The following is a 52,084-nucleotide window of genomic DNA, read 5'->3' as shown; positions in this document are numbered from 1 at the left end:
GCCGTGCGTGACACCGAGGACTTCGCCGAGCAGGCAGACCTCGTCGTGCTGGACTCGGCGACCGGGTTCTACCGGCTGGAGCGCGGCGGCGACGAGGACGCCGGTGACGCGCTCCGGCAGGTCGCCGACCAGGTCACACACCTGCTGTCGCTGGCGCGGAAACACGACCTCGCGGCCGTCGTCACGAACCAGGTGTTCACCGACGTGGAGAGCGGCAGCGACCGCGTGCGGCCGCTCGGCGGCCACACGCTCAACCACTGGACCGGCGTCGTGATGCGCCTCGACCGGTTCCGCGGCGGGCAGCGGCGGGCGACCATCGAGAAGCACCGCTCGCAGCCCGAGGGCGAGCAGACCCGCTTCCAGATTACCGACGCGGGCGTCGAGGGCGTCGAGGAGACCGAGTACTGACTACGGGGCCGTGCGGTACTCGCCGTGTTTCATCCCGAGGAGGAACGACACCGCTGCGAACAGAATCATCGACGGCAGCACCATCATGAACACCGTGTCGGTTTCCATGAAGTCGGCCGACGCGAGGCCGACCGTTCCGGCGGCGACGAGCAACACGAGCAGTCCGACGGCGCGTGCGAAGTCGAATCGCATACCCGGCCGTTGACACGCCGACAGGAAATACGTTCCCGAACACGCTGGACTCGCAGCTACCCGTCGCCGCGAGCCGCAGCGGGGCTGCCGGTGCCGGTAGCCTGCTGTCAGAAGATGTTCGCCTGCCGGTAGACGCTGATGCCTTGGTGGGTGATCTCGTAGGGCTTGGTCTCCCGGGAGTGGTTCGCGTCCCGAATCTTCTGTATCTCGACGGCGAGGCGGGTCTCCCGGAAGTCCTCGGGGCGGATGTACCGCAGGACGACGACGGCGTCGGTGAGGTACTCGATGACGCCGTAGCGGGACGCGAAGGAGTTGTCCTCGCTGGCTTCGCTGGTGAGCATCGTGGTGACACCGGCCTCCTTCAGCGCCTTCGTGAAGTCGTAAATCTCTGTGCGGCGCGTGGACTGGTCGTCGTACATCATCTCCAGCAGCGAGACGGAGTCGAGGACGAGCCGGCTGGCACCGAACTCCTCGACGAGTCGCGGGAGTTCGTTCCGGATGCTCGTCAGGGAGTTCGCCATCTCGATGGGGTCGATGTCCACGACAGCGAGGTCGCCGTTCGCGGTGTGTTCGGAGAAGTTCCAGCCCTTCTCGTCGGCGCTCTGGACCACCCGCTCGCGGGACTCTTCGAGCGTGATGAAGACGGCGCGCTCGCCGTTCTCGATGGCCTCGTGGAGGAACTGGAGGCCGAACGTCGTCTTCCCGGTGCCGGCTTCGCCGACCGCGACCATCAGCGAGCGCTCGGGGACCCCGCCCTGAATCATGTCGTCGAGGCCTTCGATGCCGACGTCGATGCGCGGGATGTCCGACTCGAAGTCCTCCTCCTCGAAGTCGCCGCCCGGGTCGCCGGCACCGGTGTCGCCGTCGAGGTCGAACCCGAAGTTCTGGTCGCCGCCACCGCCGCCACCGCCCGGCATCTGTGCGCCGCCCCCGCCGCTCGCGCCGGCGAACGCGTCCGCGAAGTCGTCGTCGAAGAGGTCGCCGTCGTCTCCGTCGTCGCTCGCGCCGCCGCTGTCCCCCTGGAACGCGGCCGCGAAGTCGTCCGGGCTGTCGTCGCCCTGGTCGTCGCTCCCGTCCGGATTCCCCTGGGTTGGGGCGTCGACCTCGGTCTGGTCGTCACGCTCTCTCCGGTCGTCGCCCTCGGCGGCACCGCTGCCCGCGCCGAACGCGGCCGCGAAGTCGTCGGCGTCGGTGTCCGCCGCGTCGGGCGCGTCGTCGTCGGGCGTCGGGCCGTCCGCGGGTACCGTGCCGGCGGACACGTCTTCTTCGGGTGTGTCGTCGTCGCTGGTGGTGTCGGCCGGCGCGTCGTCGTCGGGCGTCGCCTCGACGGCCTCCGGCTCGTCGTCGCGCTCGACCGCGGCACCGTCGGCGTCGTCACTGTCGGCCTCGCTGGCTTCGTCCTCGAACGCTGCCTCGAACCAGTCCTCGTCGTCGTCAGCCACGGTGACGCCCCCGGGCCGCGGCGACACGCGCCGTCGGCTCCATACCCCGGCCGAGGGAAGGCAGCGAAAAGTAGTTTCCGCCCCGCGGGTTTTTCAAGTGACGGCCTCCGAGTGGGAGGTATGCGAGTCGGCATCGTCGCGCAGCGCGGGAACTCCCGCGCGGCGTACCTCGCGGGGGACGTCCGCGAGGAACTGGTGGGGGTAGACGTCGAGGTGTGGCTGGACGCGGCGACCGCCGGGGAACTGGACCGGGCCGGCCGGGACGTCGCCGAGTTCGCGGCCTGCGACCTCGTGGTGTCCATCGGCGGGGACGGCACGTTCCTGTTCGCGGCGCGGGGCGCGGGGTCGACGCCCGTGCTCGGCGTGAACCTCGGCGAAGTCGGGTTCCTGAACGCCGTCGCGCCGGAGGACGCCGTGGACGCGGTGCGGCGCGAGGTCGAGCGCTTCCGGGAGACCGGCGACGTGCGCTACCGGGAAGTCCCTCGCGTGGTCGCGTCCGGGGACGGCTGGGCGTCGACGCCCGCGCTCAACGAGGTCGCGGTGCAGGGCGAGCAGCGCGGCCACGGCCGCGGCGTCGACGTGGAGGTGCGCGTCGACGGGTCGCTGTACGAGGCGACCCACGCCGACGGCGTGCTGGTGGCGACACCGACCGGGAGCACGGCATACAATCTCAGCGAGGGCGGCCCGCTCGTCCAGCCGGGCGTCGAGGCGCTGCTCGTGACGGGGATGTGTCCGGCGGAGCCGATGCCGCCGCTGGCGGTCGGGCTGGACAGCGAGGTGACGGTGCGCGTCGACGGTGCCGAGGAGGCGGTCGTGGCGAGCGACGGCGGCCGCCTCCAGCGCGTCGACACGCCCGGCGTGGTGCGAATCGAGTGCGCCGACGAGCCGGCCCGCGTAGCGGGTCCGGACGCCGACTTCTTCCAGGCGCTCGGGAAACTGGAGTGAGTGCCGGAACGGAAAGTCGTATTGAGCCTCCGTCCCTATAGTGGGGCAATGAGCCAGCAGCTACCGGACGTGCAGGCCTCCGAACCCGAGGTCTCGGTCGGCCTGAGTCAGGTCGGCGTGACGGGCGTCGAGAAGCTCGTAAAGATTGCGCGCGAGGACGACCGTCCCATCGCGTTGATGGCCGACTTCGAGGTGTACGTCGACCTGCCCCGCGGCCGGAAGGGCATCGACATGAGCCGGAACATGCAGGTCATCGACGAGACGCTGGAGGACGCCGTCAGCGACCCCGTCTACCGCGTCGAGGAGATGTGTGGCACGGTCGCCGAACGCCTCTTGGAGAAGCACGACTACACGACGACGGCGACCGTCGAGATGGAGGCCGAGTTGATGGTCCGCGAGGAGACGCCGGCGTCGGACCTGCCGACGCAGGCGACAGTGGACATCATCGCGTCCGCGACGGCCCGCGAGGACGAGCCGACCCGCGAGGAGATTGGCGCGCGCGTCGTCGGCATGACGGTCTGTCCGTGCAGCCAGCAGATGATGAGCGAGACCGCCCGCCAGAAGCTCGCGGAACTCGGCGTCGGCGAGGAGGCCGTCCGGGAGTTCCTCAAGGACGTCCCGCAGGCCGGGCACAGTCAGCGCGGGCACGCCACGCTCACCGTCGAGGCCGCCGGCGACCCCGAGGTGGACCTGATGGACCTCGTGGACGTCGCGCGTGACTCGATGAGCGCCCGCATCTACAACACCGCGAAGCGCCCCGACGAGGACCACATGACCTACCAGTCCCACGCGAACGCGAAGTTCGTCGAGGACTGCGTGCGGTCGATGGCCCGGGGCGTCGTCGAGGAGTTCGACCACCTCCCCGAGGACGCGGTGGTGACGATGAAGCAGTCCAACGACGAGTCCATCCACCAGCACAACGCCCACGCCGAGCGCGTCGCCGAGTTCGGGCAGCTCCGCGAGGAAGTCGGCAGCGCCGAGTAATCGACGAGTCGGCGGCAGTCGCCCGCTTACTTCGTCTCGTCCTCAGGTGAGACGTTCGACGACGGACGCGGCCAGCGGGTACGACCACGGAGCCCCCATCGCGGCTCGCCACGTGGCGAAGGCCGCGAAGGGGATGGTCGCGACGACCGCCAGCAGTGCCACCACGACGAGCGCGAACGACCCGGACCTGGCGACCGCGTCGAGCATCGGCGGGAACAGGGGTCCGGAGATTGTGTATCCGTAGAACTGGCCGTCCATCGCGTAGAGGAAGCTCGGGACGGCCGAGACCGTCGCGAGCACGAGCACCGACACCGACCAGTTCAGGGCGTTGCGGGCGTTCGCTCTCGTGAACGAGTGCTCGCTGGCCGCGAACACGACGGCCGCGACGCCGCTGAACGCGAGGGCGGCCCCGGCGATATCCGAAGCCAGTGCATACGCGACGGCGGCAGCGGCGAGTGCGAGGAGGTGGACCGAGACGCCGGCGACGGAGCGGCCGTCGTCGCCTACTCGAACCGGCTCCGGCTCGGCGTCGGGGCCCGCGCGGGTGGCGGCGTGGAAGCGCCGGCCGAGGTACACGACGCCCACCAGAACGACGACGGCGGTGGTGTTGCTGGCAATTGCGTAGGCGGCCAGCGCTCCGAGTGCGCCGCCGCCGACCCAGAGCCAGCGGGACGGCGACCACGGGTCGGCGCTGGCGCGCGCGACACCGGTGTCGACGTACAGCGCCGCGAAGAACACCGGCACGAGGAGCGTCTGCAGGACGACGAACAGGACGAACCCGATGACCGCGAACGGGCCCGAAGTGAAGATGTCCATACCCCAGTTGCTACCAATCACGTCCAGCAGCAGCGAGAGCAGCGTGATAGCGGTTATCGCGAACAGGGAGCGACTCGAACGCACGCCGAGAGCGTTTCCGCGAACTCTGGTGAATCTTTCTGTACTAAAGAGACCGAGATAATCGCCTCGAATCGGCCGTCGGTCCGCGATTCACTGCCGCTACGGTCGACTCACCCGAGCGTCGTCGAATCACCCCAACTCGCCTCGAACGCCTCGTGGACGTCGGCGGCGAACTGGGTGTCCTGGAGGTCGATGGTGGCGAACGCTTCGCCGGGCTGGACGGGGTTCGACACCTCCAGACAGACCTCCGCGCCGTCGACGATGGTGACGTTGCCGTCGATGCTCTCCCCGACCCGGACCTCGTAGCCGGGTTCGTCGGCGAGCACCTCGGCGTAGCGCTCGTTGACCTCGTCGGGAATCGAGCGCGCGAGGTCCTCGGAGAGCAGCACCGAGACCTCGACGCCGCGGTCGACGGCGGCCTCCAGCCGACCGAACACGCGGCCGCTGACGTCGTCGAGCTCCCAGCCGGAGGCGGGCGTGCCGGAGACGAGGACGATGCTGTCGCTGGCGGCGTCGATGCGCTCCAACAATAGGTCGAGGGCGGCCTGCGGGCCGACGGCGGCGGTCCAGAAGCCGTCCTCGGGTGCCTTCGGCTCGTCGAGTTCGCGCGTCAGTTCGTCGACGACGCCCTCGTACTGGCTGGCTTTCTCGCGGAGTTCGCGCTTCCGGTCCTCCAGCAGGCGGTCGAGGGCCGTCTCGGGTTCGACGGCGACGTACTTCTTCGGCCGGCTGGCGGCCTGGCTGCGGACGAGGTGCTGGGACTCGATGCTGCCGAGCACGTCGTAGATTCGTCCCATCGGCACCCCGCTCTCCTCTGACAACTCTTTGGCGGTTGCCGGACCCGTTCGGAGCAGCGCGCGGTACGCGTTCGCCTCGTACTCCGAGAGCCCGATGTCCCTCAAGTCGGCCATCTCGTCGGCGTTCGGTGTCGACGGTGAAAAACGCACCGACAGTTTACTCGGTCGCCTCGGGGACGACCGCGAGCCGGCGGGTGTACCGCCGCACGAAGGTCCCGTCCTCGTCCTCCAGACGCACCGTGAACTGCTTCTCGCCCACGATTTCGCCGACCTCGCTCGCCGACAGCGAGAACTCGTACGGCGGGTCCTCGACAGTCCGGACGGTCTCACCCCCGCTCTCGACGACGACGCGGCCGACGCCCTCGCTGGACGCCAGTTCGCAGTCGACGCGGGCGTCCCCGCCGGTGGTCTTCACGCAGGACAGCTCGGGGTCGACGTCCGCCGAGCCGTCGCCGAGCTGGCTCTGGAAGTCGACGGTCATCGCGCCCGCGGGGAACGTCCCGAGGACGAGAATCGCCGCGACGAACGCGACGAGCATGCCGTTGGGCAGCCGCTTGCCGAGCGTGGCCCGGAGGCCGTCGCTGCGCCGCCACTTGAGCGCGAGCGGGATGACGACCAGGTGGTGGACCGGCCCGTAGCCGATGAGCAGGAACCCGTACGCCATCGGGTAGTGCAGGGCGTCGAGGCTGCCGTTGTACGAGTAGAGGATGTTCGACCCCGCCCAGACGAAGAAGCCGAGGAAGACGAGCGCGCCCGACTTGAGGACCCGCCAGCTCGGAGAGTTCGCCCAGTAGACGGTCTTCACGGTCGACCACGCGCTGGAGACGGCCGCAGTCAGCGAGACGCCGGTGTCGGCGGCCGCGTTCGTGGACGCGCTCGTCGACGCGTCGCCGCGCTCGTCTGTCATCAGTCGGAGTTACTCGGGCTTGGCGGGTGGGCGTTGTCCCGAACGTATTCCGCCGCTCGCCCGAGGCGCGCGGCGACCCAGTCGGCTTCGACGGCGGGCGCGCTCGTGACGCCGTCGAGGGCGGGCCGGCGCGTCCACAGCCAGCCGAACGTTCCGGCGGTCAGCACGGCGGCCGCGACCCGGCCGGCGGGGCCGACACCGCCGGTGGCACCGCCGACCCCCCACGCGACGAACAGCAGCGCGAGGAACGTGTTCGACGTGAAGAACGCCCGGACGGCGGCGGTGTCAGTGCCCTCGCGGTGGAACTGCCGGAACCCCGCGAGGAAGAGCGCGCCGCCGACCGCGAGCACCGTGGCGTACGGCGCGGGCGCGAACGGCACCGCGGTGGCGGCGACGACGAGCGTCCCGACCGCCGAGTACCAGACGGCGCGGCGGACGCGCTTCGCGGACGCGACGACGGGCAGCGTCGGAACGTCGGCCGCCGTGAAGTCCTCGCGGTAGACGACAGCGAGCGCCCAGGCGTGGGCGGGCGTCCAGACGAACACGACCGCCGCGAGTACGAGCGCCTCGGGCGCGAGCGGCCGCACGGCCGTCCAGCCCGCGAGCACGGGGAACGAGCCGGCGGATCCGCCGAGCACGACGCCCAGCCAGTGCCGGCGTTTGAGGCCGACCGTGTAGACGAGAACGTAGGACGCCGCGCCGGCGAGCATGTACGCGACCGTCTCGACCGGGAGCGTCGCCAGACCGACGGCCGTACCGGCGGCGAGCAGGACGGTGGCGAACGCGAACGCGACCCGGTGGTCGAGGTCGCCGCTGGGCAGCGGGCGGTCGGCGGTGCGGTCCATGTGTCGGTCGAGTTCGCGGTCGTACCAGCAGTTGTAGGCCGCCGACGCCGCGGCGACGAGCGCGCCCGCCGCGAGGAACGACGCGACGGTGCCGAGCGACGCGCCGCCGGCCGCGTAGACGGCGAACACGCCCGTCACGCACAGCAGCGCGACGATTCGGGGTTTGACGAGCGACCAGAGGTGCCGGGGCAGTTGGGAGTGCATAGCGTGAGTGGTGGTGTGTCTCGGTGCCCTCGTCAGGCACCGATCTGCCAGGTGTTCGAGAGCAGGTACCAGTTGAGCGCGGTCAGCACGACGAACGTCGCGAGGAAGACGAGCGTCAGCACGAACGTCCCGCGCATGCTCTGGTCGTGTACGGCGTCGTCTTCGTCACCGCCGTCGGCCGCGACGCGGTCGACGTCACCGACGCGGGCGCTGTCGACGGAGAATCGGTCGCCGAACAGCAGGGTGCCGACGGCGACGAGTGCGAACAGCGCCCCGCCGACGATGGCGAGAACGGCCGACACGCCGAAGACGGCGAAGAACGGCTGTGCGGCCTCGAAGCTGAACTCGGTGCCCGGGATGTCCATCACCGAGGGGTGACGGCGGGGCACGCCGAACAGCACGCCGAGGTACATCATCATCAGGCAGACCAGCGCCATCGCGCCCGCGTAGAGGTAGGGCTGGATTCTCGCGAGGGGCTTGAGAACCCAGTCCCGGCCGAAGACGAGCCGCAGCACGTAGTAGCCCAGTCCCATGAACGCGAGCGTCGTACCGAGCACGACGGTGGCGTGGAAGTGGCCGGGCACGGCGAGCGTGTTGTGCCAGGTCATGTTGAGTTGCATCTGGCCCATCATGACGCCGGTGATGCCGCCGAGGAACCCGAACAGGACGATGGAGAGGATGGTCGCCGAGTAGCCGGGGTCGTCCCAGGGGCTCGACCAGAGCCAGCCGAAGAGGCCGCCGCCCTTGCCCTTCGCGCGCCGGCCGGCTTCCAGACCGGCGGGGATGGCGAACGCGTGAATCATGGAGGCGACGACGGCACCGTACGCGGAGTAGGAGGTGTTCCAGAGCCGCCAGCCCGCCGAGACGCCGGGGTCGGACATGAGGTGGTGGGCCGCGCCGAGGTTGATGAAGAAGAGGTACATCACGAACGCGATGCGGGAGACCTTCTGGGAGGCGACCTCCGCACCCCCGAGGACGTGCGTGAGGAAGTACCAGATGACGATCATCGCCACGAGGTTGATCTGCTGGGTGCCGTGGCCGACGATCCAGTACATCTGGCGGTACCAGACGGGGTCGAGGCTCTCGAGGACGCCGACCCGCCAGGCGAGCGTCGGGACGTACGTGATGAGGCCGCCGAGCAGCGCTTCGAGCGCGATGATGGACGTGACGAACGCGCCGAACGCGACCAGCGGCAGCGTCTTCTCGGGGTTGTCCTGACGCTCCCACCAGATGGTCGCGAAAAAGGGCAGCGCCGCGACGACCGCGCCCAGCAGGAACACGATGGCGAACAGGTAGAACTGCCAGGACGACGGCAGCGGCACGTACGACGTGAGCAGCGGGGCGTTGTTCGGCGGGGACGTGACGAAGATGGCGACGTTCACGCCGATTGCACCGAGCAGCATCAGGCCGTAGCCGACTTTCGCGAGCGACGGCAGCGAGAGCCGGCGACCGAGGACGAACGGCCCGCCGACGTAGAGGATGGCAATCTCCATGAACACCATCCAGAAGATGAGGAGGTTCCAGGCGTGCATGCTCAGGTACTTGTAGAACCGTCCGGGGTCGAGCATGCCGACGGCCTCCCAGCGCGTCATTGCGACGGCGACGGCGAACAGGCCGCCGACGACGAGCGCGACGATGGCCGTGAGCCCGTACAGTTTCACCATGTCCTCCGCGGACTTGTGGATGCGGAGGCCGGTGACGCCACACTCCCGGAAGCCGTCGCTGTCGTACTCGTAGGTGCTGAATCCGAACATCTACACCACCTCCACGACGCCCTTCATCCCGTTTCGCAGGTGGGGGTCGCAGTAGTACTTGTAGACGCCAGCCGTCTCGAACGTGTGTTCGTGCGTGTACCCCTCGCCGTCGAGGGAGTCGACCCCGCTCCAGTCGCTGCCGTCGGGGGCGTCTTCGACCACGACGTTGTGGCCGGCGGAGACCCAGTCGAAGGTGACGGTCGTCCCCCGGTCGACTCGCACGGCGGCGGGCGCGTACGCGAACGGGCCGCCGTTGCCGTCTGCGCCGACCTCGACGGTGACCGACGACGAGCCAGTCTCGTCGACGACTGACTCGAAAGTGTCGGCAGCGCCGCCGGTCTCGTCGGACGTGAGCCAGCCGCCGTACGGGCCCGATGGCTCCGACTCTTGGCCGTCACCGGCGTCGGTTCCCGTCTCGACCGCCTCGTGGTCGGCCACGAGGAACGTCCCGTGCATGGAGCGGTGGCCGTTCCCGCAGAACTCGTTGCAGACCACCTGATAGGTGCCGGGGTCGTCCCAGGACATCTCCAGGACCCACTCGTAGCCGGGAATCATCTGGAGCGATATCTGCTGGCTGAGATTCGACTCGTTGCGCGCGCTGAAGCCGTGCTGGACGTCGTACGTCCCGAGGTGGATCTTGTACGTCTCGCCGGGCCGCACCACGACCGGGAGGCCGTCGAAGCCCCACTGGAACGCGCCGACGTAGATGTCCTCACCGTCCGGGACGAGGTAGTCCTCGTCGTCGACGGACAGCGTGCCGGCCGCGTCCTTGAACGCCGAGACTTTCTGCTGGTAGCGCTCCGGAGAGACCTCGTAGTTCTGGCCGATGTTGTTCTGGTCGCCGAACTCCGTCCAGCCGAGCATCCAGCCGAAGAGGCTGACCGCCCAGCCGGCCGAGAGCCCGAGCCAGATGGTCTCGCGGCGGTTGACTTTCCGGTCCCACCAGTTGCCGTCGGGGTCGTCGAGTGGCGAGCTCATCCGTGGTCACCCCGTGGGAATCGTCGCCAGGTCGACCATCCCCCACACGATATACGACACCACGAAGTAGATGATGGCCGCCAGCGCCAGCACCCAGATGTTGTCCAGCAGGCGCTGGGGCCACGGTTCGTCGTCTGTGTCTGTCGCTGCCTCTGCCGACATACGCGAAGGTCTCGACACCAGCTCCCTCTACCTACTCCCGAACGCTTTCGACCGTGTTCCCAGCGCCTGGGAAGGACAGCTGTGGCGGCTCAGTCGACGAGGCCGCCGCGGGCGTGGTCGGCGTCCTGGCGGGTGTCGGGGCCGCCGTGACAGTCCACGAACGGCAGCGCGTCGAGGTGGCCGGCGGCGACGCGGTCCGCGATGGCGCGGGCCCGCTCGGAGCCCCCGGTGGCGTGCAGGTACGCCTCTTCGAGCCCCTCTCGGTCCGCGAGCGGCACCAGCGAGACGGTCGTTCCGGTGGGCGTGACGTCGATCACGAGCATCGCCGGCGGCAGCGAGCAGGCGGCGGGCGCGGCCAGCTCCCAGGTGTCCCCGAGGTCCGACAGCGACGGCCAGTGGTTGTGGCCGGTGACGGCGAGTGGTACGTCGTGGCGGTCGAGGACGGCGGCGAGCGCGCCGGCCGACTGCATCGGCGGGTGGAGCGGCGCGGGCGGCATCGGGCTCTCGTGGGCCGCCGGTCCGGTCAGCGGGTGGTGGCCGACAACGACGGCGTTGCCGGCCTCCGCGAGCGCGTCGTCCACGCGAGCGACCTGGTCGGCCGTGAGGTCGCCCTCGTGGGTGTCGGTCAGGCGGCCGCCGGTGCCGGCGGTGTTCACGCCGACGACGGTCAGCCCGCCGACCTCGCGGACGGCCGGGAAGCCGCCGCCGGCGTACCGGTCGCCGAACGCCGCGACCGGCGGCGTCTCGTGGCTGTCGGTCGCCTTCGGCACGTCGTGGTTCCCGGGGACAGCGAGAACCGGGACGTCGCTGTCCGCCAGAAGCGCGTCCACGCGCTCGAACTCGTCCGGGTGGCCGTCCCGCGTGAGGTCGCCGGGGACTACGACGGCGTCGGCACCGACGGCGGCCGCGTCGCGGAGCGCGCCGGCGAACCGGTCGGCCGTCCGGTGGAGAACCTTCCACGTTCCCTCGTGGCCGTCGGCGACGTGGGGGTCGGCCACGACCGCCAGACGCGTGTTCGCCGCCCGAGGTCGATTCAGGCGCGCGAGGACCGGACCGCGTGGCGTCATCGGTCCTCGTCGCGCGTCGGCGGCCGCTGCACGACCACGTACGGCAGGTCGCCGAGGAGCTGGTCGACCTCGTCCGGGTCGTCGACGGGGTGCTGGGGCATCACCAGCCGCTACGCGTCCATCGACCTTGAAACCCGATTGAGAGCAGTATAGAGGCGTCAGTACCGGTCGGTTGCTACCGGGAGTCGGCGACCAGTTCGGCGAGCGCGGCCGGGGAGTCGACGACATCAGTCGCGCCCTCGTCGGTCTCCAGCCACGCGGTTCCCGGGTCGCCGTCGGCGTCGGCCGCGACGACTTTCTCGTGGTCGGCCATGCGGAGCGCAGCGCGGTGGAGGTCGCTGCCCGGATCGTCGGCCACCCGGACGACGAGCGGACTGTCGGCGACGCGGGCGGCGGCCGTCGCGTAGCCCGCGACCTGAACGCCCATGCGTTCGGCGGCCCCCGCGAACGCCGAGACGGCGTCGCGGGCCGAGTCGAGGTAGCGGTCGTCGCCCGTGAGGTGGTGGAGGTCGACGAGCGCGTCCGCCATCGCCGCCGTGTCGTCGACGGGTCGGAGCGGCTGGTCGAGCAGCCCGGCACCGGTCTGGGGGCCGTCAGTGAACGCGCCGGTGGCGTCCTGCAGGTCGTCGATGGCGGCGTCGGCGACGGTGCGCGCGGTGTCCAGGTAGTCGGGGTCGAGCACCTGGGCGGCCGCCGCGAACGCGCCGACGACGCGGGCGCGGTCCGCGAGCAGGCCCGTCGGCGCGTCCTCGCCGGCGGAGTGCCGGACCGTCGCGCCGTCCACCAGTTCCTCGCCGAGGTAGTCGAGCGTGCGCTCGGCGTACCGCCGCGCGCGGTCGTCGTCCGTGTAGGAGGCGAGCGTCAGGAGCGCCTCGGCGGCGAGCGCGTTCCCGTCGGCGTACGCCGTCTCGTCGATTCTGCCGTCGGGCGTCTCGCTGGCGGCGAACGCCTCGCCCGTCCACAGCGTCCCCGTGAGGTAGTCGACGACGCCGTCGGCGGCGTCCAGATACTCGTCCTCGCCCGTGTGCAGGTAGGCGTGCGCGAACGCCGCGAGCAGGCTGGCGTTCACCGAGAGCGTCTTCTCCGCCTGCGGGTCCGACCAGTCCCGGGCGTGCGCGAACCGGAAGAAGCCGCCGTCGTCGTCCGCGAGGTGACGGCGGACCGCGTCGAGGGTTCGAAGCGCGCGCTCCCGGTCGCGTTTCAGCGCGAACGACAGCGTCTCCGGCAGCGGGAACTTCTCACTCGTCCCCCAGCCCGCGTGCTCCTCGTCGTACTGGTCGCCGAGCTGGCCCGCGACGAGGCGCTCGACGTCGCCCGTGACGGGCGCTGCCGGCGGCTCGCCGCCCGCCAGCGCGCGCGGCACGCTGCCCGCGTCCTCGCCCTTCTCGTCCCACGTCTCCCGAACGCGCTGTAGCACCTGCCGGAACCCCTCGGGTTCGAGGAACGTCGCGCCCGCGATGTGTTCGCCCTCGGGCGTGACGAACACCGTCGACGGGAAGCCGCCCATGTTGTATCGTTCCCGCACCCGGGGACGGCGGTCGGCGTCCACGCGCACCGGCACGAAATCGTCGTTGACGTTCGCCGCGATGCGCGGCTCGGCGTACGTGCGCTCGTCCATCGCCCGGCAGGACTCGCTCCACTCGGCCGCCACGGCGACCAGCACCGGCACGTCGCGCTCGCTCGCCTCGGCGAACGCCTCCGGCCCCCACTCGCGCCACTCCACGCGCGTCCCGTCCTCGGACTCGCTCATACCCACGTTCGGCGACGACTCCGGGAAACCGTTTCGAACCGAGCGAAACGAGCCCCTGCAGGACTGCGATGGCGACCAGCCGACTGAACGAGCCCCGAACTATCACCGTCCAGAAAGGCTATCAGGCACGCCCGGCAAACCACGGCCATGCCTCGTTTCCGGTGGATGTTCCTCGCGCTCCTGCTGGTGCCGCTGGCGGACGCCATCTTCCTGGTGTTCGTTGCGGGCGAGCTGGGCTGGCAGGTCACCGTGGCGCTGGTGGTGTTGACTGCGCTCCTGGGGACGCTGTTCGTGCGGGCGGAAGGGCGGGCGACGCTCGCCCGCATCCAGCAGTCGCTGGCGAAGGGGAAGCCGCCGACCGACGAACTCGTCGACGGCGGGCTGCTCATCGCCGCGGGCGCGTTCCTGCTGACGCCCGGGCTCGTGACCGACGCGCTCGGCTTCCTCATCGTGTTCCCCGTGACGCGCGTGGGATTCCGCTGGGCCGTGAAGCGGTACGTCACGCCGAAAATCGACGCGAAGACCGGCGGGTTCGCCACGGGGAACGTCTACACGTTCGGATTCCCCGGTGGCGACGACGGCGCGAGCGGCGGACCGTTCGGCCCGGGCGGCTCGGGCAGCGGTGGTTCAGGCGGCGCTGGCAGCGGTGGGATGTTCGGTGGCAGCGCGAACACCGGAGACGACACCGTTGACCTCGACGAGGACGCCTACGAAGTCGAATTCGAGGACGAAGACCGCGACGACCCCCGCCGGTAACGCCCGCCGGCGTCGCGGTGTCGAAAGGAAACCCTTAATTGTACCACCGGACTACGCCGAAGTGCGCGGGTCAGTAGCTCAACTAGGTAGAGCGCCACTCTGATAAGGTGGAGGCTTCCGGTTCAAATCCGGACTGACCCACTTCTCCCGTCTTCTCGGCCGCGAGCGACTGCCGTGTCGACAGGCGGTTCGCGTACCCACGGGGAGTTCGGTCGGCACCAGTTACAGCGGTCGGCGTCGCGAGCGCCCCGTCGACGCTCGTTGTGGGTCGCTACTGTCGCTCGTAGACGGTAATCCAGCCGTCGTGTTCGACGGTGACCAGGCAGTCCGCGTACTCGAAGGAGGCGTGGCTTCGGGAGTCGTCGGTGTTCGGGACGTCAGTGGAGTCGACGACTGACGCTTCGAGGAACTCCGCGTCGATGGTGTCGTGGAGGACCGGGAGTTCGTCGTGGTCGAGCGGGTCGGCGTCTTTCGTCTCGGCGACGGCATACACGATTTCCGTGCCGAGTTCGCCGTCGCGGTCCGGGTCGTACCGTGTCTGCGTGACCTGCCGCCACTCCCCCGGTTCGGGGGCGACTGGCTCGTCTACCATACGTTCAGGGCCCCTGTCGCCGGGGGTCGTGGTGGGCGAACACCGCGTGCGAGTCCGCGGTCGGCGTCGACTCGGCGTCCGGTCCCGGGGCTTCGTGGCGTGTGGACGCCGCGTGACTCGTCGACGGTTCGTGTGTCACCATGGGTAGGGTGACGGGCGGAACACGGAAAGCGCCGCTGGCTAATCGTTTAGGCTCAGGCACGCGGCCAGTGCCGGATGCTGAGTCGTTCGAGACGCACGCCGGGTCGAGTCCTCGACCGCGGGGTGAGTCGGGCAGCGGGATGCTGCGCGTCACGAGTGACACGGACCCGCCCAGTCAGCCCGCCGTCAGACGGGCAGCAACGGTTTTCACGTCGGAGTGCGAGGGTGGGGCTATGACTTCGGGCGAGGAGGAGTTCGGTGACGTGAGTGCGGTCGTGGACGAACTCCACGACCGGGCGTCGGCGCTCAGCGACGACGGCGACGCGCTCGCGGCGGTGTTCCCGCCGTCGTTCATGACGCGTCACACCGACGCGGAAACCTTCGAGGCGTTCGTCGAGGACAGCCGGTGGGACGTGTCGTCCCGGGCGGAGTTCGCGGCGATTCCGCAGGCCGAGTTCGACGACTACGTCGCGGACCGGACGTCGTTCGGTGACTTCGAGGAGATGCTCGGGCAGGCCGGCGAGGAGTGGATGGCGCGCCAACTCGGGCTGTAGCCGGCCGAGCAGGCCGACAGGCCGGGATTCGCAGCCGCTGCAACTACGCGGGGGTTTGACTACCTACCGGGGACAACGAGCGGATGGGTTCCGTTCGGAGCCCGTGCCCCTGACCGCGCCGGAGCTTTCGGCCCACCCCCTGTCACGCCCCCGCTCCGGCGTGCCCCCCGAAATCGCGAGCAGCAGTGCTCGCTCGGTCCCCGCGGCCTGTGTAACCCGCACTGACCTGCTTTACGCCCTCCGAGACCGAGACATTCACGCGTCCTCGGCCCGAACCCCCGCCATGGACGAGCGCGTGAAACTCGGCGCGGTACTCGCCGCGGGCGTCGTTCTCCCGGGCATCGCGAACTACTTGCTCTATCAGGCCGGCCTGGAGACCGCGTCGAAGGTGGCGTGGTACGGCGGGTACGCGACGATGGTGGTCGTCGTCTGGTACAACTGGATTCGCCCGCTGGATCTCTCGGGGGCGAGCGGCGGAACGGAACCTTAAAGGGGATTTCGCGGCGAATTCCGACAAACGATGCTGTTCACTCCCCTGCCAATCATCGACGACTTCCTGGCGAACTACCACCTCGGACAGGTGCTGGTCCTGCTGCTCGTGCTCTCCGTCGTGGGGACGCTGCCGCTGGGTAGCCGCAAGGTCGTCTCCGCCAACGGGGTCCTGTTCGGGCTGTTGCTCCTCGTCGTTCCGGAGACGCTGATGGGCGACAGCGTGTTTACGTACCGCTTCCTGGGCATCGCACTGCTCGTCGTCGCGCCGATTCTCTACGTCACTGCCAAGGAGTGAACAGTCCGCGGCGGGCGGTCACTCGCCGACGAGGTCGTCGTAGCGTGCGCCGGTCTGTTTGAGGGTTCGTTCGCTGTACAGTCGCTCGTGGTCGAACGGCAGGTGGTCGGCCGCGAGTTCGTCGATTTTCTCGTCGACCGCGTCGCTCTCGCGGCCGTGAATCATCGTGAAGAGGTTGTACTGCCAGTCCTGGCCGGGTCGCCGCGGCCGATGGTAGCAGAGGGTAACGTACGGGAGTTGGCCGACGGCGACGCCGCGCTCGTCGAGTTCGTCGTCGGGAACGTCCCAGACCACCATGCAGTTGGCGTCGAAGCCGGTGACGACGTGGTTGACGATGCAGCCAACGCGCTTGATGCAGCCGTCCGCGAGCAGGCGTTCGACCGCGTCCAGCACGTCGTCCACGTCGGCATCGATGTCGTCCGCGATATCCTGATAGGGCGTGGCGGACAGCGGGAAGCCGTCCTGAATCGCGAGCAGGAGGTCGGCGTCGAGCGCGGAGAGGTCGCCGGTCGCGTTCTCGCTGATGTTCGTCGCGTCCACGTCGGTACTGTCGAGTGACTCGCGAGCGAATCGGTCGGAGTTCACCACCGGGAACTCCAGGTCGATGTAGTAGTCCGTGAGCATCGGGAGGTTCAGCACCTCACAGCCCGTGCGCTCCTCGATGTCGGCGAGAATCTCGTCGCGTTTCTCGCGGCTGCCCGCCGTCACGACGAACCACTGGTCGTAGTCGTGGGCGCGCTCGTAGTTGTGGTTCACCTGCCGGTAGCCGTTGATGACCTCGGCCACCTCCTCGAAGCGGTCCCCGGGAGCCGAGACGGCGGCGAGCGTCGACGACCCGATGACGGGTGGATTCAGCACCGCGCCGAACCGCCGGAAGACGCCCTCCTCGCGGAGCCGCGTCACCCGGTCGAGGACGTCCTCGGGAGTCGTGTCGAGTGCCGCCGCGACCGCCTCGAAGGGGCGTTCGCGGACGGGGAACCCGCTCTGGTACTCGTCGATGAGGCGTGCGTCGGTGTCGTCGATTCGTTCGCGCCAGTCACCCGCGACCATTGCCGGGCGGTACGAACTGGCCGGCTTACTGTCTACCGGTTCCGCGGGCACCACAGTCCGGGAACGATTGGGGGGATTTACCCCGGTGTAATCCCAACGACTGCGCATGGCAGACGACTACGGCGAGTGGCCGCTGAAGCGCCTGAACACCGAGGTCGTTGCGTCCGGTCCGAAGTCCGCCAGCGACATGGACCGGAGGCAGGCCCGAGAGGCGTTCCAGCGCATCCTCGACCTGAACCCGGACCCCACCACGCTCGGCGCGTTCTGGCTCGCGAACCGCTGGAAGAAGAACAACCCCGAGGAGCTCGCGGCGTTCGTCGACGTGATGTACGAGGAGAGCCGCATCGCCGCCGAGCCCGACGCCGACCCCGTGGACTGCGGCGCGAACTACGACGGGAAGGCCCGAAGCGCGCTCCTCGGCGTCGCCGCCGGCATCGTCGCCGCGGCCGCCGGCACGCCGGTCGTGGTCCACTCGGGCGACCGCGTTCCGTCCCAGAAAGAGGTCGCGTACAAGGACGTGCTCGCCGAGCTCGGCGTGAAGACTGACCTCGAACCCGAGGAGAGCGCGACGATGGTCGACGAGCACGGCTTCGGCTTCTACTACCAGCCGTCGTTCAACCCCGTCGTCGACGCGCTCTGGGACCGCCGGGACAACATGGGCGTCCGGACGTTCGTGAACACCGTCGAGACGCTCGCGAACCCCGCGAACGCCGACGTCCACCTCGGGTCGTTCTACCACCTCGCGTTCGCCGAGAAGATGGTCGAGACGGTCCGCGAGAGCGAGCACGCCGGCTTCGAGCGCGTGCTGATGTTCCAGGGGATGGAGGGCTACGACGACGTCCGCCCCGGCTCCACGACGGTCGCCGAGTGGGACGCGGGCACCGACATGGAGGACTTCACCATCGAGACCCCCGAGTACGGCATGGACTTCGAGAGCGAGGACCTCCACGTCGACGACGTGGCGGCCGACTCCGCGGAGATTACGCTCGACGTGCTGTCCGGCGAACGCCACGACCAGTTCCGGGACGCCGTCCTCGTGAACGCCGCGCTCCGCATGTACGCCCGCGGCGACGTCGCGTCTCTGGACGAGGGCATCGACGAAGCCGAACACGTCATCTCGGACGGCAGCGCCGAACACCTGCTCGCCGACCTCTGCGCGTTCTGAGCACGGCCGGCACCCGCTCGAACGCAACGGCTTAGTGGACCCGCGTCGACGCGAGCGTATGCCAGACGGCGACGGCTTCGACTTGCTCGCGGACGAGACGCGAGCCAGCATCCTGCGGGAGCTCGCAGCAGCCCGCCGCGAGACGCCCCGTGACCCGGCGGTGTCGTTCTCCACGCTGAGGGAGCGCGTCGGTATCACAGACTCCGGCCGGTTCAACTATCACGTCGGCGAGCTCACCGGTCACTTCGTCGAGTCGACAGACGACGGCTACCGGCTCTCACCCGTCGGCCAGCAAGCCGCCAGTTCGATTCTGGCCGACGCCTACAGCGACCCGCCGGACCGCGGACCGGTGGACCTCGACGAGCACTGTGGGCGGTGTGGCGACCGCCTCGAAGGGACCTACGAGGACGGCATCCTCAGGGTGAACTGCGCGAACAGCCACGGATACGCGGAGGCGCTCCCGCCGGCCGTCCTCGAGGGCGCGACGCTCCAGGAAGCGACCGACGCGCTCGACGCGAAGATTCGCGGGGACCTCGCAGCGGTCCGACGGGACGCCTGTCCGGCCTGCCTCGGGAGCGTCGACTGGCAGTTCGAGACCGACCTCTCCCCGGAGGCACCTGTCGAGGCCGTCTACGTCGCGGTCTGCCAGTGCTGTGGCCACCAACACTCCCTCAACCCGGGGATGTTCGTCTTCGACCACCCGGCAGTCGTCGCGGCCTACCACGACGTCGGCGTCGACCTCCGCGACCGACCGCTGTGGACCATCGACTGCTGTGTCCCGGGAGCCGCGACGCTCTCGTCGACGGACCCGCCGCGGATGCGGGTCACCGCCGGTCCGGAACGCGACTGCGAGTTCCGCCTCGACGCCACCGCCACAGTCGTCGACGCCCCCGAACAGGACCACTGAAGGGTGACTGACGGCTGCGGGACGGCCACGGCAGGTCGAACGACTAGGGAGGCTTTTTCCGGTGGCGCGACCACTCACCAGACACGCATGACAGTCGAAGCCACCATCCACACCAGCGAGGGCGCGTTCGACGTCGAACTGTACGACGACCGAGCGCCCCGCACCGTCGAGAACTTCCTGAACCTCGCGCGCCACGAGCCCGCCGCGGACGCCGACCCCGCGCCGGACACCGTGACGTGGGAAGACCCCGAGAGCGGCGAAGTTCGCGGCGACTCGCTGTACTCCGGCGTCACCTTCCACCGCATCATCGAGGACTTCATGATTCAGGGCGGCGACCCGACCGGCACCGGCCGCGGCGGCCCCGGCTACGAGTTCGCCGACGAGTTCCACGACGACCTCACGCACGACGGCCCCGGCGTGCTCTCCATGGCGAACTCCGGCCCGGACACGAACGGCAGCCAGTTCTTCGTCACCCTCGACGCGCAGCCGCACCTCGACGGCCGTCACGCGGTCTTCGGGAAGGTCACCGACGGCATGGACGTCGTCGAAGCCATCGGGAACGTCGAGACCGACGCCAACGACCAGCCCCTCGACGAGGTCTCCATCGACCGAATCGAGATTCACGACTGACGCCGCAGCCCCGCACTCCTTCCTGCAGCCTCCCGCTCGCCGACCGAAAGCCGAAAGACCGGTGGCTCCCAACCCCGAGGCATGAGCGACGCCGACTCGGCGCTGGACCCAAGCGACATCGGCGAGGCGGACGCCCCACCCGTCGACGAAGCGCCGTACAAGATCATCTTCGAGGCGAACAAGTGCTTCGGCGCGGGCAAGTGCGCCGCCGTCTCCGCCAACTGGGAGATGGACATCTCCACCGGGCTCGCCGACCCGGTCGCGTACTTCTTCGACGAGGACGACCTCCAGCACAACATCGACGCCGCCGACGCCTGCCCCGCGAAGAAAGGCGACGGCGTCATCCACGTCGTCGACCGCCGCACCGACGAAGAGATTGCGCCGGACCCCAGCGGCGACGGCACGCTCTCCGTCGACTGGTAGCGCGTGCGCCCAGTCTCGCTCGGCGCACTCTGGACGACCATCACCCTCGTCGCCATCTCGGCGGTCACCGCGCTCGCGCTCGGCCCCGACTGGACCATCAGCCACCGCTTCGCCATCATCGGCGCGAGCGTCGGCTGGGGCGCCTCGGTCGCCATCCGCCGCCGTACCTGACCGTAACCCACTTCTTCCCACGCACCCCACCACGAAGATGCGAGGGTGGCCGAGTGGCCAAAGGCGGCGGGCTTAAGACCCGCTCCCGTAGGGGTACGTGGGTTCGAATCCCATCCCTCGCACTCGTTTTGCGAACGGACGTGAGCAAACGAGAAGAGAGTGGGATTCGAAGCACAGCAGACGCAGCGCGAACGCAGTGAGCGACCGTCTGCGGGCGGTTCGAATCCCATCCCTCGCATGTACCTTTTGCTGTCACGGAAAGAGCGCGCAGCGCTCTTTCCAGATGACGAGAGACGCCTTCGGCGTCTCTCGAACCACGCTCAGTCGCTGGCAAACGCTACACCGGGAGAGCTACGCTCTCCCGAGCCCTGCTTCGCTTCGCTCAGCAGGACGCTAAAAGCCGTCGTCACCCCCTGCAGGGGGTTCCTCGGCCGCCGCTCCCTTCGGTCGCGGCGTGAACCGCGACCCTTCCGGGTCCTTCGGACCACTCGGGTCGCGGATGCTCACTGACGGTTGGACAGGCAGCTACACGACTCCCGACCTTCATTAATCAGGGGCGAACCACAACGGTCCATGCGTGAGGATGCCGACTCTCCGGAGGCAGTCGTGGACCGCCAGCTAGCAGCGTACAACGACGGCGACGTGGACGCGTTCGTCGCGGAGTTCGCGGAGGACGCCGTGGTCACCGGGTTCGACGACGCGGAGCCGATGGCAGTCGGCGAGGCCGAAATTCAGGAGCTGTACGGCCAGCAGTTCGAGGCGTTCTCGCCCGAAGCGGAGGTTCTGTCGCGCATCGCGGTGGGGGAGTACGTCGTGGACCACGAGCGCATCGAGCAGGCCGGCGAGGAGATGGAAGCGGTCGGCGTCTACCGGGTCGTGGACGGCGAAATCGTGGGGCTCTGGCTCGCCAACGAGTAGTCAGGGGATGGTGTCGAGGTACTGCTCGGGGTCGTCGTGGAAGATGTCACCGACGACGACGGCGTCCGCGCCCGCGTCGAGAATCTCCTCGGTCTGGGCGGCGCGCTCGATGCCGCCGCCGTACAGCAAGACCGTGTCGTCGAGGTACTGCGCGGCGGCTTCGACGTCCTCGGGGCCGCCGTAGGTGCCCGAGTACTCCACGTAGAAGACCGGGAAGTCGAAGAACGACTCGGTGGCGAGCGCGGCACCCGCGACTTCCTCGGGCGAGTAGCGTTCCTCGACACCGGACTCCGCGGCGGCCTTCGAGTCGAGATTCTGGACGACGTACCCCTCTGCGAGCACCTTCTCCGTGAGGTCCGTGACGGCGTCGCAGGCTTTCGACTCGACGAGGTCGCCGACGAGCGGGACACTCGTTCCGGTGAGTTCCTGTGGTTTCCGGCCGACCTCGGCGAAGAACGCGACGTGCTTGTCGACGAAGTTCTCGGCGTCACCGTTGTAGACGGCGGGGGCCGCGAGACGGTCGACAGCCTCGATCGTGTCCGTCGAGACGTGGCTGCCGCTGTAGGGCTCCTGGCAGACCGGGAGGTCCGGGAACGCCTCGGCGATGCGTTCGATGGCGGCCAGTGAGTTCGCTTCCGTGACGCCGTCGGAGCCGCCGACGAGAACGAGGTCGGTGTGACCGAGCACAGAGAGGTCGGCCGGCAGGGACTCGGCGGGGTCCACTTTCGTGACGTGGGTGACTGCACTCCAGTCGATGGTCATCACCCCCGGATTTCCGGGAGTGTGACTTCAGTCCACCGGACCAGGTGGTCAGCCGACGAGCAGCCAGGCGAAGGCAATCGCGAGCCCAGCGCCCGCGAGATTCCCGAGCGCGTGGCCCGCCGCCGCGCCGACGCGACCGTCGTCGACGAGACCGACGACGTCGACGCTGAACGACGAGAACGTCGTGAACGCGCCGCAGGCTCCGGTGCCGAACAGCAGCGTCGCGTCCTCCCCTGCGCTCGCGAACGTGAGCGCGGCGAGCGCGAACGTCCCGGCGACGTTCACGACGAGCGTGCTCGCTGGGTAGTCCTCGGCCCGGACGGCTTCGCCGACGACGAACCGCAGCACCGCGCCGAGCGCGCCGCCGAGCCCGACGAGGAACGCCGGGGGAACGGGAGCGCCCGTCACGACCCACCTCCGTATCGGATGGTGAGCGTGCGGCCGACGAGCACACCGGCGAAGCCGAGCCCGTAGTTCGCGACGACGTTCGCGACCATCAGGGGCGGTGCGACGCTCGCGGTCTGGACGGCGAACGTGCTGTACGTCGTCAGCGAGGAGAGGAAGCCGGTCCCGAGCAGCGCGCGGGCGGAGTCCGAGAGCCCGCTGGTGCCGACGGCCTCGTACACCAGAGCGCCCAAGAGGAGGCTCCCGACCGCGTTCACCGCCAGCGTGCCGGGGAGGCCGGGCGCGAGCAGGGAGACCGCCCACCGGAGCGTCGCGCCAGCGGACCCGCCGACGGCGACAAGCGCGAGCGTCCTCGACAGGCGCTGGCTGTCCGTCATCGGCACAGACTCGATTGCACCGGCACCTATAGTCGGCGGAACGCAACGCCCAAGCGGCCGCGAGCCCTCTCTGCGGTCAATGACCGACGTAGCTGGCGAGTTCGAGGCACACGGCCGCTTCGAGCGCACGGCGGGCGACCGCGAGACGTTCGCACCGACGGCGAACGACTGGGACGCGACGGCCACTGTCCGGGACGGCGTCGTCGACGTCGTGGTCGTGGTGCCGACGCTGGACGCCGCGACGAACGACGAGGTCGCAGACGTGGTCGAGGACGGCTGGTACGACACCTTCGAGCGTCGTGTCGACGGTGCCGACAGCGTCACGCTCGCGGACGACGTGGACGTGACGAGCGTCTCCCGGGAGGCCGGCGACATCACGGTCGAACTGACGATGGACCCGCGCTCTGGGAAGGCGGCCGACGACGCGCTCGCGCTCGTGAACTACGTCGAGGGAACGTGGTTCCAGGGCGTCGTCCCCGGCTACGACTACGTCGAGAAAGTGCAGGCGATGCGCGAGCAGGCCGCGCAGAACGCCCAGAGTACGGATGGCACGCCGCTGTAGCGACCTGACCAACCGACAGCGAGCATCCGCGAGCCGAGCGGCGGGCGGTTCGGAGCGAAGCGAGAACCGCCGACTGCGCGAACGGGGAGCGAAAGCGACCCGTGAGCGGTCCAACGGACCCGAGCGAAGCGGTTCACCGAGCGCGACCACCGGGAGCGCTCGGGCCGACGACTGAGGGTAGCGAAGCGAACCGAAGGAGGAGTGCTTTTGCCGCAATTTTTTGCCGAGTGAGGCGCGCGGAGCGCGCCTCACGCAGGGCAAAAAGTGCGATTACATGGAAATGTACGTCTCGGTGTCTTCGACGCCGGCGATGTTCTGGATGGTGCTGGCGGCGATTTCCTTGACGTCGGCCGGGGCGTCGACGTGGACTTTGGCGATGATGTCGACATCGCCGGCGACGATGTGGGCGTCGGTGACGCCGTCGGTGGCGGCGATTTCGTCGAGGAGTCGGTCGGCTTCGCCGGTGTTGGCTTTCACCATGACGTAGGCGGTGACCATCTACATCGCCTCCGTGTGGGCGTCGTCGCCGACGAGTATCTGGCGGACGTTGTCGAGGGCTTCGAACTCGGCGAGGACCGCGATGCGGTCGCCGACTTCGAGCGTGGCGTCGGGGCGAGGGAGGGTGAGGGTGCCGTCTCGTTTGGCGAACGCGAGGAAGCGAGCGCCCGAGGGGAGTTCGAGTTCGCTGAAGGTGTAACCGCGCATGGGCGCGTCGTTGGTGACGGTGAGCTGGACGACCTGGAGGTGTTCGGCGAGGTCGGCGATGGCGGTGACGTTGCCGCCGAGGAGGGCGTTCTTCGCGCCGATAGCGCCGAGTCGTTCGGGGTAGACGATTTCGTCGACTTCGTCGGCGTACTTGCGGTAGATTTCCTCCCGGTAGTCCTCGTCGATGCGGAGGACGGTGCGGCAGCCGTGGTGTTTGGCGACCATGCAGGCGACGAAGTTCGTGTTGAGGTCGCCCGTGAGCGCGCCGCAGGCGTCCGCGTCGCCGAGCCCGGCTTCGGTGAGGACGTCTTCGCTGGAGCCGTCGCCTTCGACGACTTCGAAACCCTCGTTGCGTGCGCGCTCGGCCTTGTCGTAGTCGCGCTCGACGAGCGTGACGTCGTGGCCTTCGTTGGCGACGACGCGCGCGGTCCGGGAGCCGACGCGTCCGGCACCGATGATGACGATGTTCATGCGCCCCGTAGGTCGTGACACGTCAAATATGTTTGTGCCACGTTGGCACGCGGCAACACTTTTGCTGCCGGGCGCTGTACCGGACAGCATGGTTCACGCGTTCATCATGGTGAGAGCGGGGGCGGGTGCCGCCACCGACGTCTGCGACCGGCTCGTCGGCATGGACGGCGTCACGGATGCCCACGTGGTCGCGGGTCGCTACGACGTCATCGCGGAGGTCGGCGGCGACCAGGTGGAGAACGTCCTCCAGACCGTCTCGAAGAACATCGGAACCGTCTCCGGCGTGACGGACACGAAGACGTACATCTCGCTGGCGGCGGCCTGAATCGGGTGGGAGAATCAGGTGGTCGACGCCCCGCTCAGAACTCCATCTCCTGCGGATTGTGGTCCTCGAGCCACTCGTCGAGCCACGCCTTCTGGGCGTCGATGCGGGGCGTGCGCTCGGCGAACACGTGGTCGAACAGCTCGTCGACGTCCGGCTCGCCGACGGCCTCGGCGGCGTCGACGGCGTCGTCGATTTCGGCCTCGGCCTCGTCGAAGCAGTCCTCGACGAAGTCCGCGTCGACGACGCCCTGCTCTTCGAGGTAGTCGGCGTAGCGGTCGATGGGGTCGGCGGTCCGCCACTCGGGGAGGTCCTCGTCCTCGGGCCGGTAGCGGTCCGGGTCGTCGCTCGTCGTGTGAGCGCCCTGCCGGTAGGTCAGGCTCTCCACGAGCACCGGCTCGCCGGCGCGGGCGTCGTCGAGCGCGTCGGAGACGGTTTCGTGGACGGCCAGCGGGTCGTTGCCGTCGACCTGCACGCCCTCGAAGCCGTACGCCTCGGCTTTGACGGCGATGGAGTCGCTGGCGGTCTGGCGCTCGCGGGGCAGCGAGATTGCCCAGTTGTTGTTCTCGCAGAAGAACACCACGGGCGCGTCGAACACGCCCGCGAAGTTCATCGCCTCGTGGAAGTCGCCCTCCGACGTGGCACCGTCGCCGAAGTACGCGACTGCGGCGGTGTCCTCGCCCTCGTAGTCCATCGCCATCCCCGTGCCGACGGCGTGGGGAATCTGGCTCGCGATGGGGACCGCCTGCGCGAAGTTGTTCACGTCGTGGTTCGAGTTGAACTCGGCGTGGCCCCGACGGAAGAGGAGGATGTCGCTGGCGGGGACGCCGCGTGCGAGCTGCATGGCGTTCGAGCGGTACGTCGGGAACAGCCAGTCGTCGTCGGCCATAGCGTGGGCGGCACCGACCTGCGAGCCCTCCTGGCCCTTGTACGGCGGGTAGCCGGGCATCCAGCCGCGGCGCTGGAGGGCCAGCGCGCGCTCGTCGAAGTGCCGTGCGCGGACCATGTCTCGGAGCACGGCGCGGGCGTCGCCCTCGTCGACGGTCAGCGACGACAGGTCGCGCTCCCCGATGACGCGGTGCATGTCCGGTCGGTCTGCGGGCAGCTACTTACCGATAGCGAAAAGCCCCACGAGTCACTACGCCCCGCTATGGTCTCGGCCGTCACCGCCGCCGGCGTCGCGTTCATCGTGCTGGTGCACACCGCCATCGCGGCGTTCGGCGCTCGCTTCTTCCGACTCACGCTCGACACCCGGTGGGGGTCGATCGTCTACACGCTCGTCCTCCTGCCGCTGGTCTACGTGCCCACGACGCTGGTGTTCGGCGCGCTCGGTCTCGGTGCCGGTGCGTTCGGTAGCTCCGGCCAGCTCATCGTCGTCACGTGGGCGTTCCCGTTCTTCCTCGGGTGGTCCGTCGACCTGTTCTGGATGCCGTCCCCCGAGGAGCTAGAGAACCTCCCGGACAAGCCGAACGACCAGTAACAGCGTCAGCGTCGGAGCGACGGTCAGTTCCGCGACGCCGCCGAGCACCGCCGCGCCCTCTGTGGCGTAGAGGAGTCCGGGGAGACCGAACGCACCCGCCGCGACGAGCGCGCCGGCGAGGACGCGCGCGGCGGCCACTGCTTGTGTGTCCACCGTGAGCGCGAGCGCGGCGTCCACGAGGTCGAACGCGACGAGCGCGGCCGCCGCAGTCAGCCGCGAGGCGCGAGTACTCGGCCCGTTCCCGCCGCCCGGCCACAGCACACGGAAGCGGTCGGGGAACATCGGCGGCAGGCGAATCGGCGGCAGCGAGAACGAGAATCGGCGGTCGTCGCTGTCGGCGCGGCCCGTGTCCTCGGGGCGGTCGTCGCCCCGGTCCTCAGGCATCGTCGAGCACGCGGTCCAGCACGTCCTCGGCGGCGTCGATGACCGCCTCGGGCGGCTGGGTGGCGTCGATGCGGACGAACCGCTCGGGGTCGTAGTCGATGAGTTGCTCGTAGTTATCGCGGACGTCAGAGAGGAACGACGCCTGCTCGAACTTGTTCGTCGCGCCGGAGCGCGCGGCTCCGGTCTCGGGGTCGACGTCGAAGTACAGGGTGAGGTCCGGCGGGCGCGTCCACGGCTGGTGGACGCCGCGGACGTACTCCATCGCACGCGGGACCTCCCCGTCCAGGACAGCGCCCTGGTAGGCGTACCGGGAGTCGGTGTAGCGGTCGGAGACGACGACGTCGCCGTCGGCGAGCGCGGGTTCGACGACGCTGGAGAGGTGGTCGGCGTGGTCGGCGGTGAACAGGAACAGTTCGGCGAGCGGGTCGGCGTCCGTCTCCGCCTCCGAGCGCCGGACGGCCTCACCGTACCACGAGTCCGTCGGCTCGCTCGTGAACGTGAAGCCGTCGCCGCGGGCGTCCCGGAGCGCCTCCCAGACCGTCGTCTTCCCGCTGCCGTCGATGCCCTCCAGGGTGACGAGCATACACGTGGGACGGACAGCGACGTACAAACGGCTTCGGGTTCCCGGACGACGGACACGTCCACGGAAGGCGGTTGGCACCGTATAACTCGCTCAGTGCCATACTTTTAGGGTGGTAGCAGCCCTGTACTAGGTCATGGACGTGTTGGTCACTGGCGGAACGGGCTTCATCGGGACGCACGTGTGTCGGGAACTCGACGACCGCGGACACGAGGTGACGGCGCTCTCGCGGACGCCGGGGGACGCTGACCTCCCCGAGAGCGTGGAGCGAGTGGTCGGGGACGTGACGGCCTACGATTCCGTCGCGGACGCCATGGAGGGGCACGACGCGGTCGTGAACCTCGTGGCGCTGTCGCCGCTGTTCAAGCCGAAGCAGGGCGACCGGCGGCACATGGAGGTCCACCTCGGGGGCACCGAGAACGTCGTCCGGGCGGCGGAGGACACGGGCGTCGAGTACATCCTCCAGATGTCCGCGCTGGACGCCGACTCGAACGGCCCGACCGCGTACCTGCGGGCGAAGGGCAAGGCAGAGGACGTGGTCCGGGACTCGGAGCTGTCGTACACCATCTTCCGACCGTCGGTCATCTTCGGTGAGGGCGGCGAGTTCGTCTCGTTCACCAAGACGCTGACGACCCCGTACGTGACCGGGCTGCCGGGCGGCGGGAAGTCGAAGTTCCAGCCCATCTGGGTGCAGGACCTCGTGCCGATGCTCGCGGACGCCATCGAGGACGAGGACTACTGGGGGGAGACGTACGAAATCGGTGGTCCCGACGTGCTGACGCTCGCACAAGTCACGCGGCTGTCGTACCGCGCGGAGGGGAAGTCCGTGCGCGTGCTGCCGGTGCCGATGCCGCTGGCCGCCATCGGCCTGACGCTCGCCGACCCCCTGCCGTTCGTGCCGATGGGGTCGGACCAGTACCGGTCGCTGAAACTCGACAACACCGTCGCCGGCAACGACGTGTCGGCGTTCGGCGTCGACCCCGCGTCGCTGACGACGCTGGAGGAGTACCTCGCCGTCCACTGACTGCCAGTAGGGTGCTCTTAAGTGACGGTACGTGGCACTGAGCCGGCGGTAGCCGGCCATTAAATTTAAAGGAGGGTGAGTTACCTCCGGGTGCGCTATCCCGTGTTTGTGTGGCTCGCGGGCGCTATCTGCCGAAATCCAGTAACGAGTGACTAGCGTCGGACAGCCGTCTGCAAAAGGCTTATACAGCCGTTGGCGCTTTACCTTGGCAAAGGGTTCCGTATGAAACTCGCAATGATCGGGTTCGGTCAGGCGGGCGGGAAAATACTCGATAAATTCATCGAGTACGACAAGCGCCACGGTTCGGGCATCGTGCGCGCCGCTGTCGCCGTCAACACCGCCAAGGCCGACCTCATGGGTCTGGAGCACGTGCCGAAAGAGAACCGCGTCCTGATCGGTCAGTCCCGCGTGAAGGGACACGGGGTGGGCGCGGACAACGAGCTCGGCGCGGAGATCGCCGAGGAGGACATCGACGAGGTGCAGGGTGCCATCGACTCGATTCCCGTCCACGAGGTCGACGCGTTCCTCGTCATCTCGGGGCTCGGTGGCGGCACCGGCTCCGGTGGCTCGCCCGTCATCGCGAAACACCTCAAGCGCATCTACACCGAGCCAGTCTACGGCCTCGGTGTGCTCCCCGGGAGCGACGAAGGCGGCATCTACACGCTGAACGCCGCGCGCTCGTTCCAGACGTTCGTCCGGGAGGTCGACAACCTCCTGGTCTTCGACAACGACGCCTGGCGGAAGTCGGGTGAGTCCGTCCAGGGCGGCTACGACGAGATAAACGAGGAGATCGTCACGCGGTTCGGCATCCTCTTCGGCGCTGGCGAGGTCGAGCAGGGCGGCGACGTCGCCGAGTCCGTCGTGGACTCCAGCGAGATCATCAACACGCTCGCCGGCGGCGGCGTCTCCACCATCGGGTACGCCTCCGAGACCGTCGACAACGACGGCGGTAGCGGGAGCGGGCTGCTGTCGCGGTTCAAGGGCGACGACGACCCCGTCGAGGACTCCGCCTCGACGACGAACCGCATCACGAGCCTCGTTCGGAAGGCGGCGCTCGGTCGGCTCACCCTTCCCTGCGAGATCGAGGGCACCGAACGCGCGCTGCTCGTCACGGCCGGTCCGCCGAAGTACCTGAACCGGAAAGGCATCGAGCGCGGCCGCAAGTGGCTCGAGGAGCAGACCGGCTCGATGGAGGTCCGCGGTGGCGACTACCCCGTGCCGGACTCCCAGCAGGTCGCGTCCGTGGTGCTGCTGTCGGGCGTGAACAACGTCCCGCGCATCAAGGAGCTGCAGGAAGTCGCCATCGAAGCACAGGACAACATCGACGATATCCGCGAAGAAAGCGAAGATAACTTGGAAGACTTAGTCGAAGACGACGAGGATGAGCTCGAGCCGCTATTCTGAGCTCGGGGCCGTCCTCGCAGTCGTGACGCTACTCGCGGTGGCCGCTGTACCGGTCGCCGCGGTGTCGGTCGACGGGGATGCGCCGGGCGAAGCGCAGGTCGGAGCACAGAAATCGACGACGTTCGAGGTGACCGAGCCGTTCAGCGACTACGAGGAGTGGACGCTGCGCGCGCAGACTGACCTGACGGAGGTCACCTGGCAAGTGACGACGTTCGACAACGCTGGCAACCAAGTGAACGAGGAGACACTGACGGGCCAGGAGATGTCCTACCAGCTGCAGGCATCGTCGGGCGTCACTCGCGTGGAGGTCGGCATCCAGGGTACGGTGCCGAACACGTCCGCGTTCGAGTGGAGCTACGACCCGGAACAGACGCTGACGTACGCGTCCTTCGAGCAGACCCAGGATGGCGGGTCGACGAACGGCATCGGTGAGCCGTTCGAGTTCCGGCCGTACACGTCGGACAGCCAGGAGGCTCGTGACGCCATCGCAGCCGCGTCTGACGCCATCGACGACGCCCAGAACCAGGGCGCGAGTGTGAGCGGCGCGGAGGGCGATCTGGAAGACGCCGTGGAGTTCTACAACAGCGGGAACTTCGAGCAGGCGGTCAGCAACGCCGAGGAGGCGGAGTCGGCCGCGAACAGCGCTGTGAGCTCCGCCGAGCAGACCCAGTTGCTGCTGTACGCGGGCGTCGGGCTGGTCGTGGTGCTGGTGCTGGCGGGCGTCGGCTACTGGTACCTCCAGCAGCGGGACACCTACGACAAGCTGGGCTGATGCGGACGGTCGTGCCGTTCGACCCACGGAATCCGAACTCTCGTCTCTCCCCCGTTCTCGACGACGACCAGCGACGCGAGTTCGCGGCGGCGATGCTCGCGGACGTCCTCGACGCCGTTCGCGGCGCTGGCGGCGACCCCGAGGTGCTCGCGACGGCGTCGCCCGACATCGATGTCGGGGTGCCAGTCTCGGTCGACGACCGGTCGCTGTCCGCGGCCGTCCAGGGCGAGGTCGACGCCGACCTGCCGGTCGCAGTGGTGATGGCGGACCTCGCGCTCGCCACGCCCGAGTCGGTCCGCGGGCTGTTCGACGCGGGCGGCGACGTCGCGCTCGCGCCGGGAGCGGCCGGCGGGACGAACGGTCTCGTGGTCCGCGAACCGGGGTTCTCGGTGGACTACCACGGCGCGTCGTTTCGCGACCACAGCGCGGCCGCCGAGCGCGCCGGACTGGACGTCGCCGTGGTGGATTCGTTCCGACTGGCCGTCGACGTCGACGACGTGGCGGACCTCGTGGACGTGTTCGTCCACGGGGAGGGTCGGGCCCGTGACTGGTTAGTGGACGCGGGCTTCGACCTCGCAGTCCGGGACGGCGAGCCTGTGGTCGAACCCAACGCCTAAGCGGCCGACTGCCGGACGGGTGGGTATGAACTGGAGTCCGTTCGCGCGAGCGTTCGGCGCGCTGGTGGGCGTCGGCGCGCTCGCCGTGGCGCTGTTCGCCGGACTGGTGACGGCGCTCGGTGCGGTCGGGGTGCCCCGGTGGACGGCGACGTCGGCGGGCGCGGGCGCGGTCGTGCCTGCGGTGCTCGCGCTGGCGGACGCGTACACGCCGCTGGGGAACAACGACCGGACACAGCTGTTACAGGAGAAGCGAGCGGGCGCGCTCGCGGTGGACGTCGCACTCACTGGCGCGGTCGGTGGCGTGCTGGCCGCGCTGGGAGCCGTCGCCGTGCTCGGCCCGGAGACGGCGGGGCTGGTGCGGACGGCCGTGTTGGCCGTCGCCGTCGCAGTGGGGTACGGGGTGTTCGTCGCACGGAACTACGACGTCTACCGTCCCGGTGGGCCGGTGGCGGCGGTCGACGACGCCGAGGTCGAGCCGTGACCGAGATTCCGGGTGTCGACGAGTACGGCGTCGACGTCGAGATTCCCGAGCGCGCCGTCGAGGACGCGCTCGCCGTGCGGCCCGACGACGTCAAGCCCGCCGACGAGTTGACGTTCGCGCGGAACGTCTTCCTGCCGCTGACGACGGCCTGCCGGTACACCTGCACGTACTGCACGTACTACGACGTGCCCGGGGAGGCCGAGCTGATGACGCCCGAGGACATTCGGGAGGCCTGTCGGACGGGCGCGGAGGCGGGCTGCACGGAGGCGCTGTTCACGTTCGGCGACGACCCCGACGACCGGTACACCGCAATCCACGACCAGCTGGCGGAGTGGGGGTACGACTCCATCCACGAGTACCTGCGTGAAGCGTGCGAGATTGCACTGGCGGAGGGCCTGTTGCCGCACGCGAACCCCGGCGACCAGACACGCGAGCAGATGGAGCTGGTGGCGGACGTGAACGCCTCGATGGGGGTGATGCTGGAGACGACCGCCGACGTGCAGGCGCACTCCGGCTCCAGAGCCAAGAACCCCGGCCAGCGCCTGCACACGATTCGGACCGCGGGCGAACTCGGCGTGCCGTTCACGACCGGCATCCTCGTGGGCATCGGCGAGGACTGGCGGGACCGCGCGGAGAGCCTGCTCGCGATTCGGGACCTCCACGAGCGCTACGGGCACGTCCAAGAGGTCATCGTGCAGCCCGTGAGCCCGAACGAGCGCTGGGACGGCGGCCGGCCGAGCGAGGCGACGATGCGGCGCGCGGTCGCGATGGCCCGGGGCGTACTTCCGGACGACGTGGCCGTGCAGGTACCGCCGAACCTCGCGGACGCGCGTGCGCTGCTGGACTGCGGCGTCGAGGACCTCGGTGGCGTCTCCCCCGTCACCGACGACTACATCAATCCGGACTACGCGTGGCCCGCGGTGCGGGAGTTAGAAGACATCGCGGACCACGGCGGTGTCCCGCTGCGCGAGCGGCTCCCCGTGTACGAGCGATTCCTGCCCGCGGACGGCACCGAGAACGAGTGGGTGAGCGCGCGTATCGGGCGGGCCGTCCGGGACGGCGAGCGATACCAGTCGGTGCTGGCGGACTGAGCGTCAGAGGTCGTGTCTGGCGGCGAAGTTCCCGATGGGTTTCCTGACGACGACGTACGCCGCGGAGATAGCGAGCATGGCGGCGGAGACGTTGCGGACGAGGCCGTCGTACAGGAGGAGGCCGGGCAGCGAGCAGACGGCGGCGACGAGCAGGTCACGGGGGGAGCCGTCGTAGGGAATCCAGCGACGGGGGCGAATCCACTCGCCACGGTAGTGGGAGTAGACGCCGCGGGGGTCGTCGTTGGCCCAGGGTCGGGCACCGAGGCCGCCGCCGAACATGTCGCTGACGGAGTGGACCGCGGCGGCCAGTGCGAAGAACGCGGCGGCGACGGTGTAGTCGGTCGGCCAGACGGCGGCGACGGGGAACGCGGCGAGGACGGCGAGCCAGTAGTGTTCGGGGAAGTGCAGGGTCTTCCGGTGGGCGACGACGGCGACGTCGAGGTCCGGGAAGATGCCGCCGGCGATGGCACCGAGCGCGGCGGGGACGGCGAACTCGGGAGCGACCGGGAGCGCGAGCGCCGCGAAGCAGACCCCGACTGCGGCGTGGGTGGTGCTCATCATGGCGTCAGTCGTCGGCGCTCGCGGCGTCCGAGGCGGCGTCGGCGTCCCGTTCCGGCACGAGGGGCGTGCCGTCGGCCTCCGGGCCGATTCGGGGGCCGAGGGTATCGGCGTCGGGGTCGAGGACGCGGCGCTCGGTGTAGTCCGTGGAGCGCTCGACGGGCGTGCGGCCGATGGCGGAGATCATCTCCGCGTAGTCCGCGACCGACCGGAACTCGCCGTGCTGGCCGCCGGCGCGCTTCGTGATTTCCTCGCTGAGGATGGTGCCCATGAAGTCGTCGGCACCGCAGTTGAGTAGCTTGAGTCCCTTCGCGTCCCCGAACTTCACCCACGATGACTGGATGTGGTCGACGTTGTCGAGGAACAGGCGGGAGACCGCGACCATGAGTTCGTCCTCGGCGTCGCTGGCACCCGAGTCGACGACGCCGCGCTCGTACAGCGGCGTCTGCTCGTGGACGAACGACAGCGGGACGAACTCGGTGATGTTGTCGGTGCGGTCCTGGAGGTCGCGGACCACGTCGAGGTGCTGGATTCGGTGGGCGGCGTTCTCGACGTGCCCGTACATGATGGTCGCGGTCATCGGGAGGCCGGCGTCGGCGGCGGCCTCCATCGCGGCGACCCACTCGTCGGTGACCATCTTGCCGGGGCAGATGACGTCCCGGACTTCGTCGACGAGAATCTCGGCGGCGGTGCCGGGGACGGTGTCGAGGCCGGCGTCGGCCAGCGTCTCGTAGACCTCGTCGTAGCCCCAGTCCACCCCGCGCTGGGCGTGGTGGGCTTCCTCCGGCGTTATCGAGTGGACGTGTGCGCCCGCCTCGCTCATCGCCGCGATCTGCTCGGTGTACGTCGTCGGGTCCGTGTCGTACACTTCCGGCGGCTTGTAGTTGTGGTCGGGATCGTCGGGGTCGAGGGCCTCGCGGTGGGCCTCGTTCAGGCCGAACGCGGGGTGGAGGCCGGAGACAGAGGTGACCTCGGAGACGCCGCGTTCGACCGCGTCCGCGACCGTGGCTTTCGACTCCTCCGGGGTCTTGGTGAAGCCGGCGTGGGCCTCGTCGTTCTCGGTCTCGAAGCGGTGGGCGGTGTCCTTGAAGTTACAGAACAGACAGCCCGTGTTGCAGGCCGTGGTGACGTTGTTGTTGAGGTTCGCGACGAACGTCACCTCGTCGCCGACGACCTCGGCGCGGCGGCGGTCGGCGGCCTCCAGGACGAGTTCCTTCCGGCGGGGGTCGATGCCCTCGCTGTCGGTGCCGGTCGTGATGAGTTCGATGCCGTCGTCGACGGTGAGGCGCTCGCCGTCTCGGGCCTTCGCCAGCGCGTTCTCGAACGACTGGTCGGTCTCGGAGACCACGTCGAACTCGAGGTCGCCGGCGTCGGTCATTGCTGGTGGGTGTCCTCGCACGGACAAAAGTCCTGCCACACCGGCACTTGTTCGACACACGAAAGTGTACATCTCCACTCGAAGCGGTGGGGTTGTGGGCACGAGAGTGAAAGATTGATGGGGTGGGGTCCCGGTCGTACACGTATGGCGAGCGTCAAGGACCTCCGCGTCGAGTCGACACCCGCCCGCGACGCGCTCGGCCGGGGCGTCTTCGAGTTCAGCGACCGGTACTCCGTTTTCGACTGGGGCGAGATGCCCGACCACGTCCCGGGGAAGGGTGCGAGCCTCTGCACTATGGGCGCGTTCAACTTCGAACTCCTCGAAGCCGAGGGGATTCCGACGCACTACCGAGGAGTCCGGACGCCCGACGGCGACACCGTCCCCCTCGCGGACGCGCCCGAGGCACCGACCGAGATGGTGGTCGGACTCACGCAGGTCCCCGACCTCCCCTTCACGGACGGCGAGTACGACTACGACCACTACCACGAGGCCGCCGGCGAGAACTACCTCGTGCCGCTGGAGGTCGTCTTCCGGAACAGCGTCCCCGTCGGCTCCAGTCTGCGCTCGCGCTGTGCCCCCACAGACGTCGGCCTCGACGCGAGCGAGTGGCCCGACGAGCCCGTCGACCTGCCGGACACCGTCGTGGAGTTCTCGACGAAGTACGAGGAGCAGGACCGTTACCTCTCGAAGTCCGAGGCCGACCGGGTGGCGGGCACGGCCGACGTCGCCGAACTGGACGCGCTCGCCCGGCGCGTGAACGAGGCCGTCACGGAGCGCGCCGCCGAGACCGGGTTCGTCCACGAGGACGGCAAAATCGAGTGCCTGTACGTCGACGGCGAGGTGCGGGTCGCGGACGTCGCCGGGACGTTCGACGAGAACCGCTTCCGGTTCGACGGCCGCGAGGTCTCGAAGGAGGCCGTGCGGCAGTTCTACAAGCGCTCGGACCCCGAGTGGGTCGACGCCGTCAAAGACGCGAAGCGGGCGGCGGACGAGCGCGGCGTCGCCGACTGGAAGTCACTCTGTGAGCCGTCCCCCGACCCGCTGCCGCCGGAGATTCTGCAGGCCGCGGCGGACCTGTACGCCGCGGGCGCGAACCGCTACACGGGCCACGAGTGGTTCGACGCGCCGCCGCTCGGCGACGCGCTCGACGCCTTCGAGTGATGCGGCGGCGGTGGGCCGTCGTCGCGGTCGCGGTGTCCGTCCTCGTGCTCGCCACGTCGCTGGTCCCGGTTCCAGACGGAGACAGCGTTCCCACTGGGGCGGACAAGCTCGTCCACGCTGTCGGCTACGCGGCAATCGCGTTCGCCGCGACGCGCGCCGTCGAGGACCCCGGCCGGCGAGCGCTCGTCGCCGTGGTCGTCGCCGTGACCGGGTTCGGCGCGAGTGTCGAGGTCGTGCAGCCGCTCGCCGGCCGAACGGCGAGCGTCACGGACGCGCTCGCGAACCTCGCCGGCGCTGTACTGGGTGCGCTCGCGGCCCGCGTCAGTCGAAGCCGCTGACGAGCGTCACCACCCACTGGGCGGGGTCCGGCCCCGGTCTGACTTCGACGCGCGTCACCCACTTCACCCACTGGAACCCCCGACGGCCGGGCGCGACCAGACGGACGGGCGCGCCGTGGCCGTGGCTGAGCCGTTCGCCGCCGACGTGAGTCGCGAGCAGGGCGTCTCTGGCTTCCTCGACCGGGAGCGTCCAGCGGTAGCCGGTGACGGAGACGAACCGGACGTGGCTCGCGTCCTCGGTGGTGCCGCCAGCGGCGTCGAGCAGGTCGCCGACCCGGACGCCCCGCCAGTCCTGAACCGTGTACCAGCCGCTCGTGCAGTCCAGCAGCGCGCGCTCCGCCTCGCCGCTGGCGACCGCCTCGACCGGGAGGGCGAGCGAGTCGGTGACCTCACCGGTGACGGCGAGCCGGTAGCGCTCGCGGTCGACTGGCTCGGGGTCGTCGGCCACCCACGAGGTCGGCGGGAAGGCGTCGTTGCCCTCGCCCTCTCTGGGCTGAGAGCCGGTGAATCGCCGGTCTGCGCCCGCCGTGTCGAGCGCGGTGTTGAGGGCCGTCTGGACGCGGTACGTGACCGCGCCCGCGACGAACAGCGCGGTGTACTGGAGCGCGGTGCGGCGACCCTCCACGTCCGCGCGGCGCGGCAGCCGGAACCGGGTGGCGGCGTGCAGGGGGACGACGACGAGCAGGAGGAGGCCGAAAGCGACGTGCACGCTCAGCAGCGTCCACAGCGAGACGCGGACGTCGAGGCCGAACACCCACGCCGCGCCCGTCGCGAGCGCGCCGAGTGCAGCGACGGCGGCCAGCACTGAGAGCGCGGTGGAGCGCCGCCACCGGCCGGGCTCGGTGAGGTTCCGGCGGACGCGACGCAGTTTGAAGAACAGCAGAGCGACGATAGCGACCCCGAGGCTGCGGTGGAGCCAGAACACGGGCCAGCCGTCCGGAGTCGCCACTACGAACGAGACGAGGCCCGTGAGGGCTTCGGCGGCGACGAGCGCGAGCAGCGACCAGTCGACGACTCGCGGCCGGGGCTCCAGCCGGTCGACCGCCCGCCCGAGCGCGCCCCGGACAGTCATAGCTCGTAGTTCGGGCTCACGGCACAAGAACGAGTGGGCGTCGAGGGCGGGAGTGCAGTCAGTCGAGCTCTTCGACCTCGGCGTCCGGCGCGTTGGTCTTGACCGACTCGACGCCCTCCTTGGCCTTCTGCTTGGACGCGTACCCCTCGCCGGAGTCCGCGATGATGTTGCCGTTGTCGTGTTCGAGCCGCCAGCGGTACTGTCCGGCCTCGTCCTCGTACACTTCGAATGTCGCTTTGCTCACGTCTGGGGGCTCTCGGGGAGGCCACAAAACGCTTGAGGCCGACTGGGCGCGTCGTCGAGTGGCTTCCCGGCGTTGCTGGAACCCGAGCGTACATCACTCCAGAGGCCCGAGCAGAGCGCGCACTGAGTATGCTGAAGCACGCAAAAGTCATCGACGCGACCACCGGTCGGAGTTCGCGAATCGGCGTCCAGACCCCCGACGACGAGGACGACGAGGAGGACGAACAGCGGGCGCGCGGCGTGGCTCGGCTCCTGGCGGTCTGGCGACGGCTCGGATTCTGATTCTCCTCCGTCTGTCGGGCTCTCGGGCGGACGCCGACAGACGAAGCCGCTTTACGCCCACGAGCCCTCGTCGCGGGCAATGAGCGAGCCGAGCGCGGAGGTCTACGAGCGTGGGCGGGGGATGGACGCCCACAACCAGGTGATGCGGGAGCTGCGGGACGAGAAGGGGTCGAAAGACTACGACCCGCGGGAGCCGACCCGGGTCTGGCTGGACGAGGACAACACGCCGGACGGCGTCTACGACAGCCTCACCATCATCCTGAACACGGGCGGCTGCCGGTGGGCGCGGGCCGGCGGCTGCACGATGTGCGGCTACGTCGCGGAGTCCGTCGAGGGCGGGACGGTCGCCCACGAGGACCTGATGGCGCAAGTCGACGAGTGTCTCGCCCACGAGCGCGAGGAAGCGGACGAGGAGGCCGGCCTCATCAAGATTTACACGAGCGGGTCCTTCCTTGACGAGCGCGAGGTGCCCGCGGAGACGCGGCAGGCCATCGCGGAGACGTTCGCGGACCGGGACCGCATCGTCGTGGAGAGCCTGCCGGACTTCGTGGAGCGCGAGAAGCTCGCGGACTTCACCGAGGTCGGTCTGGAGACGGACGTGGCGGTCGGGCTGGAGACCGCGACCGACCGGGTGCGCCACGACTGCGTGAACAAGTACTTTGACTTCTCGGACTTCGAGGCCGCCTGCGCGGAGGCCCGGGAGGCCGACGCCGGCGTGAAGGCGTACCTCCTGATGAAGCCGCCGTTCCTCTCGGAGTCCGAGGCCATCGAGGACATGCAGTCGTCCATCCGTCGCTGCGCGGACGTCGCCGGCTGTCACACCGTCTCGATGAATCCGACGAACGTCCAGCGGTACACGATGGTCGACCAGCTGCACTTCCGGGGCGGCTACCGGCCGCCGTGGCTCTGGAGCGTCGCCGAGGTACTGGAGTCGACGGCGGACGTCGACGCCATCGTCGTCTCGGACCCCGTCGGCCACGGCAGCGACCGCGGGCCGCACAACTGCGGCGAGTGCGACGACCTGGTGCAGGAGGCAATCAAAGACTTCGACCTCCGGCAGGACCCGTCGGTGTTCTCGGAGGTCGCCTGCGAGTGCGAGGCGACCCACGAAGCCGTCGTGGAGCGGGAGGCGGCGTACAATCTCCCGCTGGCCGAGTGACCGGCCGCGGGCGCTCTCAGGTCGACAGCGACGATTCTCCGGCGAGCACGCGGTAACTCTCTAGTGTCCCCGCCATGGAGGGGGCGTCCTCGTCGTCGTGGCGCTGCGTGCCGTAGTCCATCCACTGGCCGCGCGTGTAGCTGTACATCTCGAAGCCCGTGGCCGTCTCGAGGACGACGTCCACGACCGCGTCTTCCGGGGCGTCGTCGGGGACGACCGTGGCGCGCACGCCGTCGTCGTGGTCCATCACCCAGACGGCGCGGGCGTCCTCCCCGGCGTCGAGGCGGTCTCGGGCTTCGCTGGGCGACAGCGGTCGGTCGGGCCAGTCGTCGCCGGCTGGTGCTGGTTCGTCCACGGGCACGCTACGTGCGGGCGTCGTATCGGCGTTTCCCCGGCGGGTGCTACTCGGCGAAGTAGCTCGTGAAGAAGCCGGAGAGGAACGCCGAGACGGCGACGGCCAGCGCGACCTGTTCGAGCTCCCAGGGGCCGTCGCCGTCGTCCGCGGCGAAGACGGTGGCGGCGACACTGACGACGAGCGAGACGATGCCGTTCGTGAGGTGTTTGCCAAGGCCCATGTGTAGCTGTGTGGCGACGAGGGGCTACATTGTTTCGGTGGCGGCACTGTGCGGGCGCGGCAGCCGGCCCGGCCCGTTCGCGGCCGGCACAGTAGAGGTCGGGAGTGGCTGTCCGAGCGCGGACCTGTCAGTTCATTCGGGAAAACCACTAAGTCCCCGGAAAGATAATAATTGAGCGAAGAGTTAGCAGTAATTAAATCGCCGGCTTCTTCTATCAGTTCCGCGTAGCTACGTCTCCGCGCCCCTACCCCGAGCGAACGGGCGCGGCCGCTCGCAGCGCCCGCCGACCACTCCGCAGTCACGACTCCAATGACAGCAACTCCCCCAGCCGACGGCTCCGGCAGCGCCCCGATTCTGACAGTCACCCCCGACCCCGCCTGCGTCACCGACCGGCTCGCCGTCACGGTGTGCGGCCTCCACCCCGACCAGCGCGTCACGCTCGAAGCCGCATTCGCCGACCTCGGCACCGAGTGGGCGAGCGAAGCCACGTTCACGGCCGACGGCGATGGTCGCGTCGACCTCACCGAGCACGCCCCCGTGGCCGGCGACTACGACGGCGTTCGACCGATGGGGCTCGTGCAGTTCGCCGAGCTCGCCGCGGACGACTCGGTGCACAACGACACCGCCACGGAGACGACCGACCTCCACCTGACCGCTCGCGTCGACGGTGACGAGGTCGCGTCGACCACCGTGACGCGACGCGTCGCGCCGGGCGTCGAACACACCGAACTCGACCCCGCGACGGACGGCCTCGCCGGCGACCTCCACGTTCCCGAAGACGACGGCCCATACCCGGGCGTGCTGGCGCTCCACGGCTCGGGCGGCGAGCCACTGGGGCGGAAGGCGCGCGTACTCGCCGCCGAGGGGTGCGTCGTGCTCGCGCTCCGGTACTTCGGCGGCTCCGAGCCGGTCTGCGAGCGGTTCGCCGAAGTCCCCGTCGCCGACGCCGGCCGTGCGGTCGACTTCCTCCGCGACCACCCGGCCGTCACGGCGGGAGACGTGGGCGTCGTTGGCGTCTCCCGCGGCAGTGAACTCGCACTTCTGGCCGCCAGCGAACGCGACGACATCGGCGTCGTCGTCGGGTACGCGCCGAGCGCCTACACCTGGTTTGGCGACGGTGACGACGAGAGCGCGCCGCCCTCCGCGTGGACGGTCGATGGGGAACCGCTCTCGACGCTCCCACTGCCGGACAGCGATAGCCGCGGCGAGGAGACCGAGCGCGGCCGGCGCGGCCGGCCGATGTTCGAGGCATTCGTGGCCGACGCTACTGACGAGGAGCGGCGCGCGGCTCGACTCCCGGTCGAGGCCGTCGCGGCGGACGTGGTGCTGGTGTCCGGGGGCGACGACGGCGTGTGGCCGGCCGACCAGATGGCCGAGACGCTCGCAGTGGCGATGAGGGACGCGGCCGGACGCGTCACCCACCACGAGTACGCGGACGCCGGGCACAGCATCTTCCTGCCGTACCATCCCACGACGGAGCGAACGGTTGTCGAGCGCGACGACGGACCGAACATGGTACACGGGGGAACGCCCACCGGGAGCGCAGCCGCCGACCGCGACAGCTGGCAGCACACCCTCGACGCCCTCGACGCGCTGCGATGACGGGCGACGACCCGACCCACTCCGGGACTATCGACTGGCCCGCCTTCTGGGCGGACGCTGACGACGAGGACCGCGAGAGTACACTGTCCGACGACGCCATGCACAGCGCGCTCGGGACGTGGCCGCGGAGCTTCTGGGAGGTCGTGGAGAAGCCCGAGCAGCGGTGGGCGTGGCGCAACCACCCGCTCGTCTGGGTGCCGGAGGCGTAGCACCCGAGCCGGGTCACCGGTGGCCGGGAACCGAATCTGTCGGCGAACCCCGCCGGCGGACCCCACAGCCAAGTCACTCGACGCCCTACGGACGGGTATGGTCGAACGCAACGTCGGCGGCCGCGACCGACTCGTCCGCACCGTGCTCGCCGTGGCGCTCACCGCGCTCGCGGTCGTGAAACTCCGGGACGGCGACCGAACCACCGGCCTGCTCGCAGGCGTCGCCGCTGCCGGCCTCGGATTCAACGCCGTCACCTGTTTCTGCGGGCTGAACGCCGCACTCGGCGTCGACACCACCAGCGAGGAGTGAGGGAGCGGAGCGCTCAGCCGGCGATTCCGGTGCGCGCTAATCGGACGGTCTCGGTCTCGTTCTGGAACCACGGGACTGCAACCGCGTTCAGCCGGTCGTGTGCGGTCTCGAACGTCGTCCCCGAGGGCGCGTCCTGTCCGACGTACGTCCCGAACTGGGTGTGATTGACGCCCGGTAGCACCGCGACGCGCGCCGATGTGGGGAGGTTCGCGAGCGAGTCCTCGTAGGCCGCCCGGTTCAGCACGGTGTCCGACTCCCCGACGACGCTCAGCACGGCGAGGTCCGCGCGGTCGGAGACGTCCACGTCGCAGTACGACCCGTACAGCACCAGCCCGGAGACGTCCTCGTTCCCTGCAGCGTACTGGCACGCCATCGCGCCGCCGAGAGAGTGCCCGCCGACGTACCAGTCATCGACGCTCTCGTGGGTGGCTATCGCTCGCTCGGCCGCGTGGGAGCGGAGGCCGGTGCTCGCCAGCCCGTAGTCGACGACGGCGAGGTTCAGCGGGAGCTTCGGAATCACGACGGTGACGCCGGCCTCGCTCGCGAGCGCGGCGAGCGACCCGACGTAGGCGTCCGGGTGGACGCGCGCGCCGGGGTAGAAGACGAGGCCGGTGTCGGTGTCCGCGCCGGTCGGCCGGAGGACGTACCCGCCGGCGTCCGTCCGGTCGACGGTGACGCCGCTCTGGGCCTCGACGGCGGCGACGCTTCCGCGGGCGTCGTGATAGGGTGTCGCCGCCCAGCCGACACCGACAGTGGCAGCGACGACGAGCAGGCCGACGACCCAGACGGCGACCCGTTCTCGACGGCGACGAGCGACTAGTGACCCGTCGGAGGCAGTCATACCGCAGTCGTCGGTGTGGACGACAAAGAACCGTCCGGTGGTCCCTGCGACCGCGAGTGTGCGTGTGGACGACGCGCAGCCAGCCCGGGACAACTGGTAGGAGGCTGGCACTCGTACCGTGACGTATGCCAACAATAAACTATCGCAGCCGTGAGATAGACTGCGAGGAGGGTACCGTGCTCCGTGACGCACTGAAAGACGCCGGCGAGACGCCGCACAACGGCCTCGCCGACAGCCTGAACTGCCGCGGGATGGCGACCTGCGGGACGTGCGCTGTCTCGGTCGAGGGCGACGTGAGCGAGCCGACAAGCGGGGAGAAACGTCGACTGTCGTTCCCGCCCCACGATGCCGACAGCGGCCTCCGGCTGGCCTGCCAGACCGAGGTCTACGGGGACGTGACCGTCACGAAACACGACGGCTTCTGGGGGCAGCACGTCGAGCGCGACGAGGACGCGTAGCAGTCAGGCGAACGCGTCGAGGACGCCCTGGCCGTCGGTGAGTCCGAGTTCGGGGAGTGTCGCGCGCTCGGGATGGGGCATCATGACGGCGACGTTGTCGCTGTCGCCGAGGATGCCGGCGACAGCGCCCGTGGAGCCGTTCGGGTTCGCGTCGTCGGTGACTTCGCCGTCCGCGTCGCAGTACCGGAAGAGCACGCGGTCGTCGGCGACGAGGTCGTCGTAGGCGTCCTCGCCGACCTCGAAGCGCCCCTCGCCGTGCGCGATGGGGACCTCGACGACCTCGCCCTCGTCGTAGGCGGCGGTCCAGAGTGTGTCAGCGTTCTCGACGCGGAGGTGGACGCGCTCGCACTGGAAGCGCGCGCTGGCGTTCGTCGTGAACGCGCCCGGCGTCAGGCCGGCCTCACAGCCGATTTGCGCGCCGTTGCAGACGCCGAGGACGGGGACGCCGTCGTCAGCGCGGTCCCGAATCTCGGCCATGATGGGGGAACGGCCGGCCATCGCGCCGGCCCGGAGGTAGTCGCCGTAGGAGAAGCCCCCGGGGACGACGACGCCCTCGGTGTCGGCGGGGAGGCCGTCCTCGTGCCAGGCGATTTCGGCGTCGACGCCGAGGTGTTCGAGGGCGCGGACGGCGTCCCGGTCGCAGTTCGAGCCACCGAAGCGAATCACCGAGACAGTCATTCCCGGGGTTCGACCGCCACGTCGTAGTCGTGGATGGTCGGGTTCGCGAGCAGGCGTTCGGCCATCTCGCCGGCGCGGTCGGCTGCCGCCGTCTCGTCGTCGGCGTCGAGGTCGATCTCGAAGCGGTCGGCCGACCGGAGGTCGCCGAGTTCGAACCCGAGGCGTTCGAGGGCCTGCTGGGTGGTTTCGGCTTCGGGGTCGAGGACGCCCCGCTTCAGTCGGACCGTCACCGTGGCGGTGTACGCGGTCATCACCGTAGTGTGGTCGTCCGTGCCCAATTACTCTTGTGGAAATCTGTCGTATTGCACGTTCGTGGATTGCCACTGGGAAGCACGCCCGGGCCACACCTATCCGTGGTGACGCCGTCCGACTGCGTATGCCCAGCGAGCAGCAGTCCACGGGCGTAGCGACCGACGACAGTGACTACACCGAAGTCACGGTCGTCGGAGCCGACCGCACCGGCATCGTCGCCGCGGTCACCGGACTGCTGTTCGAGCACGGCGCGAACATCGAGGACATCGAGCAGACGGTCAGGGACGGCGTGTTCCGGATGACGCTGCTGGCAGATTGCGGCTTCGAGGACGGCGAGACGCCCGTCACCGACCGCGAGGCGTTCCGCGACGACCTCCACGCGGCCGGCGAGGACCTCGACGTGGACGTCACGGTCCGGTTCCCGGGCGAGCGCGACGAGGGCATCGCCGTCCTCGTCACGAGAGAAGACCACTGCCTGCGCGCGCTCCTCGACGCCGACCTCGACGCACCCGTCCGGGTCGTCGTCGGCAACCACGACGACCTCCAGTCGGTCGCCGAAGAGTACGGCGTCCCGTTCTACGACATCGGCGACGACTCGGGTACTCCCGACGAGGAGCGCCTGCTCGACTTGCTCGACGAGTACGACGTCGACCTCGTGTTGCTCGCGCGCTACATGCGCATCCTCAGCCCGGACGTCGTCTTCCGGTACGCCGGCCGCATCGTGAACGTCCACCCGAGCCTGCTGCCCGCGTTCCCGGGCGCGCAGGCCTACCGGCAGGCCGTCGAGGCGGGCGTCCGCGTCGCGGGCGTCACCGCCCACTACGTCACGACGGACCTCGACCAGGGACCGATTCTCACCCAGCGCGCGTTCACCGTCCCGCCGAACGCGACCGTCGAGGACCTCAAGCAGCGCGGCCAGCCCCTCGAAGCCGAGGCGCTCGTCGCCGCCGCCCGCGCCCACCTCGCCGGCGACACGACCGTCCGCCGCGGCGCGGTCGACGTCGACGGCGACCACGAGTACGGCGCGCTCGCGGGAGATTAGCGGTGCCGCTCGCGAGGCGAGCGGCTAACCGAGAACGCGGTGTCGACCGCTGCGGCGGCCGACTGCCCGCTCCATCTCGGTTCCGTAGCAGTCTTGTAGGTCGCCGTCGTTCCCGCTGGCGTGAACGACGGCCACGCCGTGCCGCGGTGCTGGAGGTGTGCCGGGGACCGATGAGTTCGGACCTCGCGGCGGCCGCCCGCAGTCTCCGGCACGCCGGCTTCGACGCCGTCCGGGAGTTCGTCTCGCGGACGTACTACGCTCTCGGGAGCCGCAGTGACCCGGACGACGTGCTGGGCGCGGACTGGGACCTCCTGGTCGTGCTCGACGCCTGCCGCGCCGACGTGTTCGCGGACGTCGTCGGCGACGGCGACTACTCCTTCGACGTGGGCGGCACCGCCACGTCGCCGGCGAGTTCCTCGACGGAGTGGCTGGAATCCGTCTTCGGGCAGGCCAGCGACGACGAGCTGGCCAAGGTCACCTACGTCACCGGGAACCCCTACTCCTCGCGGACCATCGACACCGACCGTCTCGGTGCCTGCGAGGAGGTGTGGCAGTACGCGTGGGACGACGACCGCGGGACGATTCCGCCCCGGCCGCTGACCGACGCCGCGATTCGCACCGGCCGGCGGGCGGAGACCGAGCGGCTGGTCGTCCACTACATGCAGCCGCACTTCCCGACCGTCTTCGGCGGCGGCGACGATGGCATCGCGCTCGACGACTGGGGCGACCAGCCGATGTCCGTCTGGGAGCAACTCCGGTTCGGCCGGCGGACCGTCGAGGACGTCTGGGCGGACTACGAGCGCAACCTCGAAGCCGTCCTCGACGACGTCGAACTGTTGCTGTCGAACGTGGACGCCGAGACCGCGGTGCTGACCGCCGACCACGGGAACGCGTTCGGCGAACACCACATCTACGGCCATCCCGCGGGCGTCGACCTCCCGGCGCTGCGCGAGGTGCCGTGGTGCGAGACGACCGCGAGCGACGACCACACCCACGACCCCGGCGACCCGGACGGGAGCGAGGCGACCGACGAGGAGACCATCGACGACCGCCTGGAAAGCCTCGGTTACAAAGTATGACTACGGACACGCCCCCGAACCTCCTGATACTCTGCGTTGACTGCCTGCGCGACGACTTCGTGCGCAGCGACCGAACCGACACGCCGTTCCTCGACTCGCTGCGCGCGGACGGCCTCGACTGCTCGAACGTCTACTCGTCGACCACGACGACGACGCCGGCGATGGCGAGCCTCCTCACGGGAACGTACAACGAGCGCAACGGCGTCATGTCGCTGCGCCGGGGGACGCTCTCGGCGGACGTCGACCCGCTCGGGGCCGTGCTCGGTGACGCGGGCTACCACACCGAAGCGCAGGTCACCGGACCGCTCCTGCCGGAGACGGGCCTCGACAGGGGCTTCGACGTGTACGACCACCGCTCCGAGGACGCCGACCTCTTCCGCGGCTGGAAGCCCGAGCTACTCGACCGTCTCGAATCCATGCCGGAGCCGTTCGGCGCGTTCGTCCACCTCTGGGAGCTCCACGAGGACGTCCACGTCCCCGACGAGTACGACAGCCCCGAGTACGGCGCGACGCCGTACGGCCGCGCGCTCTCGGCGCTCGACCGCGACCTCGCCGACCTCGTGGACGCCGCCCCGGAGAACACGGTCGTCGCGTTCGTCGGCGACCACGGCGAGAGCGTCACCTTCCGGAACTCGCCGTTGCGACTCCTCGTGAAGTCCGCCCGGGACGCCCTCCAGTACTACGGCGGCGTCGACCTCCGGGACCGCGTGGCGGCGCTGAACCGCCGCTGGGACGACCGCGGCCCCGACATCACCGACCACTACCTGGAGAACGGCCACGGCGAGAACGTCTACGACTTCACGACGAACGTTCCGTTCGTGCTCGCGGGGCCGGGCGTCGAGGCGGGCTCCGTGAACGCCCAGCTCCGGCAGGTCGACGTGTTGCCGACCCTCCTCGACGCGCTCGGCGTCGACGAACGCCCCGACAACGAGGTCGACGGGGAGCCGGTGTCGGCCGCGACCGACAGCGACCGCCCGGCGTACCTCCGAGCGTGTGGCGCGTCGCTGCACCGCGAGCGGAACTGGGCGCGGGCGGTGCGCGCGGACGGCTACAAGTACGTCACGTACCCCGACCGCGACTGGGACGCCGAACTGTACGACCTCGACGCCGACCCCCGAGAACTCCGCCGCATTGACGACCCCGACGTCGAAGCCCGGATGGAGCGGTTGCTGCCCGCTCGCGGCCAGCCGCTCGACCAGCTAGAGGAACTCGACATCGACGACCACCTCGAAGACCTCGGCTACCTCTGACGCTCACTTCTGGCGGCGTCCCTGCACACCGAGCACGCTCGCGGCCGCAGCGCCGACGCTCGTGGTGAGGATGTACCCACCGACGCTGTGAATCGTGACGGCCGCAGCGACGGTCGGCGCGGCCGCCGACGTGACCACCGTGAGCGCGGTGACGTTGATGGCTTCCGTCCCGCCGAGCGCGCCCGGCGTCGGGAGCACGGACCCCATCGTTCCCAGCGGCAACACGAAGAAGGGCACGTAGAACGGGATGGTGGTGTCGAGCGCGAGGAACGTCACCCAGAGCCCGACTGCCTGGAACCCCCAGCCGAGCGCGGAGAGCGCGACCGCGCTGACGAGCCGCCGGCGGTCCCGGCCCACGCGCCCGATGGCGGCGGCGAACGTCCGGACGCGGTCCATCAGCGCGTCCCGACTCGGCGGCGTGAGTCGCGGAACGCGGTCAGTGACGGCGTGGACGACGCGGTAGGCGGCGTCCGCGACGACGCGACCGACGCCGTCTCGGAACACGTACAGCACGACAGCGGCGACCGCGACGACAGCGACGCCGCCGGCCACTGCGGTCGTCAGCCCCCGGAGTTCGCTCGGCAGTTGCGGGACCGTGACGACGTAGTACGCAGCGCCGACGAGCGCGAACGTCGTCGACGGCACGACGTTGATGGCGTCCAGGGACGTGATGGACGCGAGGCTCACCTCGTAGTCGGTGTCGGCTGCCTGCGTGAGCAGCCACGCCGTCACTGGCTCGCCGCCCGCCTGCCCGAACGGCGTGACGTGGTTCGCGAACGCCCCGGCAGCGTTCGCCAGGAGCGCGGTCGACACCGGCGCGTCGACGCCCAGCGCCTCCAGAACCGTCCACAGTTCGACGCCCCAGGCGACGTTCCACGCGAGAATGAGCGCGGCGACACCGGCGAGCAGCGCGGGGTCGGCACCCCGAGCCTCCGCCAGCACCTCGCCGGCGTCCACGACGTAGAACATGACGGCGAAGACCACTGCGGCGACGAGGAAGCCGGCGGCCGTGGCCGTGAGGCGCTCTCTGTCCACACCTGAGTTCGTCCGGCCTCGCGAATCAATCCACCGAATCCCGCCGGCTACCCCCGGGTGGTCCAGTCCTCGCGGGCTCTGAGCGCTCGCTCCGCGTCGTCGTCGATGCGGTCGCGGACGGCGAGGAGGTCCGTGGTCGTGACGATGCCGACGAGGTCGAGGCCGTCCGCGACCGGGAGGTGACTCACCTCGGCCTCGTGCATCTGGTGGGCGGCGCGTTCCACGGACGCCGACGGCTCCACGGTCTCCAGCGGCCGCGAGGCCGCGGCGTAGACGGGAATCTCGGAGAACGCCCGGTCGAACTCGTGGCCGGCCGCGACGAAGTCGAACTCGGTGAGGATGCCCGCTGGATTGCCGTCGCTCGTGACGACGACGCTGCCCACGCTCGCGTCCAGCATCCGGCCGGCGGCCTCGTGTAGCGAGGCCTCGGCGGCCACCGACACCACGTCCGTCGTCATCGCAGCCTCGACGCGCATGGTGCCGTCCACGACGCGGGGGGCCTTGTTACTTCTCCACGCAGTGTCGGACGTGGACCGCCATCCCGCGGGTGGCGTCGGCCATCGCTGGGCCGGGCATCTCTGCGCGCCCGACGGCGAACGCCGCGGGCCCCTCCACGACGACCTCGTCGCCGACCCGGATGTCGTCGCTGGCGTCTATCACGCCCGGCGCGAGCACGCTTCCCTGTGGCACGAAGCCGTCGATTTCGACGCGCTTCGTGGGGGCGTCGCTGTCGACCCACTTCCGGGCTCCGGCGAGCGTGAACGACAGCGAGCCGTACTGGGGAACGAGCGCCGCCAGCTGGTCGCCGGTGTCGGCGTCCAGCGCCTGGAGCTTCGGGTAGCGGCCCTGCACCTCGATGTCGGCGAAGACCTCGTCGCCGGCACCGTCCCCGAAGTAGAAGTCCGCGACCGCCTTCAGCGTCGCTTCCTCGCGTTCCTGCACCCAGATTTTGTCCTCGCCGGCGAGCGCGGCGTTCAGTTCGCCGAGGCTCTCGTCGGTCGTCGGGTGGTCCTCGACCGTGAACTCGAAGGGCACGTCGACCTCGGCGGCGACGCGCTCGCAGATGTCTCGGTAGCCCTCCGGAGGCACGTGCGCGATGACGCGGGAGTAGTCCGTGCGGTCGAGGTAGCGCCGGAGTACCTGCGCGACGAAGTCCTTCTCTTCGGCGCTCCAGCGGCCCGTCACCACGGAGTCGTAGTGCTGGGCGGGGTACGTGAGTTCGAGTTCCTGCGGGACGACGCCGATGGGCGACGTCATCGACACCATGTGCGCGCGGTAGCTGGCGGCGTCCTGGAACTGGCGGTGGCTCTGGGAGTCGCTGTACGGTTTCCGGGCCGAACAGGGCACCAGTAGCAGGGGGTGGCCGTCGAGGCGCTTCCGGTAGCGGCTGGTGACGCGGTCGGCGAAGCGCTGAATCTCGACGCGGCGGAGCGCGTCCTCCGTCGAGGAGAGCAACAGGGAGTCGCGGTACGCGGGCGTCCGCTGTTCGACGTAGGCGTACTGCTGGTCCAGTTCCCGGAACGCCGCCGTCAGCCACGCCGTGTGGCGGGCCTGCCCCTCGACGTAGTCACGCAGCCGGCCGTCGCGGATGCGACGCCGCACGCGGCTGAGTTCGGCCCGGAGCGCGTTCACGTTGTGGTCGACGCAGTCCTCGCGGTCGAACGAGTCGACGGACTGCTGGCAGGCCGGACACGAACACGGGAGTTCGTCGAGGTCCGCGAGGTCGTACTCGCCCTCGGTCGTGAGGTAGGTGCCCTGGGTGCCGCGAATCACGGCGCGGTCGGCGTCCACGAGGTCGACGCCAGCGTAGACGAGGACGGCGGCGTTCCGGGGCGTCGCGACGCCGGAGAGGTAGAGCGCGGTGTCGTCCGGGGTCGCCTCCCGTGTCTCGATGACGGCGTCCGTGAACGCCGACCCGTGGCCGACGATGCCGGGCGCACCTGAGAGCACGTAGGCGTCGGCCCCGAAGTCCGCGGCCGTCTCGGGCGACACAACGGCCGCGCTCGGGTAGTCGACATCCGGATACTCGGGCGCGAACGACTCCTGGACCTCGTCGGCGGTCCCCGACGGGAAGGCGCGGTGGGGCAGCACGGTCAGTACCGAGTCGTCGCCCTCGGGCGTCTCCTGGGGCTGCGTCCACCGGCTGCCAGCGTCCGCCACCACGTCGTCCGCGAGCGCCGGCGTCGTCACGGGCTCCGAGAGTCGGAGCTCGCCCACGCGCGCCGCGGCGTCGCGCTCGTGGACCTCGAAGTACTCAGTCATTGATGCTCTCTGGGGGGCGCGCGCCCAATTGCCTTGCCTTTCGGCGTCCCCCCAGAGCGGTCACTCGCCGGTTGCAGAGTTGTAGAGGTCGACACGCTCCGGGACCGTCGCGAGCGCGGTCTCGGGCCAGCCGTCGTGGGCGAGCGTGAACTCGGTGTCGGGGTTCGCCGCGGCGAGTCGCCGCACGCCCTCCGCGGCCGCCTCGTAGCCCGCGCGGTCCATCCGCTCGGGCGTCTCGGCCGTCAGCGGGTAGGTGGTGGCGAGCGCCGACGGGTACGGGCCGAACGGCGGCAGGACGTTCCAGGACTCGTCGTAGCGGTGGTTGCTGTCTCCCTCCGTCAGGAGGACGTCGTCGCCGTCGACGTCGAGTCGGTCGAGGCGCTGGTGGTGGCGCAGCACCTCCGGCCGGCGGGCGCTCTCCGCGCCCGTGTAGAAGAACGCGCCCTTGCTCGCGGAGTCGCTCGCCTCGAGCTGGTCGCTGTGGTCCAGCAGCGCGCGGTAGCCGTCGAGGGTCGTCGGGTGGGCGTGGGCGCGAGCGGCGACCAGCTCCATGAGGTTCCCGGACTTGATGGCCTGCTTGACGCGCCGAATCTCGCCGAAGGAGACGTGGAGGTTGTGCTCGGCGAGCAGGCGCTCGCGGGTGTCGTCGTCCGCCTGCTTGAGGTCGTCCGGCGAGTGAGCGGCACAGACCGGACAGTCGCAGGGGAGGTAGTGGAGGTCGTCGAGGTGCTTCGTGCCTGAGACGGTGAGGTAGCGGTCGTCGCGGGCGTAGATTGCGTACGCGGCGGAGTCGAAGAGGTCACAGCCCAGGGCGGCCGCGAGCGCGAACATCATCGGGTGGCCGGCACCGAACAGGTGGACCGGAGCGTCCCGACCGAGCCCGCGTTTCGCGCCGAGGACGGCCTCGGTCATGTCGTCGTAGCGGTACTGGTTCATCAGGGGGACGACCGCGCCCACGGGGAACAGGTCGAGGTCCGTGCCGTAGGCGTGCTCGCCCGCTCGCTCGCGGAGGTCCGGGAACGTCGACCCCTGGACGGGCGCGTTCACGAGCATGTCGCCGACGTCGACGGTCTCCGCGAGTTCGAGTCGGTCCTGCGTGGTCGCGAGTTCGTCCTCGGCCTGCTCCCGCTCGGCGTCCGGCGGCGTCGGGATGTCCACGGGGGTGCCAATGTCGCTGCCGATGTCGCGCTGGAACTCGAGGATGGCCTCGGTGTCCGTGTCGATTTCGCCGTACTCGGCGAGCTGGAAGCTCCCGGAGTCGGTCATGATGGCCCCGTCGAAGCCCAGCATCTCGTGGAGGCCCTCGTCGAGGGCCTGCTCGCGGAGGTCGTCGTCGTTGTTGATGATGTAGGAGTTCGTGATGAGCAGCTCCGCGCCGAACTCGGACTCGAAGCGGGCGGGCTCGACCGTGACGAGGTTGGGGTTGACGACCGGCAT

At 69.6% G+C, this 52,084-nt stretch carries 68 protein-coding genes and 2 tRNA genes (2 of these 70 only partly in view); 35 read left to right on the top strand and 35 right to left on the bottom strand.

All coding sequences use genetic code 11. The features are described 5' to 3' along the window. Positions 1-408, top strand: partial view of a DNA repair and recombination protein RadB gene (radB, locus tag BMW35_RS11675; RefSeq protein WP_089669612.1) — the 3' portion only. It extends 300 nt beyond the left edge of the window; only the last 408 of its 708 coding nucleotides appear in the window; the start codon falls outside the window, past its left edge; it ends in the stop codon at positions 406-408. Here radB and BMW35_RS11670 read toward each other — a convergent pair whose 3' ends face one another. Beyond that, positions 409-600 carry a DUF7333 family protein gene (locus BMW35_RS11670; RefSeq protein ID WP_089669611.1) on the bottom strand — a complete coding sequence of 64 codons (192 nt, stop codon included), beginning with the start codon at positions 598-600 and terminating at the stop codon, positions 409-411. It lies immediately after the preceding gene. Positions 601-707: 107 nt separating this feature from the next. Beyond that, positions 708-1,859 (bottom strand): KaiC domain-containing protein, encoded by a 1,152-nt coding sequence (locus BMW35_RS11665; RefSeq protein ID WP_449404983.1) that lies wholly within the window; start codon positions 1,857-1,859, stop codon positions 708-710. A gap of 303 nt (positions 1,860-2,162) precedes the next feature. Here BMW35_RS11665 and BMW35_RS11660 point away from each other — a divergent pair, with 303 nt between their 5' ends. Then, entirely contained in the window at positions 2,163-2,987 is an 825-nt protein-coding gene (locus BMW35_RS11660) for an NAD(+)/NADH kinase (RefSeq protein ID WP_089669610.1), read from the top strand. 48 nt (positions 2,988-3,035) lie between these two features. Then, complete coding sequence (gene mptA, locus BMW35_RS11655; protein ID WP_089669609.1) at positions 3,036-3,971, top strand: GTP cyclohydrolase MptA; 936 nt, start codon at positions 3,036-3,038, stop codon at positions 3,969-3,971. A gap of 42 nt (positions 3,972-4,013) precedes the next feature. Here the strand turns inward: mptA and BMW35_RS11650 are convergent, their stop codons facing one another. The 9 genes from BMW35_RS11650 to BMW35_RS11615 all read right to left on the bottom strand — a co-directional run bounded on the left by BMW35_RS11650 (position 4,014) and on the right by BMW35_RS11615 (position 13,332). Continuing rightward, the gene (locus tag BMW35_RS11650; protein WP_089669608.1) at positions 4,014-4,871 is read right to left on the bottom strand and encodes a magnetosome magnetite crystal formation protein family; all 858 of its coding nucleotides are present in this window, start codon (positions 4,869-4,871) and stop codon (positions 4,014-4,016) included. Positions 4,872-4,978: 107 nt separating this feature from the next. Beyond that, on the bottom strand, positions 4,979-5,779 hold the full coding sequence (locus BMW35_RS11645; RefSeq protein ID WP_089669607.1) for a TrmB family transcriptional regulator: 801 nt from the start codon (positions 5,777-5,779) through the stop codon (positions 4,979-4,981). Between the two features lie 43 nt (positions 5,780-5,822). Then, positions 5,823-6,572, bottom strand: a complete 750-nt coding sequence (locus BMW35_RS11640; protein ID WP_089669606.1) for a hypothetical protein — start codon at positions 6,570-6,572, stop codon at positions 5,823-5,825. Continuing rightward, positions 6,572-7,621 (bottom strand): heme o synthase, encoded by a 1,050-nt coding sequence (gene cyoE, locus BMW35_RS11635; protein WP_089669605.1) that lies wholly within the window; start codon positions 7,619-7,621, stop codon positions 6,572-6,574. Before cyoE ends, BMW35_RS11640 begins: the two co-directional genes overlap by 1 nt. Positions 7,622-7,653: 32 nt before the next feature. Further along, positions 7,654-9,375, bottom strand: a complete 1,722-nt coding sequence (locus tag BMW35_RS11630) for a cytochrome c oxidase subunit I (protein ID WP_089669604.1) — start codon at positions 9,373-9,375, stop codon at positions 7,654-7,656. Further along, positions 9,376-10,353 carry a halocyanin domain-containing protein gene (locus BMW35_RS15910; RefSeq protein WP_245708172.1) on the bottom strand — a complete coding sequence of 326 codons (978 nt, stop codon included), beginning with the start codon at positions 10,351-10,353 and terminating at the stop codon, positions 9,376-9,378. A gap of 6 nt (positions 10,354-10,359) precedes the next feature. Beyond that, positions 10,360-10,515: a hypothetical protein gene (locus BMW35_RS15680; protein WP_177170834.1), complete on the bottom strand. Its 156-nt coding sequence runs from the start codon at positions 10,513-10,515 to the stop codon at positions 10,360-10,362. An 89-nt stretch (positions 10,516-10,604) separates the two neighbouring features. Continuing rightward, entirely contained in the window at positions 10,605-11,582 is a 978-nt protein-coding gene (locus BMW35_RS11620) for a metallophosphoesterase family protein (RefSeq protein ID WP_089669603.1), read from the bottom strand. 175 nt (positions 11,583-11,757) lie between these two features. Beyond that, positions 11,758-13,332, bottom strand: a complete 1,575-nt coding sequence (locus BMW35_RS11615) for a DUF255 domain-containing protein (protein WP_089669602.1) — start codon at positions 13,330-13,332, stop codon at positions 11,758-11,760. A gap of 147 nt (positions 13,333-13,479) precedes the next feature. Here BMW35_RS11615 and BMW35_RS11610 point away from each other — a divergent pair, with 147 nt between their 5' ends. Together BMW35_RS11610 and BMW35_RS11605 are read left to right on the top strand one after the other, a co-directional pair. Continuing rightward, positions 13,480-14,088, top strand: a complete 609-nt coding sequence (locus BMW35_RS11610; protein WP_089669601.1) for an FxsA family protein — start codon at positions 13,480-13,482, stop codon at positions 14,086-14,088. 67 nt (positions 14,089-14,155) lie between these two features. Then, positions 14,156-14,229 (top strand) — tRNA-Ile (locus BMW35_RS11605). Between the two features lie 130 nt (positions 14,230-14,359). Here the strand turns inward: BMW35_RS11605 and BMW35_RS11600 are convergent. After that, entirely contained in the window at positions 14,360-14,680 is a 321-nt protein-coding gene (locus tag BMW35_RS11600) for a HalOD1 output domain-containing protein (protein WP_089669600.1), read from the bottom strand. Between the two features lie 4 nt (positions 14,681-14,684). Next, entirely contained in the window at positions 14,685-14,822 is a 138-nt protein-coding gene (locus tag BMW35_RS15675; protein ID WP_177170833.1) for a hypothetical protein, read from the bottom strand. 232 nt (positions 14,823-15,054) lie between these two features. Between BMW35_RS15675 and BMW35_RS11595 the strand changes: the two genes are divergently transcribed. From BMW35_RS11595 to BMW35_RS11585, 3 genes are all read left to right on the top strand, one after another. Continuing rightward, the gene (locus BMW35_RS11595; RefSeq protein ID WP_177170832.1) at positions 15,055-15,375 is read left to right on the top strand and encodes a hypothetical protein; all 321 of its coding nucleotides are present in this window, start codon (positions 15,055-15,057) and stop codon (positions 15,373-15,375) included. A 283-nt stretch (positions 15,376-15,658) separates the two neighbouring features. Continuing rightward, on the top strand, positions 15,659-15,865 hold the full coding sequence (locus tag BMW35_RS11590; protein ID WP_089669599.1) for a DUF7996 family protein: 207 nt from the start codon (positions 15,659-15,661) through the stop codon (positions 15,863-15,865). A gap of 30 nt (positions 15,866-15,895) precedes the next feature. Then, positions 15,896-16,162, top strand: a complete 267-nt coding sequence (locus BMW35_RS11585; protein ID WP_089669598.1) for a DUF8006 family protein — start codon at positions 15,896-15,898, stop codon at positions 16,160-16,162. Positions 16,163-16,180: 18 nt separating this feature from the next. Here BMW35_RS11585 and ahbB read toward each other — a convergent pair whose 3' ends face one another. After that, positions 16,181-17,212: a siroheme decarboxylase subunit beta gene (ahbB, locus tag BMW35_RS11580; protein WP_089669597.1), complete on the bottom strand. Its 1,032-nt coding sequence runs from the start codon at positions 17,210-17,212 to the stop codon at positions 16,181-16,183. Positions 17,213-17,318: 106 nt separating this feature from the next. Between ahbB and BMW35_RS11575 the strand changes: the two genes are divergently transcribed. From BMW35_RS11575 to BMW35_RS11550, 7 genes are all read left to right on the top strand, one after another. After that, positions 17,319-18,377, top strand: a complete 1,059-nt coding sequence (locus BMW35_RS11575) for an anthranilate phosphoribosyltransferase (protein ID WP_089669596.1) — start codon at positions 17,319-17,321, stop codon at positions 18,375-18,377. A 58-nt stretch (positions 18,378-18,435) separates the two neighbouring features. After that, positions 18,436-19,284, top strand: a complete 849-nt coding sequence (locus tag BMW35_RS11570; protein ID WP_089669595.1) for a winged helix-turn-helix domain-containing protein — start codon at positions 18,436-18,438, stop codon at positions 19,282-19,284. A gap of 87 nt (positions 19,285-19,371) precedes the next feature. Then, positions 19,372-19,914: a peptidylprolyl isomerase gene (locus tag BMW35_RS11565; RefSeq protein ID WP_089669594.1), complete on the top strand. Its 543-nt coding sequence runs from the start codon at positions 19,372-19,374 to the stop codon at positions 19,912-19,914. Between the two features lie 81 nt (positions 19,915-19,995). Beyond that, positions 19,996-20,337: a ferredoxin gene (locus BMW35_RS11560; protein ID WP_089669593.1), complete on the top strand. Its 342-nt coding sequence runs from the start codon at positions 19,996-19,998 to the stop codon at positions 20,335-20,337. A 3-nt stretch (positions 20,338-20,340) separates the two neighbouring features. Further along, on the top strand, positions 20,341-20,508 hold the full coding sequence (locus BMW35_RS15670; protein WP_177170831.1) for a hypothetical protein: 168 nt from the start codon (positions 20,341-20,343) through the stop codon (positions 20,506-20,508). 39 nt (positions 20,509-20,547) lie between these two features. Further along, positions 20,548-20,630 (top strand) — tRNA-Leu (locus BMW35_RS11555). 451 nt (positions 20,631-21,081) lie between these two features. Further along, positions 21,082-21,426 (top strand): nuclear transport factor 2 family protein, encoded by a 345-nt coding sequence (locus tag BMW35_RS11550; protein ID WP_089669592.1) that lies wholly within the window; start codon positions 21,082-21,084, stop codon positions 21,424-21,426. Here BMW35_RS11550 and BMW35_RS11545 read toward each other — a convergent pair whose 3' ends face one another. Genes BMW35_RS11545 through BMW35_RS11535 form a run of 3 tightly spaced genes read right to left on the bottom strand, consistent with a single transcriptional unit; the run spans position 21,427 to position 22,970 of the window. Beyond that, entirely contained in the window at positions 21,427-22,188 is a 762-nt protein-coding gene (locus BMW35_RS11545) for a geranylgeranylglyceryl/heptaprenylglyceryl phosphate synthase (RefSeq protein ID WP_089669591.1), read from the bottom strand. A 48-nt stretch (positions 22,189-22,236) separates the two neighbouring features. Continuing rightward, a complete protein-coding gene (gene crcB / locus BMW35_RS11540; RefSeq protein WP_089669590.1) occupies positions 22,237-22,596 on the bottom strand; it encodes a fluoride efflux transporter CrcB in 360 nt (119 codons plus the stop codon). Beyond that, positions 22,593-22,970 (bottom strand): fluoride efflux transporter FluC, encoded by a 378-nt coding sequence (locus BMW35_RS11535; RefSeq protein ID WP_089669589.1) that lies wholly within the window; start codon positions 22,968-22,970, stop codon positions 22,593-22,595. The genes crcB and BMW35_RS11535 overlap by 4 nt, the downstream gene beginning before the upstream one ends. A gap of 79 nt (positions 22,971-23,049) precedes the next feature. Between BMW35_RS11535 and BMW35_RS11530 the strand changes: the two genes are divergently transcribed. Next, entirely contained in the window at positions 23,050-23,532 is a 483-nt protein-coding gene (locus BMW35_RS11530; protein WP_089669588.1) for a DUF5813 family protein, read from the top strand. Positions 23,533-23,802: 270 nt separating this feature from the next. Here the strand turns inward: BMW35_RS11530 and BMW35_RS11525 are convergent, their stop codons facing one another. Together BMW35_RS11525 and BMW35_RS11520 are read right to left on the bottom strand one after the other, a co-directional pair. Continuing rightward, the gene (locus BMW35_RS11525; RefSeq protein WP_089669587.1) at positions 23,803-24,030 is read right to left on the bottom strand and encodes an Lrp/AsnC family transcriptional regulator; all 228 of its coding nucleotides are present in this window, start codon (positions 24,028-24,030) and stop codon (positions 23,803-23,805) included. Further along, a complete protein-coding gene (locus tag BMW35_RS11520; protein ID WP_089669586.1) occupies positions 24,031-24,708 on the bottom strand; it encodes a potassium channel family protein in 678 nt (225 codons plus the stop codon). Between the two features lie 88 nt (positions 24,709-24,796). On the opposite strand from BMW35_RS11520, the gene BMW35_RS11515 reads away from it, so the two are divergent. Next, a complete protein-coding gene (locus BMW35_RS11515; protein WP_089669585.1) occupies positions 24,797-25,033 on the top strand; it encodes an Lrp/AsnC ligand binding domain-containing protein in 237 nt (78 codons plus the stop codon). A 34-nt stretch (positions 25,034-25,067) separates the two neighbouring features. Here BMW35_RS11515 and pdhA read toward each other — a convergent pair whose 3' ends face one another. Continuing rightward, entirely contained in the window at positions 25,068-26,114 is a 1,047-nt protein-coding gene (gene pdhA / locus BMW35_RS11510; protein ID WP_089669584.1) for a pyruvate dehydrogenase (acetyl-transferring) E1 component subunit alpha, read from the bottom strand. Between the two features lie 66 nt (positions 26,115-26,180). Between pdhA and BMW35_RS11505 the strand changes: the two genes are divergently transcribed. Continuing rightward, positions 26,181-26,510, top strand: coding sequence for a DUF7991 family protein (locus BMW35_RS11505; protein WP_089669583.1), 330 nt, complete (start codon positions 26,181-26,183; stop codon positions 26,508-26,510). On the opposite strand, the gene BMW35_RS11500 is transcribed toward BMW35_RS11505, so the two are convergent. Together BMW35_RS11500 and tmk are read right to left on the bottom strand one after the other, a co-directional pair. Next, a complete protein-coding gene (locus tag BMW35_RS11500) occupies positions 26,475-26,894 on the bottom strand; it encodes a hypothetical protein (RefSeq protein WP_089669582.1) in 420 nt (139 codons plus the stop codon). The two genes, BMW35_RS11505 and BMW35_RS11500, sit on opposite strands and share 36 nt — an antisense overlap. Next, complete coding sequence (gene tmk, locus BMW35_RS11495; RefSeq protein WP_089669581.1) at positions 26,887-27,477, bottom strand: dTMP kinase; 591 nt, start codon at positions 27,475-27,477, stop codon at positions 26,887-26,889. The genes BMW35_RS11500 and tmk overlap by 8 nt, the downstream gene beginning before the upstream one ends. Positions 27,478-27,610: 133 nt before the next feature. Here tmk and BMW35_RS11490 point away from each other — a divergent pair, with 133 nt between their 5' ends. The 6 genes from BMW35_RS11490 to cofG all read left to right on the top strand — a co-directional run bounded on the left by BMW35_RS11490 (position 27,611) and on the right by cofG (position 32,863). Then, the gene (locus BMW35_RS11490) at positions 27,611-28,498 is read left to right on the top strand and encodes a complex I NDUFA9 subunit family protein (RefSeq protein ID WP_089669580.1); all 888 of its coding nucleotides are present in this window, start codon (positions 27,611-27,613) and stop codon (positions 28,496-28,498) included. A gap of 222 nt (positions 28,499-28,720) precedes the next feature. After that, the gene (locus tag BMW35_RS11485; RefSeq protein ID WP_089669579.1) at positions 28,721-29,902 is read left to right on the top strand and encodes a tubulin/FtsZ family protein; all 1,182 of its coding nucleotides are present in this window, start codon (positions 28,721-28,723) and stop codon (positions 29,900-29,902) included. Continuing rightward, on the top strand, positions 29,880-30,674 hold the full coding sequence (locus BMW35_RS11480) for a hypothetical protein (RefSeq protein WP_089669578.1): 795 nt from the start codon (positions 29,880-29,882) through the stop codon (positions 30,672-30,674). Before BMW35_RS11485 ends, BMW35_RS11480 begins: the two co-directional genes overlap by 23 nt. Beyond that, entirely contained in the window at positions 30,674-31,291 is a 618-nt protein-coding gene (gene cofC, locus BMW35_RS11475; RefSeq protein WP_089669577.1) for a 2-phospho-L-lactate guanylyltransferase, read from the top strand. Before BMW35_RS11480 ends, cofC begins: the two co-directional genes overlap by 1 nt. 25 nt (positions 31,292-31,316) lie before the next feature. Continuing rightward, positions 31,317-31,772, top strand: coding sequence for a hypothetical protein (locus tag BMW35_RS11470; protein WP_089669576.1), 456 nt, complete (start codon positions 31,317-31,319; stop codon positions 31,770-31,772). After that, positions 31,769-32,863: a 7,8-didemethyl-8-hydroxy-5-deazariboflavin synthase subunit CofG gene (gene cofG / locus BMW35_RS11465; protein ID WP_089669575.1), complete on the top strand. Its 1,095-nt coding sequence runs from the start codon at positions 31,769-31,771 to the stop codon at positions 32,861-32,863. Before BMW35_RS11470 ends, cofG begins: the two co-directional genes overlap by 4 nt. 3 nt (positions 32,864-32,866) lie before the next feature. Here cofG and BMW35_RS11460 read toward each other — a convergent pair whose 3' ends face one another. Both BMW35_RS11460 and cofH read right to left on the bottom strand, forming a co-directional pair. Next, positions 32,867-33,421: a metal-dependent hydrolase gene (locus BMW35_RS11460; RefSeq protein ID WP_245708171.1), complete on the bottom strand. Its 555-nt coding sequence runs from the start codon at positions 33,419-33,421 to the stop codon at positions 32,867-32,869. A gap of 7 nt (positions 33,422-33,428) precedes the next feature. Next, positions 33,429-34,799 carry a 7,8-didemethyl-8-hydroxy-5-deazariboflavin synthase subunit CofH gene (gene cofH, locus BMW35_RS11455; RefSeq protein WP_089669573.1) on the bottom strand — a complete coding sequence of 457 codons (1,371 nt, stop codon included), beginning with the start codon at positions 34,797-34,799 and terminating at the stop codon, positions 33,429-33,431. A gap of 144 nt (positions 34,800-34,943) precedes the next feature. On the opposite strand from cofH, the gene BMW35_RS11450 reads away from it, so the two are divergent. Then, on the top strand, positions 34,944-35,960 hold the full coding sequence (locus BMW35_RS11450) for a phosphoribosylaminoimidazolesuccinocarboxamide synthase (protein ID WP_089669572.1): 1,017 nt from the start codon (positions 34,944-34,946) through the stop codon (positions 35,958-35,960). Next, positions 35,960-36,298, top strand: coding sequence for a VanZ family protein (locus BMW35_RS11445; RefSeq protein WP_089669571.1), 339 nt, complete (start codon positions 35,960-35,962; stop codon positions 36,296-36,298). The genes BMW35_RS11450 and BMW35_RS11445 overlap by 1 nt, the downstream gene beginning before the upstream one ends. On the opposite strand, the gene BMW35_RS11440 is transcribed toward BMW35_RS11445, so the two are convergent. Further along, positions 36,282-37,370 (bottom strand): molybdopterin-dependent oxidoreductase, encoded by a 1,089-nt coding sequence (locus BMW35_RS11440; RefSeq protein ID WP_089669570.1) that lies wholly within the window; start codon positions 37,368-37,370, stop codon positions 36,282-36,284. The genes BMW35_RS11445 and BMW35_RS11440 overlap by 17 nt on opposite strands. Positions 37,371-37,428: 58 nt before the next feature. Continuing rightward, entirely contained in the window at positions 37,429-37,614 is a 186-nt protein-coding gene (locus tag BMW35_RS11435; RefSeq protein WP_089669569.1) for an HVO_2922 family protein, read from the bottom strand. A gap of 128 nt (positions 37,615-37,742) precedes the next feature. Between BMW35_RS11435 and BMW35_RS15905 the strand changes: the two genes are divergently transcribed. Continuing rightward, positions 37,743-37,895 (top strand): hypothetical protein, encoded by a 153-nt coding sequence (locus BMW35_RS15905; RefSeq protein WP_245708170.1) that lies wholly within the window; start codon positions 37,743-37,745, stop codon positions 37,893-37,895. Positions 37,896-37,974: 79 nt separating this feature from the next. Continuing rightward, on the top strand, positions 37,975-39,054 hold the full coding sequence (locus BMW35_RS11425; RefSeq protein ID WP_089669567.1) for an archaeosine biosynthesis radical SAM protein RaSEA: 1,080 nt from the start codon (positions 37,975-37,977) through the stop codon (positions 39,052-39,054). A gap of 16 nt (positions 39,055-39,070) precedes the next feature. Here BMW35_RS11425 and BMW35_RS11420 read toward each other — a convergent pair whose 3' ends face one another. Both BMW35_RS11420 and BMW35_RS15665 read right to left on the bottom strand, forming a co-directional pair. Beyond that, positions 39,071-39,409, bottom strand: a complete 339-nt coding sequence (locus BMW35_RS11420) for a hypothetical protein (RefSeq protein ID WP_089669566.1) — start codon at positions 39,407-39,409, stop codon at positions 39,071-39,073. Between the two features lie 46 nt (positions 39,410-39,455). Next, positions 39,456-39,629 carry a hypothetical protein gene (locus BMW35_RS15665; RefSeq protein ID WP_177170830.1) on the bottom strand — a complete coding sequence of 58 codons (174 nt, stop codon included), beginning with the start codon at positions 39,627-39,629 and terminating at the stop codon, positions 39,456-39,458. A 309-nt stretch (positions 39,630-39,938) separates the two neighbouring features. On the opposite strand from BMW35_RS15665, the gene BMW35_RS11415 reads away from it, so the two are divergent. The 3 genes from BMW35_RS11415 (at position 39,939) to BMW35_RS11405 (ending at position 41,750) form a co-directional block, all read left to right on the top strand. Next, positions 39,939-41,231 carry an acyl-CoA thioester hydrolase/BAAT C-terminal domain-containing protein gene (locus tag BMW35_RS11415; protein WP_089669565.1) on the top strand — a complete coding sequence of 431 codons (1,293 nt, stop codon included), beginning with the start codon at positions 39,939-39,941 and terminating at the stop codon, positions 41,229-41,231. Next, the gene (locus tag BMW35_RS11410; protein ID WP_089669564.1) at positions 41,228-41,440 is read left to right on the top strand and encodes a hypothetical protein; all 213 of its coding nucleotides are present in this window, start codon (positions 41,228-41,230) and stop codon (positions 41,438-41,440) included. Before BMW35_RS11415 ends, BMW35_RS11410 begins: the two co-directional genes overlap by 4 nt. A 97-nt stretch (positions 41,441-41,537) precedes the next feature. Continuing rightward, the gene (locus BMW35_RS11405; protein ID WP_089669563.1) at positions 41,538-41,750 is read left to right on the top strand and encodes a YgaP family membrane protein; all 213 of its coding nucleotides are present in this window, start codon (positions 41,538-41,540) and stop codon (positions 41,748-41,750) included. A 13-nt stretch (positions 41,751-41,763) separates the two neighbouring features. Here the strand turns inward: BMW35_RS11405 and BMW35_RS11400 are convergent, their stop codons facing one another. Beyond that, the gene (locus BMW35_RS11400; RefSeq protein WP_089669562.1) at positions 41,764-42,591 is read right to left on the bottom strand and encodes an alpha/beta hydrolase; all 828 of its coding nucleotides are present in this window, start codon (positions 42,589-42,591) and stop codon (positions 41,764-41,766) included. Positions 42,592-42,716: 125 nt separating this feature from the next. Between BMW35_RS11400 and BMW35_RS11395 the strand changes: the two genes are divergently transcribed. After that, a complete protein-coding gene (locus BMW35_RS11395) occupies positions 42,717-43,049 on the top strand; it encodes a 2Fe-2S iron-sulfur cluster-binding protein (protein ID WP_089669561.1) in 333 nt (110 codons plus the stop codon). Between the two features lie 3 nt (positions 43,050-43,052). On the opposite strand, the gene purQ is transcribed toward BMW35_RS11395, so the two are convergent. Both purQ and purS read right to left on the bottom strand, forming a co-directional pair. Beyond that, on the bottom strand, positions 43,053-43,727 hold the full coding sequence (gene purQ / locus BMW35_RS11390; RefSeq protein ID WP_089669560.1) for a phosphoribosylformylglycinamidine synthase I: 675 nt from the start codon (positions 43,725-43,727) through the stop codon (positions 43,053-43,055). Next, positions 43,724-43,978, bottom strand: coding sequence for a phosphoribosylformylglycinamidine synthase subunit PurS (gene purS / locus BMW35_RS11385; protein WP_089669559.1), 255 nt, complete (start codon positions 43,976-43,978; stop codon positions 43,724-43,726). The genes purQ and purS overlap by 4 nt, the downstream gene beginning before the upstream one ends. Positions 43,979-44,103: 125 nt before the next feature. On the opposite strand from purS, the gene BMW35_RS11380 reads away from it, so the two are divergent. The 3 genes from BMW35_RS11380 (at position 44,104) to BMW35_RS11370 (ending at position 47,350) form a co-directional block, all read left to right on the top strand. Beyond that, the gene (locus BMW35_RS11380) at positions 44,104-45,021 is read left to right on the top strand and encodes a formyltetrahydrofolate deformylase (protein ID WP_089669558.1); all 918 of its coding nucleotides are present in this window, start codon (positions 44,104-44,106) and stop codon (positions 45,019-45,021) included. A gap of 170 nt (positions 45,022-45,191) precedes the next feature. Further along, entirely contained in the window at positions 45,192-46,100 is a 909-nt protein-coding gene (locus tag BMW35_RS11375; RefSeq protein ID WP_089669557.1) for a hypothetical protein, read from the top strand. Next, the gene (locus tag BMW35_RS11370; RefSeq protein ID WP_089669556.1) at positions 46,097-47,350 is read left to right on the top strand and encodes a sulfatase family protein; all 1,254 of its coding nucleotides are present in this window, start codon (positions 46,097-46,099) and stop codon (positions 47,348-47,350) included. Before BMW35_RS11375 ends, BMW35_RS11370 begins: the two co-directional genes overlap by 4 nt. A 3-nt stretch (positions 47,351-47,353) precedes the next feature. Here the strand turns inward: BMW35_RS11370 and BMW35_RS11365 are convergent, their stop codons facing one another. The 4 genes in view from BMW35_RS11365 to tgtA are tightly spaced (at most 60 nt apart) and all read right to left on the bottom strand, a layout consistent with a single transcriptional unit that may run on beyond the window. Then, complete coding sequence (locus BMW35_RS11365; RefSeq protein ID WP_089669555.1) at positions 47,354-48,385, bottom strand: lysylphosphatidylglycerol synthase transmembrane domain-containing protein; 1,032 nt, start codon at positions 48,383-48,385, stop codon at positions 47,354-47,356. A gap of 47 nt (positions 48,386-48,432) precedes the next feature. After that, on the bottom strand, positions 48,433-48,861 hold the full coding sequence (locus tag BMW35_RS11360; protein WP_089670416.1) for a CBS domain-containing protein: 429 nt from the start codon (positions 48,859-48,861) through the stop codon (positions 48,433-48,435). 28 nt (positions 48,862-48,889) lie between these two features. Next, a complete protein-coding gene (gene arcS, locus BMW35_RS11355) occupies positions 48,890-50,647 on the bottom strand; it encodes an archaeosine synthase subunit alpha (protein WP_089669554.1) in 1,758 nt (585 codons plus the stop codon). 60 nt (positions 50,648-50,707) lie between these two features. Further along, positions 50,708-52,084, bottom strand: partial view of a tRNA guanosine(15) transglycosylase TgtA gene (gene tgtA, locus BMW35_RS11350; RefSeq protein ID WP_089669553.1) — the 3' portion only. Its footprint extends 99 nt past the window's final position; the window shows 1,377 of its 1,476 coding nt (coding positions 100-1,476); its start codon lies beyond the right edge, outside the window; it ends in the stop codon at positions 50,708-50,710.

It is taken from the genome of Halobacterium jilantaiense (assembly GCF_900110535.1).
Lineage (GTDB): Archaea > Halobacteriota > Halobacteria > Halobacteriales > Halobacteriaceae > Halobacterium > Halobacterium jilantaiense.
The sequence above is the reverse complement of the archived record's forward strand: the minus strand, read 5'-3'. Positions and strand labels throughout refer to the sequence as shown.

Bases quoted from the DNA above. Each gene is read 5' to 3' on its own strand.
- BMW35_RS11670 (WP_089669611.1), bottom strand. From the start codon at position 600: ATGCGATTCGACTTCGCACGCGCCGTCGGACTGCTCGTGTTGCTCGTC.
- BMW35_RS11660 (WP_089669610.1), top strand. From the start codon at position 2,163: ATGCGAGTCGGCATCGTCGCGCAGCGCGGGAACTCCCGCGCGGCGTAC.
- mptA (WP_089669609.1), top strand. From the start codon at position 3,036: ATGAGCCAGCAGCTACCGGACGTGCAGGCCTCCGAACCCGAGGTCTCG.
- BMW35_RS11645 (WP_089669607.1), bottom strand. From the start codon at position 5,779: ATGGCCGACTTGAGGGACATCGGGCTCTCGGAGTACGAGGCGAACGCG.
- BMW35_RS11640 (WP_089669606.1), bottom strand. From the start codon at position 6,572: ATGACAGACGAGCGCGGCGACGCGTCGACGAGCGCGTCCACGAACGCG.
- cyoE (WP_089669605.1), bottom strand. From the start codon at position 7,621: ATGCACTCCCAACTGCCCCGGCACCTCTGGTCGCTCGTCAAACCCCGA.
- BMW35_RS11630 (WP_089669604.1), bottom strand. From the start codon at position 9,375: ATGTTCGGATTCAGCACCTACGAGTACGACAGCGACGGCTTCCGGGAG.
- BMW35_RS15910 (WP_245708172.1), bottom strand. From the start codon at position 10,353: ATGAGCTCGCCACTCGACGACCCCGACGGCAACTGGTGGGACCGGAAA.
- BMW35_RS15680 (WP_177170834.1), bottom strand. From the start codon at position 10,515: ATGTCGGCAGAGGCAGCGACAGACACAGACGACGAACCGTGGCCCCAG.
- BMW35_RS11620 (WP_089669603.1), bottom strand. From the start codon at position 11,582: ATGACGCCACGCGGTCCGGTCCTCGCGCGCCTGAATCGACCTCGGGCG.
- BMW35_RS11615 (WP_089669602.1), bottom strand. From the start codon at position 13,332: ATGAGCGAGTCCGAGGACGGGACGCGCGTGGAGTGGCGCGAGTGGGGG.
- BMW35_RS11610 (WP_089669601.1), top strand. From the start codon at position 13,480: ATGCCTCGTTTCCGGTGGATGTTCCTCGCGCTCCTGCTGGTGCCGCTG.
- BMW35_RS11600 (WP_089669600.1), bottom strand. From the start codon at position 14,680: ATGGTAGACGAGCCAGTCGCCCCCGAACCGGGGGAGTGGCGGCAGGTC.
- BMW35_RS15675 (WP_177170833.1), bottom strand. From the start codon at position 14,822: ATGGTGACACACGAACCGTCGACGAGTCACGCGGCGTCCACACGCCAC.
- BMW35_RS11595 (WP_177170832.1), top strand. From the start codon at position 15,055: ATGACTTCGGGCGAGGAGGAGTTCGGTGACGTGAGTGCGGTCGTGGAC.
- BMW35_RS11590 (WP_089669599.1), top strand. From the start codon at position 15,659: ATGGACGAGCGCGTGAAACTCGGCGCGGTACTCGCCGCGGGCGTCGTT.
- BMW35_RS11585 (WP_089669598.1), top strand. From the start codon at position 15,896: ATGCTGTTCACTCCCCTGCCAATCATCGACGACTTCCTGGCGAACTAC.
- ahbB (WP_089669597.1), bottom strand. From the start codon at position 17,212: ATGGTCGCGGGTGACTGGCGCGAACGAATCGACGACACCGACGCACGC.
- BMW35_RS11575 (WP_089669596.1), top strand. From the start codon at position 17,319: ATGGCAGACGACTACGGCGAGTGGCCGCTGAAGCGCCTGAACACCGAG.
- BMW35_RS11570 (WP_089669595.1), top strand. From the start codon at position 18,436: ATGCCAGACGGCGACGGCTTCGACTTGCTCGCGGACGAGACGCGAGCC.
- BMW35_RS11565 (WP_089669594.1), top strand. From the start codon at position 19,372: ATGACAGTCGAAGCCACCATCCACACCAGCGAGGGCGCGTTCGACGTC.
- BMW35_RS11560 (WP_089669593.1), top strand. From the start codon at position 19,996: ATGAGCGACGCCGACTCGGCGCTGGACCCAAGCGACATCGGCGAGGCG.
- BMW35_RS11550 (WP_089669592.1), top strand. From the start codon at position 21,082: ATGCGTGAGGATGCCGACTCTCCGGAGGCAGTCGTGGACCGCCAGCTA.
- BMW35_RS11545 (WP_089669591.1), bottom strand. From the start codon at position 22,188: ATGACCATCGACTGGAGTGCAGTCACCCACGTCACGAAAGTGGACCCC.
- BMW35_RS11535 (WP_089669589.1), bottom strand. From the start codon at position 22,970: ATGACGGACAGCCAGCGCCTGTCGAGGACGCTCGCGCTTGTCGCCGTC.
- BMW35_RS11530 (WP_089669588.1), top strand. From the start codon at position 23,050: ATGACCGACGTAGCTGGCGAGTTCGAGGCACACGGCCGCTTCGAGCGC.
- BMW35_RS11525 (WP_089669587.1), bottom strand. From the start codon at position 24,030: ATGGTCACCGCCTACGTCATGGTGAAAGCCAACACCGGCGAAGCCGAC.
- BMW35_RS11520 (WP_089669586.1), bottom strand. From the start codon at position 24,708: ATGAACATCGTCATCATCGGTGCCGGACGCGTCGGCTCCCGGACCGCG.
- BMW35_RS11515 (WP_089669585.1), top strand. From the start codon at position 24,797: ATGGTTCACGCGTTCATCATGGTGAGAGCGGGGGCGGGTGCCGCCACC.
- pdhA (WP_089669584.1), bottom strand. From the start codon at position 26,114: ATGCACCGCGTCATCGGGGAGCGCGACCTGTCGTCGCTGACCGTCGAC.
- BMW35_RS11505 (WP_089669583.1), top strand. From the start codon at position 26,181: ATGGTCTCGGCCGTCACCGCCGCCGGCGTCGCGTTCATCGTGCTGGTG.
- BMW35_RS11500 (WP_089669582.1), bottom strand. From the start codon at position 26,894: ATGCCTGAGGACCGGGGCGACGACCGCCCCGAGGACACGGGCCGCGCC.
- tmk (WP_089669581.1), bottom strand. From the start codon at position 27,477: ATGCTCGTCACCCTGGAGGGCATCGACGGCAGCGGGAAGACGACGGTC.
- BMW35_RS11490 (WP_089669580.1), top strand. From the start codon at position 27,611: ATGGACGTGTTGGTCACTGGCGGAACGGGCTTCATCGGGACGCACGTG.
- BMW35_RS11485 (WP_089669579.1), top strand. From the start codon at position 28,721: ATGAAACTCGCAATGATCGGGTTCGGTCAGGCGGGCGGGAAAATACTC.
- BMW35_RS11480 (WP_089669578.1), top strand. From the start codon at position 29,880: ATGAGCTCGAGCCGCTATTCTGAGCTCGGGGCCGTCCTCGCAGTCGTG.
- cofC (WP_089669577.1), top strand. From the start codon at position 30,674: ATGCGGACGGTCGTGCCGTTCGACCCACGGAATCCGAACTCTCGTCTC.
- BMW35_RS11470 (WP_089669576.1), top strand. From the start codon at position 31,317: ATGAACTGGAGTCCGTTCGCGCGAGCGTTCGGCGCGCTGGTGGGCGTC.
- BMW35_RS11460 (WP_245708171.1), bottom strand. From the start codon at position 33,421: ATGAGCACCACCCACGCCGCAGTCGGGGTCTGCTTCGCGGCGCTCGCG.
- cofH (WP_089669573.1), bottom strand. From the start codon at position 34,799: ATGACCGACGCCGGCGACCTCGAGTTCGACGTGGTCTCCGAGACCGAC.
- BMW35_RS11450 (WP_089669572.1), top strand. From the start codon at position 34,944: ATGGCGAGCGTCAAGGACCTCCGCGTCGAGTCGACACCCGCCCGCGAC.
- BMW35_RS11445 (WP_089669571.1), top strand. From the start codon at position 35,960: ATGCGGCGGCGGTGGGCCGTCGTCGCGGTCGCGGTGTCCGTCCTCGTG.
- BMW35_RS11440 (WP_089669570.1), bottom strand. From the start codon at position 37,370: ATGACTGTCCGGGGCGCGCTCGGGCGGGCGGTCGACCGGCTGGAGCCC.
- BMW35_RS15905 (WP_245708170.1), top strand. From the start codon at position 37,743: ATGCTGAAGCACGCAAAAGTCATCGACGCGACCACCGGTCGGAGTTCG.
- BMW35_RS11425 (WP_089669567.1), top strand. From the start codon at position 37,975: ATGAGCGAGCCGAGCGCGGAGGTCTACGAGCGTGGGCGGGGGATGGAC.
- BMW35_RS15665 (WP_177170830.1), bottom strand. From the start codon at position 39,629: ATGGGCCTTGGCAAACACCTCACGAACGGCATCGTCTCGCTCGTCGTC.
- BMW35_RS11415 (WP_089669565.1), top strand. From the start codon at position 39,939: ATGACAGCAACTCCCCCAGCCGACGGCTCCGGCAGCGCCCCGATTCTG.
- BMW35_RS11410 (WP_089669564.1), top strand. From the start codon at position 41,228: ATGACGGGCGACGACCCGACCCACTCCGGGACTATCGACTGGCCCGCC.
- BMW35_RS11405 (WP_089669563.1), top strand. From the start codon at position 41,538: ATGGTCGAACGCAACGTCGGCGGCCGCGACCGACTCGTCCGCACCGTG.
- BMW35_RS11400 (WP_089669562.1), bottom strand. From the start codon at position 42,591: ATGACTGCCTCCGACGGGTCACTAGTCGCTCGTCGCCGTCGAGAACGG.
- BMW35_RS11395 (WP_089669561.1), top strand. From the start codon at position 42,717: ATGCCAACAATAAACTATCGCAGCCGTGAGATAGACTGCGAGGAGGGT.
- purQ (WP_089669560.1), bottom strand. From the start codon at position 43,727: ATGACTGTCTCGGTGATTCGCTTCGGTGGCTCGAACTGCGACCGGGAC.
- purS (WP_089669559.1), bottom strand. From the start codon at position 43,978: ATGACCGCGTACACCGCCACGGTGACGGTCCGACTGAAGCGGGGCGTC.
- BMW35_RS11380 (WP_089669558.1), top strand. From the start codon at position 44,104: ATGCCCAGCGAGCAGCAGTCCACGGGCGTAGCGACCGACGACAGTGAC.
- BMW35_RS11375 (WP_089669557.1), top strand. From the start codon at position 45,192: ATGAGTTCGGACCTCGCGGCGGCCGCCCGCAGTCTCCGGCACGCCGGC.
- BMW35_RS11370 (WP_089669556.1), top strand. From the start codon at position 46,097: ATGACTACGGACACGCCCCCGAACCTCCTGATACTCTGCGTTGACTGC.
- BMW35_RS11360 (WP_089670416.1), bottom strand. From the start codon at position 48,861: ATGCGCGTCGAGGCTGCGATGACGACGGACGTGGTGTCGGTGGCCGCC.
- arcS (WP_089669554.1), bottom strand. From the start codon at position 50,647: ATGACTGAGTACTTCGAGGTCCACGAGCGCGACGCCGCGGCGCGCGTG.